Annotated in this window: 54 protein-coding genes and 1 pseudogene; 33 read left to right on the forward strand and 22 right to left on the reverse strand. The window is 69.5% G+C overall.

The window, feature by feature from the left end; all coding sequences use genetic code 11:
* Positions 1–334 (forward strand): hypothetical protein (locus ABD327_RS27880; RefSeq protein WP_344454485.1); only part of this gene is annotated, 334 nt, incomplete at its 5' end.
* A gap of 43 nt (positions 335–377) precedes the next feature.
* Here the strand turns inward: ABD327_RS27880 and ABD327_RS37515 are convergent.
* The 3 genes from ABD327_RS37515 to ABD327_RS27890 are packed head-to-tail and all read right to left on the reverse strand — an operon-like array spanning position 378 to position 2,229.
* Positions 378–812, reverse strand: coding sequence for a deazapurine DNA modification protein DpdA family protein (locus ABD327_RS37515; protein WP_425547239.1), 435 nt, complete (start codon positions 810–812; stop codon positions 378–380).
* Positions 809–1,219 carry a hypothetical protein gene (locus ABD327_RS27885; RefSeq protein WP_344454488.1) on the reverse strand — a complete coding sequence of 137 codons (411 nt, stop codon included), beginning with the start codon at positions 1,217–1,219 and terminating at the stop codon, positions 809–811. The genes ABD327_RS37515 and ABD327_RS27885 overlap by 4 nt, the downstream gene beginning before the upstream one ends.
* Positions 1,198–2,229 carry a DNA cytosine methyltransferase gene (locus ABD327_RS27890; protein ID WP_344454491.1) on the reverse strand — a complete coding sequence of 344 codons (1,032 nt, stop codon included), beginning with the start codon at positions 2,227–2,229 and terminating at the stop codon, positions 1,198–1,200. The genes ABD327_RS27885 and ABD327_RS27890 overlap by 22 nt, the downstream gene beginning before the upstream one ends.
* 92 nt (positions 2,230–2,321) lie before the next feature.
* Here ABD327_RS27890 and ABD327_RS27895 point away from each other — a divergent pair, with 92 nt between their 5' ends.
* From ABD327_RS27895 to ABD327_RS27935, 9 genes and pseudogenes are all read left to right on the forward strand, one after another.
* Positions 2,322–3,770, forward strand: a complete 1,449-nt coding sequence (locus ABD327_RS27895) for a hypothetical protein (RefSeq protein ID WP_344454493.1) — start codon at positions 2,322–2,324, stop codon at positions 3,768–3,770.
* 235 nt (positions 3,771–4,005) lie between these two features.
* Positions 4,006–4,389, forward strand: coding sequence for a replication-relaxation family protein (locus tag ABD327_RS27900; protein WP_425547240.1), 384 nt, complete (start codon positions 4,006–4,008; stop codon positions 4,387–4,389).
* 9 nt (positions 4,390–4,398) lie between these two features.
* Positions 4,399–4,662 (forward strand): hypothetical protein, encoded by a 264-nt coding sequence (locus ABD327_RS27905; RefSeq protein ID WP_344454496.1) that lies wholly within the window; start codon positions 4,399–4,401, stop codon positions 4,660–4,662.
* Positions 4,663–4,748: 86 nt separating this feature from the next.
* Positions 4,749–5,144: a helix-turn-helix domain-containing protein gene (locus ABD327_RS27910; protein ID WP_344454499.1), complete on the forward strand. Its 396-nt coding sequence runs from the start codon at positions 4,749–4,751 to the stop codon at positions 5,142–5,144.
* A 392-nt stretch (positions 5,145–5,536) separates the two neighbouring features.
* Positions 5,537–5,917, forward strand: a complete 381-nt coding sequence (locus ABD327_RS27915; RefSeq protein WP_344454501.1) for a hypothetical protein — start codon at positions 5,537–5,539, stop codon at positions 5,915–5,917.
* A 107-nt stretch (positions 5,918–6,024) separates the two neighbouring features.
* Positions 6,025–6,211, forward strand: a pseudogene (locus ABD327_RS27920) (transposase); the annotation flags it as partial.
* A 282-nt stretch (positions 6,212–6,493) separates the two neighbouring features.
* Positions 6,494–7,573 carry a substrate-binding periplasmic protein gene (locus ABD327_RS27925; protein ID WP_344454503.1) on the forward strand — a complete coding sequence of 360 codons (1,080 nt, stop codon included), beginning with the start codon at positions 6,494–6,496 and terminating at the stop codon, positions 7,571–7,573.
* A complete protein-coding gene (locus tag ABD327_RS27930; protein WP_344454505.1) occupies positions 7,570–8,997 on the forward strand; it encodes a hypothetical protein in 1,428 nt (475 codons plus the stop codon). Before ABD327_RS27925 ends, ABD327_RS27930 begins: the two co-directional genes overlap by 4 nt.
* An 8-nt stretch (positions 8,998–9,005) precedes the next feature.
* Positions 9,006–10,154, forward strand: coding sequence for an MFS transporter (locus ABD327_RS27935; RefSeq protein WP_344454507.1), 1,149 nt, complete (start codon positions 9,006–9,008; stop codon positions 10,152–10,154).
* A gap of 129 nt (positions 10,155–10,283) precedes the next feature.
* Here ABD327_RS27935 and ABD327_RS27940 read toward each other — a convergent pair whose 3' ends face one another.
* A complete protein-coding gene (locus ABD327_RS27940; protein WP_344454509.1) occupies positions 10,284–10,988 on the reverse strand; it encodes a TetR/AcrR family transcriptional regulator in 705 nt (234 codons plus the stop codon).
* Positions 10,989–11,079: 91 nt separating this feature from the next.
* Here ABD327_RS27940 and ABD327_RS27945 point away from each other — a divergent pair, with 91 nt between their 5' ends.
* Both ABD327_RS27945 and ABD327_RS27950 read left to right on the forward strand, forming a co-directional pair.
* Positions 11,080–11,769: a hypothetical protein gene (locus tag ABD327_RS27945; protein WP_344454511.1), complete on the forward strand. Its 690-nt coding sequence runs from the start codon at positions 11,080–11,082 to the stop codon at positions 11,767–11,769.
* On the forward strand, positions 11,766–12,575 hold the full coding sequence (locus ABD327_RS27950; protein ID WP_344454513.1) for an SDR family oxidoreductase: 810 nt from the start codon (positions 11,766–11,768) through the stop codon (positions 12,573–12,575). Before ABD327_RS27945 ends, ABD327_RS27950 begins: the two co-directional genes overlap by 4 nt.
* 157 nt (positions 12,576–12,732) lie before the next feature.
* Here ABD327_RS27950 and ABD327_RS27955 read toward each other — a convergent pair whose 3' ends face one another.
* From ABD327_RS27955 to ABD327_RS27995, 9 genes are all read right to left on the reverse strand, one after another.
* Positions 12,733–13,947 carry a phospholipase D-like domain-containing protein gene (locus ABD327_RS27955; protein WP_344454515.1) on the reverse strand — a complete coding sequence of 405 codons (1,215 nt, stop codon included), beginning with the start codon at positions 13,945–13,947 and terminating at the stop codon, positions 12,733–12,735.
* A 248-nt stretch (positions 13,948–14,195) separates the two neighbouring features.
* On the reverse strand, positions 14,196–15,005 hold the full coding sequence (locus ABD327_RS27960) for a FadR/GntR family transcriptional regulator (RefSeq protein WP_344454517.1): 810 nt from the start codon (positions 15,003–15,005) through the stop codon (positions 14,196–14,198).
* A gap of 79 nt (positions 15,006–15,084) precedes the next feature.
* A complete protein-coding gene (locus tag ABD327_RS27965; protein ID WP_344454519.1) occupies positions 15,085–15,915 on the reverse strand; it encodes an amidohydrolase family protein in 831 nt (276 codons plus the stop codon).
* Positions 15,912–17,594: a class I adenylate-forming enzyme family protein gene (locus tag ABD327_RS27970; RefSeq protein ID WP_344454521.1), complete on the reverse strand. Its 1,683-nt coding sequence runs from the start codon at positions 17,592–17,594 to the stop codon at positions 15,912–15,914. Before ABD327_RS27970 ends, ABD327_RS27965 begins: the two co-directional genes overlap by 4 nt.
* A 95-nt stretch (positions 17,595–17,689) precedes the next feature.
* Entirely contained in the window at positions 17,690–18,445 is a 756-nt protein-coding gene (locus tag ABD327_RS27975) for an enoyl-CoA hydratase/isomerase family protein (protein ID WP_344454523.1), read from the reverse strand.
* A gap of 6 nt (positions 18,446–18,451) precedes the next feature.
* Complete coding sequence (locus ABD327_RS27980; RefSeq protein ID WP_344454526.1) at positions 18,452–19,651, reverse strand: amidohydrolase family protein; 1,200 nt, start codon at positions 19,649–19,651, stop codon at positions 18,452–18,454.
* A gap of 39 nt (positions 19,652–19,690) precedes the next feature.
* Positions 19,691–20,593, reverse strand: a complete 903-nt coding sequence (locus ABD327_RS27985) for an enoyl-CoA hydratase/isomerase family protein (protein WP_344454528.1) — start codon at positions 20,591–20,593, stop codon at positions 19,691–19,693.
* A gap of 22 nt (positions 20,594–20,615) precedes the next feature.
* Positions 20,616–21,779 carry an acyl-CoA dehydrogenase family protein gene (locus ABD327_RS27990; RefSeq protein WP_344454530.1) on the reverse strand — a complete coding sequence of 388 codons (1,164 nt, stop codon included), beginning with the start codon at positions 21,777–21,779 and terminating at the stop codon, positions 20,616–20,618.
* Positions 21,776–22,804, reverse strand: a complete 1,029-nt coding sequence (locus ABD327_RS27995; protein WP_344454532.1) for an acyl-CoA dehydrogenase family protein — start codon at positions 22,802–22,804, stop codon at positions 21,776–21,778. The genes ABD327_RS27990 and ABD327_RS27995 overlap by 4 nt, the downstream gene beginning before the upstream one ends.
* A gap of 363 nt (positions 22,805–23,167) precedes the next feature.
* Here ABD327_RS27995 and ABD327_RS28000 point away from each other — a divergent pair, with 363 nt between their 5' ends.
* Positions 23,168–23,947: an SDR family oxidoreductase gene (locus ABD327_RS28000; RefSeq protein ID WP_344454534.1), complete on the forward strand. Its 780-nt coding sequence runs from the start codon at positions 23,168–23,170 to the stop codon at positions 23,945–23,947.
* Between the two features lie 84 nt (positions 23,948–24,031).
* Positions 24,032–24,547, forward strand: coding sequence for a PaaI family thioesterase (locus tag ABD327_RS28005; RefSeq protein ID WP_344454536.1), 516 nt, complete (start codon positions 24,032–24,034; stop codon positions 24,545–24,547).
* 101 nt (positions 24,548–24,648) lie between these two features.
* Here ABD327_RS28005 and ABD327_RS28010 read toward each other — a convergent pair whose 3' ends face one another.
* Positions 24,649–26,223: an acyl-CoA synthetase gene (locus ABD327_RS28010; protein WP_344454538.1), complete on the reverse strand. Its 1,575-nt coding sequence runs from the start codon at positions 26,221–26,223 to the stop codon at positions 24,649–24,651.
* A 32-nt stretch (positions 26,224–26,255) separates the two neighbouring features.
* Positions 26,256–27,548 carry a cytochrome P450 gene (locus ABD327_RS28015; RefSeq protein ID WP_344454540.1) on the reverse strand — a complete coding sequence of 431 codons (1,293 nt, stop codon included), beginning with the start codon at positions 27,546–27,548 and terminating at the stop codon, positions 26,256–26,258.
* A 431-nt stretch (positions 27,549–27,979) separates the two neighbouring features.
* Between ABD327_RS28015 and ABD327_RS28020 the strand changes: the two genes are divergently transcribed.
* The 9 genes from ABD327_RS28020 to ABD327_RS28060 all read left to right on the forward strand — a co-directional run bounded on the left by ABD327_RS28020 (position 27,980) and on the right by ABD327_RS28060 (position 36,739).
* Positions 27,980–28,666, forward strand: coding sequence for a TetR/AcrR family transcriptional regulator (locus tag ABD327_RS28020; protein ID WP_344454542.1), 687 nt, complete (start codon positions 27,980–27,982; stop codon positions 28,664–28,666).
* A 150-nt stretch (positions 28,667–28,816) separates the two neighbouring features.
* Positions 28,817–30,013, forward strand: a complete 1,197-nt coding sequence (locus ABD327_RS28025; protein WP_344454544.1) for an amidohydrolase family protein — start codon at positions 28,817–28,819, stop codon at positions 30,011–30,013.
* Positions 30,010–31,248, forward strand: a complete 1,239-nt coding sequence (locus tag ABD327_RS28030) for a cytochrome P450 (RefSeq protein ID WP_344454546.1) — start codon at positions 30,010–30,012, stop codon at positions 31,246–31,248. Before ABD327_RS28025 ends, ABD327_RS28030 begins: the two co-directional genes overlap by 4 nt.
* Positions 31,245–31,436: a ferredoxin gene (locus ABD327_RS28035; protein WP_344454548.1), complete on the forward strand. Its 192-nt coding sequence runs from the start codon at positions 31,245–31,247 to the stop codon at positions 31,434–31,436. The genes ABD327_RS28030 and ABD327_RS28035 overlap by 4 nt, the downstream gene beginning before the upstream one ends.
* An 8-nt stretch (positions 31,437–31,444) precedes the next feature.
* Positions 31,445–32,470, forward strand: coding sequence for an acyl-CoA dehydrogenase family protein (locus ABD327_RS28040; protein ID WP_344454550.1), 1,026 nt, complete (start codon positions 31,445–31,447; stop codon positions 32,468–32,470).
* Positions 32,470–33,639, forward strand: coding sequence for an acyl-CoA dehydrogenase family protein (locus ABD327_RS28045; protein ID WP_344454552.1), 1,170 nt, complete (start codon positions 32,470–32,472; stop codon positions 33,637–33,639). The genes ABD327_RS28040 and ABD327_RS28045 overlap by 1 nt, the downstream gene beginning before the upstream one ends.
* A 46-nt stretch (positions 33,640–33,685) precedes the next feature.
* Positions 33,686–34,489: an enoyl-CoA hydratase gene (locus tag ABD327_RS28050; protein ID WP_344454554.1), complete on the forward strand. Its 804-nt coding sequence runs from the start codon at positions 33,686–33,688 to the stop codon at positions 34,487–34,489.
* 10 nt (positions 34,490–34,499) lie between these two features.
* Complete coding sequence (locus tag ABD327_RS28055) at positions 34,500–35,888, forward strand: cytochrome P450 (protein ID WP_344454556.1); 1,389 nt, start codon at positions 34,500–34,502, stop codon at positions 35,886–35,888.
* Positions 35,885–36,739, forward strand: coding sequence for an acyl-CoA thioesterase domain-containing protein (locus tag ABD327_RS28060; RefSeq protein ID WP_344454558.1), 855 nt, complete (start codon positions 35,885–35,887; stop codon positions 36,737–36,739). The genes ABD327_RS28055 and ABD327_RS28060 overlap by 4 nt, the downstream gene beginning before the upstream one ends.
* A 7-nt stretch (positions 36,740–36,746) precedes the next feature.
* On the opposite strand, the gene ABD327_RS28065 is transcribed toward ABD327_RS28060, so the two are convergent.
* On the reverse strand, positions 36,747–38,267 hold the full coding sequence (locus tag ABD327_RS28065; RefSeq protein ID WP_344454560.1) for a flavin-containing monooxygenase: 1,521 nt from the start codon (positions 38,265–38,267) through the stop codon (positions 36,747–36,749).
* Positions 38,268–38,423: 156 nt separating this feature from the next.
* The gene (locus ABD327_RS28070; protein WP_344454563.1) at positions 38,424–39,584 is read right to left on the reverse strand and encodes an amidohydrolase family protein; all 1,161 of its coding nucleotides are present in this window, start codon (positions 39,582–39,584) and stop codon (positions 38,424–38,426) included.
* A 96-nt stretch (positions 39,585–39,680) separates the two neighbouring features.
* On the opposite strand from ABD327_RS28070, the gene ABD327_RS28075 reads away from it, so the two are divergent.
* Positions 39,681–40,841, forward strand: a complete 1,161-nt coding sequence (locus ABD327_RS28075) for an aromatic ring-hydroxylating oxygenase subunit alpha (protein WP_344454565.1) — start codon at positions 39,681–39,683, stop codon at positions 40,839–40,841.
* A gap of 49 nt (positions 40,842–40,890) precedes the next feature.
* On the opposite strand, the gene ABD327_RS28080 is transcribed toward ABD327_RS28075, so the two are convergent.
* Positions 40,891–42,384 carry an aldehyde dehydrogenase family protein gene (locus tag ABD327_RS28080; RefSeq protein ID WP_344454567.1) on the reverse strand — a complete coding sequence of 498 codons (1,494 nt, stop codon included), beginning with the start codon at positions 42,382–42,384 and terminating at the stop codon, positions 40,891–40,893.
* Between the two features lie 147 nt (positions 42,385–42,531).
* Between ABD327_RS28080 and ABD327_RS28085 the strand changes: the two genes are divergently transcribed.
* The 5 genes from ABD327_RS28085 to ABD327_RS28105 are packed head-to-tail and all read left to right on the forward strand — an operon-like array spanning position 42,532 to position 49,505.
* On the forward strand, positions 42,532–43,761 hold the full coding sequence (locus ABD327_RS28085; protein ID WP_344454569.1) for a cytochrome P450: 1,230 nt from the start codon (positions 42,532–42,534) through the stop codon (positions 43,759–43,761).
* Between the two features lie 4 nt (positions 43,762–43,765).
* Positions 43,766–45,007: an amidohydrolase family protein gene (locus ABD327_RS28090; RefSeq protein WP_344454571.1), complete on the forward strand. Its 1,242-nt coding sequence runs from the start codon at positions 43,766–43,768 to the stop codon at positions 45,005–45,007.
* Positions 45,004–48,426, forward strand: coding sequence for an indolepyruvate ferredoxin oxidoreductase family protein (locus tag ABD327_RS28095; protein WP_344454573.1), 3,423 nt, complete (start codon positions 45,004–45,006; stop codon positions 48,424–48,426). The genes ABD327_RS28090 and ABD327_RS28095 overlap by 4 nt, the downstream gene beginning before the upstream one ends.
* On the forward strand, positions 48,423–49,145 hold the full coding sequence (locus ABD327_RS28100; protein ID WP_344454575.1) for an EthD domain-containing protein: 723 nt from the start codon (positions 48,423–48,425) through the stop codon (positions 49,143–49,145). The genes ABD327_RS28095 and ABD327_RS28100 overlap by 4 nt, the downstream gene beginning before the upstream one ends.
* Positions 49,146–49,184: 39 nt before the next feature.
* Positions 49,185–49,505 (forward strand): DUF4286 family protein, encoded by a 321-nt coding sequence (locus ABD327_RS28105; protein WP_344454577.1) that lies wholly within the window; start codon positions 49,185–49,187, stop codon positions 49,503–49,505.
* Between the two features lie 123 nt (positions 49,506–49,628).
* Here the strand turns inward: ABD327_RS28105 and ABD327_RS28110 are convergent, their stop codons facing one another.
* Positions 49,629–50,057: a DUF6010 family protein gene (locus tag ABD327_RS28110; RefSeq protein ID WP_344454579.1), complete on the reverse strand. Its 429-nt coding sequence runs from the start codon at positions 50,055–50,057 to the stop codon at positions 49,629–49,631.
* 196 nt (positions 50,058–50,253) lie between these two features.
* Here ABD327_RS28110 and ABD327_RS28115 point away from each other — a divergent pair, with 196 nt between their 5' ends.
* On the forward strand, positions 50,254–51,267 hold the full coding sequence (locus ABD327_RS28115; RefSeq protein ID WP_344454581.1) for a GlxA family transcriptional regulator: 1,014 nt from the start codon (positions 50,254–50,256) through the stop codon (positions 51,265–51,267).
* A 161-nt stretch (positions 51,268–51,428) separates the two neighbouring features.
* On the opposite strand, the gene ABD327_RS28120 is transcribed toward ABD327_RS28115, so the two are convergent.
* Positions 51,429–51,821, reverse strand: a complete 393-nt coding sequence (locus ABD327_RS28120; RefSeq protein ID WP_344454584.1) for a VOC family protein — start codon at positions 51,819–51,821, stop codon at positions 51,429–51,431.
* 87 nt (positions 51,822–51,908) lie between these two features.
* Entirely contained in the window at positions 51,909–52,322 is a 414-nt protein-coding gene (locus ABD327_RS28125) for a VOC family protein (protein ID WP_344454586.1), read from the reverse strand.
* A gap of 77 nt (positions 52,323–52,399) precedes the next feature.
* Between ABD327_RS28125 and ABD327_RS28130 the strand changes: the two genes are divergently transcribed.
* From ABD327_RS28130 to ABD327_RS28140, 3 genes are read left to right on the forward strand one after another with little or no spacing between them, the layout of a single operon-like run.
* Positions 52,400–53,272 carry a sigma-70 family RNA polymerase sigma factor gene (locus ABD327_RS28130; protein WP_344454588.1) on the forward strand — a complete coding sequence of 291 codons (873 nt, stop codon included), beginning with the start codon at positions 52,400–52,402 and terminating at the stop codon, positions 53,270–53,272.
* Positions 53,272–53,745 carry a VOC family protein gene (locus tag ABD327_RS28135; protein WP_344455531.1) on the forward strand — a complete coding sequence of 158 codons (474 nt, stop codon included), beginning with the start codon at positions 53,272–53,274 and terminating at the stop codon, positions 53,743–53,745. Before ABD327_RS28130 ends, ABD327_RS28135 begins: the two co-directional genes overlap by 1 nt.
* A gap of 24 nt (positions 53,746–53,769) precedes the next feature.
* Positions 53,770–54,630, forward strand: a complete 861-nt coding sequence (locus ABD327_RS28140) for a GNAT family N-acetyltransferase (protein ID WP_344454590.1) — start codon at positions 53,770–53,772, stop codon at positions 54,628–54,630.
* A gap of 12 nt (positions 54,631–54,642) precedes the next feature.
* Here ABD327_RS28140 and ABD327_RS28145 read toward each other — a convergent pair.
* Positions 54,643–55,172, reverse strand: a 530-nt coding sequence (locus tag ABD327_RS28145; RefSeq protein WP_344454592.1) for an aldehyde dehydrogenase family protein, incomplete at its 5' end; no start/stop codon positions are given.

Consider the following 55,172-nt stretch of genomic DNA (forward strand, 5'->3'; position numbering starts at 1 on the left):
CGACGATCAGCTCACTTGGGCAAGCTCGGATAAAACGGCTACGGTCCAGGTCCTTGTGGATAAAACTTCATCAGATAAACCTACCTCCGCGGAAATGATTAATCAATGCAAACACCAGTTCACTTCAGGAGGCGGCACCCTTGAGGAGGTAAGTGAAGAACCTGACACTTACACATGCTCAGGGCGCTATAGTGATGGAAATTTCTATTATGAGCATGGCATTCTTATGCAGAGTATAATGTTCATTATTATCTGGTCTTATCAGAAATCAAATAGAGAAAACTGGGGTGAGATATCACGTCAGGCCATATCCAGTTTTAAGGTAGACCAATAGGAGTTGGGCTCAGAGATGGCGTTACCCTACCTCAGCAGGTGGTTCACAGACTAAGCCAATACCCGACTTTCGGCAGATACGCGCGCAGACGAGGTGGTTTGATCGATCTTGTAATACTGGGTGAGTGGTAGCACAAGAGACAGTTCTCTACTGACCGCTCCAAGTGCTCGCGGACTGACAAGCCGGTGCGAGCCCGCACGAAGGGTTCACACAGCCAGTCCTGTGGTGCAGCCCAGGCCAGTCGGCCGACCTCGTCCCGGTAGCGGCACACCGCGCTGACGTAGGTGTCCGGGCTCTCCGTCCACTGGCCGTGTCGACCCAGTTCCGTGAACGCCCCGGAATCCAACGCCCAGCGGCAGCGTGCCCGCGGCAGCCGCTTGTACCGGTCAAGTCGCCGATGCGAGACGAAGAGCGGCACACGTACGCGAGTCAGCCATGCCGGTTGGTGTGTACCGAGGTAGAAAGCCACCTCGCTCACGCCAAGTCGTTCCGCCCGCGCAGTACTTCGATAACGAGGTTGGTCAGGGCATCGATGTCGCTTTCCTCGGTTGCGGCGAACCGCTCGACCCCGCCGTCACTCATCCGGTCGTCGAGGTACAGCCCAACCGCCCACCCCTCATGCTCGGCTCGCGACCATGACAGGGTGTCCTCGGCGTCCGTGATGAGCAGGTACGCGCCAGCCTCTAACGTCACCTCGATGGCCGCGCACATGCCGCCGGTCTGCGTGAAGGACGCCGGAAGGCCTAACTCGCCCAGGCGCTCGATAACGTCTGCGTACTCCCGCGCGCCGGCTGCCATGGTCTCGGCATACGCACGGCGCCACTCACCGCCGTCACGTTGCTGAACGCCCTCATTACCACCCTCTAACTTGCGTCCTTCTTCCACTCGTGCCTCCTCACATTCGTTAGTTGTGCTTGCTGGGCCAGCCACCGCAACGCGGCCTCGGCCTGCTGCGGCACCACCCCGTTCCCGAGCAGCTTGAGCTGTGCGCTTCGGGAGATCCCAACGTCTGTGACGTAGCCCGCGGGCAGGCCCATGAGCCACTCGCTGAAGCGCGCGGCTAACCGGGTTTGCCCCCTGGTTCCGACCTCCGTCGGCCACGGCACCGCCCGCCCTGTGACGACTTCCCATCGGCGGATGCTGGCTTCGTACACACCCCAGGAGGCGGAAATAGCCTCACCGCCAGGTCGTTCAGGTAAGCGCGCCCGGTCCTCGGGCACCCCCGCCACGCACCCACACCGTCGCGTGCCAGCGGCGTCGGCAACAACGTTTTCGGACCTCGCTGGGGCAGGGGAAAGAACGTCACCATGACGTCGTTCAGGCCCACCTGATGCCCAGCTTGGCGACGCTTCTGGACTGGCTGTCCGCTTGTGCTGTCGCCTGTAGTCGGCGTCGGCAACAGCCCGGAGAACTTCGATACCGGCAGCGTTGTAGGCCAAGATGAAGACCCGCTCGCGACGATGCGGTGCCCCCACGTGGGCCGCGCAGAGGCTGACCCAATCCGCGTCATACCCAAGCGCGGCCACGTTCTCCACGATGACGATCTTGGGTTCCAGTAGGCGAATGCCTCGAGCGATTGCGATCCACAGTCCACTACGTGTTCCCTCCTTTATCCCGGCCCCGCGGCCGGCGAAGCTGATGTCCTGGCAGGGAAACCCTGCACACAAGACATCCACGGGAGGGACACGCGCCCAGTCCAACCCGGACAGGTCGCCGAGGCTGGGAATGCCGGGCAGGCGCTCAGCCAGTAACCGGCTGACGTGCGGGTCGTTGTCGGCGCACCAGACCAGGTGGCCGCCGAACACCATCTGGACGGCCATGTCGAGACCGCCGTAGCCGGTGCAGAGGGAGCCGATACTTAACATGTTGGCTCGCAATTTATTGATCTTGTTCATCCATGAAGTTCTCCTGATTACTTTCTTTCTGACGCTTGCATTCGTTCAGGGAAGTTCCAGCGCGCAGCGTCACTCATCCCGATAATGGGTCTGTGAACGCAACCCCCTCCACGACACAGGTTGATGCCATCTCCTTGGAGATCTCGAACGATCGTCTAGCCATCACAGTCTTCTCTCCGAAACCTCCACAGGCAGACTCCGATCCGAGCGGCACACAACTGGAGATGCGAGTAGCCCTTGCCATCCATGACACCCTCGCCATCCAGTGGTGCGCCGACCTTGGTGTTCACTGGACGGCCGACAACTGCTGGGTCGGGGAGCTCGAAGTTCCCACAGGAGAGAGTCCTCGCCTACTTCAGGTCACACAGATACTTGGTCTCGACGGGAGACCGGCTGTTCTTCCACAGGACGTCCTCTTCTTGGAGGTCCCCGGTGAGGTGGTCTGGAAAACGAAGGAACCTGCCGAAGCGGAGCGGATACGCAAGGTCGAGGCTCGCGATCGAATCTACAATCGACCGCTGACCGTTCCCGACGAAGATTCCCGGACGAACTCATTTGTCGTGCTACTTCTCGTGGAAAACTTCCTGTCTTCTCGTGAGCAAAGAGTGCCAGGGATCCAAATTCTACCTCTCTCAGGAAGTGCAATCGGCATCGACGTGATCGAGACCCTAAATGCATGTGCCAGCCAGATTGGCCTAGCAGGAGGGCTGGATATCGACGCAAACCTAAGGCTGATGAGCCAAAGACGACCCACTGCACTCCTCCACGTCCCGAATGTTCTAGCCGATACACCCGAAGCGGCCATCAGGGAAGTGCGCCGCAATGTACTACCGCTACTGGATTTGATCGCCTTGCGTAGGGGCGCCAAACCGAAAGCACTCGCAGGAATAGTTGCAACAAAAAAGAGAATGCAAGTAGTCGGATCTTGGATCGAAGGGATCGGTTATACCGGCAACCTCGCGAGTGGATTCATTTCGGGAGAAGATCCCACCAGTCTGTTCCAGCACTGGGAAAAGGCATCCTCTGATGCCCGGATTCGCCTTTGGCTCTCGCTGTACTCTGACGCCCTGGCAGACGAACGCTGGGATTATAGGTTCTTTCGATGCTTCAATCTCCTGGAGGGTATCGCCCAAGAGACCCTTCCTGCAAATGCGCCCGTCATAGATGATCTAGGAAACCCTGCATTTCTGAATAGCGGGAGACCATATACAACCCAACAGGCGCGCGGAAAAGTATTCATGCTTATCAAGCACGTTGCCAGCAGGAGAAGCATCGCCTTGTCGAGCTTCGCAGTTAACAAGGCGGGTACCGTTTGGGAAGAGAGCGAACTCTGGGTGGCGATCCGCAATGCAGTTGCGCATCGAGGTAGTTGGGAGCAACCGTCTGGCTCGGCCCAAAGTGCTCGCGATCAACGAATTAAGGGAGCGATTTGCAACCTCGGCCATGATGGATCTTTTCGAAATGGTGCAGTCGCTCTCACCTCCAGATTTAGAGCGGCAACTGAAGCCGTTCTCTATTCTGCGCTTGGAGGTAATCTTTAGTTCCTAGGCAAGCGAGCGAACAGCTCGTAGCCAGGATCGCCCGGCTGCCAGATATCCAAGATGTCTGAGGCTGCCACCGGTGCACGATGGAAGACGTCACCGTGGACTTCGTCCAAGCTACGGTATTTCCCGACCAGGAGGGGTGCTATGCCTGGGAAGCAGAGTTGATCATCTTCTGTCACCGCAACCGGCACAGCAACCTTTATGATCGCTGGCCCAGCCGAGTCGGAGCGTCGTGCGGCGTCGGGTGCTGGCTCGCCTGGTGTCGGGTCGGGTGCTTGTCACGCTCGCCCGTCGGGTCGGGGGCGTCCGTGCCGGCAGTCAGGGCCTTACCTACGCGCTCGACACCGCCGGGCAACTGCTCATGCAGCGCTGGCACGGCGTGTCTGACTCGGCTCCCTCACGGATTCGGCGGCCGTGGACGCCAGGGCAACTCTTCCTCGCACATTCCCTCGATGTGTCTGAGCTGTACGTCCGGCTGGTCGAGGTTGCGCGGCTGCACGGCGCGTTTGCGGTGGAGCGCTTCGACGCGGAATCTGCGGCATGGGTCGAGAACGGGCTCAGCGGTTGGCTCAAGCCGGATGCCTACGTCGTCCTCGTCGGCCGGAGCTTCGGCTAGTGCGTCTTCGTGGAAGTCGACCGCGCGACCGAGTCCCTGCCGGCCGTACGGCGGAAGCTGCTGGCCTACCTCGACTTCACGAACCGAGGCCAGACGGGGCCGGACGGCGTCATGCCACGGGTGGTCATCACCGTGCCGGATGCCCGCCGACAGGCGGCGGTAGTCGGTCTCCTGGGCGAGCTGGGCAACCTGCCGCCGGCTCTCTTCACGGTGGTGCGGTTTGATCGGGCCGTGCCGTTTCTCACGGCATTGTGTGCGGATGGTAGCGCATGACAGCCACAGCCAGCGTGATTAGCGTTGTAAATAGAACAGTGGACAGTTCGCTCCAAATGATCAACACTGAAGCTGAAAGGAGGCATATGGAAGAAGAGAATAGTTCCAAGGAGCATACAGAAAAACCGAGCTTAGGTCAGACGATCCGTCGCGCACGGTTGGGCTTCAACATCTCGCTGCGGCAGTTGGCCAAGGTAATCGGCAAAGACCCGAGCTACCTGCGGCGCATTGAGCTGGACGAGTACAAGCGCCCCAACCCCGATGTGCTGCTGCTCATCTCGCGTGAGCTGGGCTTGGACTACAACCACCTCATGAACCTGACTGAGCACCGGGTACCAAGCCACCTGCCTTCGCTGACCGATTACCTAGCCAAGAATTACAGCCTCGATGCCGTAGCCGCTGCAAAATTGGCGAAGCAGTTCAAGACCACCCTATCCGAATACTACGCCTCGAAGATTGAGGAGCTCCGAACCGATGATTAGCAATCCATCCCGTGCGCTGCAACTGGCGTGGGCCGTCGCACGAGCCGTTTATCCTAACCAAACAAAGACGGACCAATCCCTATGAAAGGAGGAGGTATGAGAAAACCAACATACGCCATGCGTGAACTGAGGCAGTTGGTTCCGAACCGGCCAGTCACCCTTGCTGATGGCCAAGCCATAGCTGAACGGCAAGCGGCGTTGCTACTCGCGCTGGCAGAACCAATACAGCCGGGTGCCGACTTGCGCACCTTGGCTCGTGCGTTAGGCGTAGAGGTAACCGTGACGGCCGACCTCACAGTCTCGGCGATGAGTGAGTTTATCCGCGGCCGTTGGCACATCATCGTGCGTGGCAGTGACGATGTCGCACAGCGGCGTCTGTCACTGGCGCACGAATGCTGGACCTGCTCCGCAGACCGCAGGAACTGTACGAGCGCCTGGACGGTGCTGAGCGCCGCCTGCTCACCCAGACGATCTTCACCAAGCTGTACATCGATGAGGAAAGAATTGCTGGCGACGAGCTCATGGAGCCTTTCAGTGACCTGATCGCGGTCAGCGGCGCCTCGGCGGACATCCCCCAGCCGCAGCAGCATGTTCACCTGGGTGATCAGGCTCCGCGGTGCCCGCCTGGCCCCCAACAGCGAAACAGCGCCCCTGCAGACAGGAGCGCTGTGATCGCTGGAGCCTTGCTGAACCGTTGCCCCCTTTCGGGGAGGCCTGGTTCAAATAAGGCATCCTGGATGCGCCGCCAGGGACTCGAACCCCGGACCCGCTGATTAAGAGCCCGCTCGACGCATGAGTCACGGGTGCTGGCCGGTGGCCGGCTGTCTCGTCCTGGGCGCTGTTCGGGGGCCGGGTAGTGCCGGATTCTGATGGCTGGTAGCCAGCCGTTGGAGCTGACGTGGAGATCCGCAAGGTCGTGTGCTCCGCCAACGCCATCGAGTCCGTCAACGCCCGCCTGTGTCGGGCGGTCAACGCCCGCGGCCACTTCCCCCGCCGAACAGGCAGCGATGAAATGCCTGTACATGACCTTGATGAGCCTGGATCCCACCGGCAAGGGTCGCGCCAAGTGAGTCACCCGCTGATGTCGAGTCTGGGCCTTCGGAGCAGGATGGGCTGACGATCGTCATCTGCGCCGGTTTCGTGTTGAGCTTCGATTCCATCCACTCGGTGGACCGCTTCAGCCACCTGCGCTCCGACCTGGCTTGGCTTCGAATCGATCCGCGCGTCGGCCCTGCCGACGCGGATCGCGCCGTCCTCGAGTGGCGTGGTCTTCCAGTTCTGACTGATGGGAAGCGGTTCAGTCGGGCTGCTCTACCGGTTAGGTCGCTTTACCGGTTAGGTTATCGGTCGTGTTCACGACACGCTGGTTGGCGCTTTTGACCAAGCCTCTCCGCAACTGGGGACCGGCGCTCGCTCTGTCTGCGGTCTTCTTGGTCTCCACCGCGATCGTCGTCTCGGACCTCCGCGCCTCTCCGGTCTCACCGGTCCGGCCGATCCTGGTGTCCAGTGGTTCGTGGGCACCGTATGTGGGGCCTGAGCTGCCGAAAGGCGGGCCGATGACGGAGCTGATCACCGAAATCCTGAAACGCGCCGGCTACGCGCCGCAGGTCAGCTACGCCTCGTGGACGCTGGCCCGAGAGCAGGTCATATCCGGCGCGGCGCAAGGCGTCTACCCCTTGGTGAAGAGCACGTCCCGACTCGACCAGTTCCTGAGCTCCGACCCGCTGATCGAATTCGAGTACGTCCTGTTCTACGATCGGTCTCGGGGCGAGCCTCGGGTCTCGTCCGCTGCCGAGCTCTCCAGACTGCGTGTGGGCGGCATCTCCGGTTACGACTATTGGCCGGAGCTCGAATCGACCGTGCGCGGCCTAGTCGAATTCAACACGGCCGAGGAAGGGTTTCAGGCGCTGGCCGACGGTAAAATCGATCTGCTGGCCGAAGGGCTGCTCTCCGGCCAGGCCACGGTGGCTGATCCGTCTTTTCCTCGCGATGCCAACGACTTCGACCACCTGCGGGACGGCGGCAAGCTCGTGCATTCGGTGGAAGGCTTGCATTTCATGATGCCGAAGACCCCCGAGGCGGCGGCCGTGATGCGCAAATTCAACGAGGTCCTGACCGCCATGCGGAAGGGCCAGGAGTACAAGGCGATCGTCGCCGCGTTGCAGCCGGACGCCGCCCAGGAGGTGGCACTTGAGCCGGTAGGTGGTGCGGGCCTCGCGGAGCTTTTGGACGAGACCGGACGGACCGTGCTTTATGCGCCGCGCGGCACCCGAGCCAAGGTGCTGGCCTGGCCGAAGGAGTTCACCGAGAAGGCCGATCCGGCACCCGAACGGATCCTGGTAGAGGTGAAAATCATCAACGGCCCGGCCAGCGGGCGAGCGCTGTACGTGGATGCCCGCGCTCTGCTGCTGGAGGTTCCCGGTCAGTGACCCAGCTCCGTCTCCTCGCCCCGGTCTGTGTCGACTACTACGCCGTGCCCGGCGCGTCGCTGCGCGATCCGCGCGGTTATGCGCAGTTCTGGGCCGACCAGCAGCCGGCGGTCGACTCACTGCTGGCCGGTCTGGTGCCTGAGTCCCGCCCGGACGAACCGGCGGCGGATCGCCCGTGCGTCACCCTGGAGCACACACGGCCGACCCGCTCACTGAACCTTTATCGGACCATTGGCGACAATGCGGTCGAGCGGCCGATGCATGTGCTCACCGGCACGCTACGTGTCCAGGACCTGCCCGGAGAGCTCGCGGACGCCGGCCCTTGCGGCGAGGTCGTCGAGATCGTCTTTCGGCTGTATGACCACGGACTGATGCTGCTGGAGCTGCTGACCAACGTCCCACCGGCGCTGTCGGCATCCGCAGACGGCCTCGCGGCGCGGATGGACGAACTACAGGACTGCGCCGTGTCATTGGGAGAACGGGTGGGACGGGCGATCGTCCACCGGTATCTGGATCCGGTGCTGCGCCTGCTGCGTGAGGCCGACGGCGGCGCGAAGGTCCTGGCTCCCGCCACGCCCTCGAACGATCCGGTGACGGCGGACTTCGGCGAACCGCTGTGGGTGACGCGGAGCCTGGTGGTGGACCCGGCCGAGCCCTGTGCCGACCTCATGGTCCGGCACTGGATCAAGGACGTGGTGATGGTCGACGAGGACCGGTCGCCGGCCGACCGCCTGCTCGATGGCGAACTGGGCCACCTGGTGCGCTGGCTGAACTACGTCTTCATCGACCAGAGCGGGGCGGGCGGTCGGATGCGGCCCGGAGACCCGTACCGCGACCAGTGGGAGGCGCTGAGGTACGCGCAGGTCTTCTACGGCGTGCTGGACCAAATCGACAGCCGGCTGTCGAGGATCCTCGCGGACTCGGCCGCTGCCGGCAGCCGGTGGGAGTTGCAGCGGCTCAAGGACCAGTTGACGAACCTGAGCCGACGCGGCGAACTGATCATTCTCGAGCGCAAGGATCTGAGCAAGTACCTCAAGCGTGCGGTACGCGTCGAGATGGACGAGATCCTAGAGTTCTGGGACTACGTGAACGTGCTGGAGGAGCCGGTGCGGTTCAAGGTGGAGATCTGCGACCGGCGGCTGGGCGAACTGGCCGCGCGGCGTACCGCCCGATCCGCGCTGTTCACCGATCTGATCCTGCTGGGCATCGCAGTGACCTCGATCATCGGTACCGCTCTGGCGGTCACGGACTTCGGACGCTCGATGGCCACCAACCCGGATACGACGGCCTACGACCTGGGCCGCTCCTCGATCGTAGAATGGATCGCGTCGCAGCCGGCGGATGCGATCCTGGTCGCGTCCGGCGGCCTGTCGCTGCTGCTGGTGGCGCTCTACCTGTTCTTCCGGCGTGACAGGAGCATATGAGGCGGGCGTTGCGCAGCCGGATCGTGCGCACATTCCTTATCACGCAGCTCCTGCTCGAGGTGCAGTTCTGGTTTCCGGTCTACTTGATCTATCTGCTGGACCTGGGATTCTCGCTGACCACCGCGGTCCTCGCCGACGCGGTCTTCCGGCTGGTCGCGGTCGCCTGCGAGTTTCCGGTGGGCGTGCTCGCGGACCTGGCCGGGCGGCGCCGCTCCTACCTGGCACTGGCCGGCGGGACGGTCCTCGCCTTCGTGGCGATCACTCAGATCGACTCCACTGGGCTGCTGTTCGGTGCTTGGGCGCTCTGGGGGGTGCAGTGGGCTCTGACATCCGGGGTGGCCAGCGCGTATCTGTACGATCTCTGTGCGCAGAACGAGCCGGACCTCGACCCGACCCGAGTGTTCGGGCTGTCCCGTGCCGTGGGCAGCGTGGCGGTGCTGATATCCCTGCTGGCGGCCGGATATCTCTACGAGGTGGACCCCCGTTTGCCGTTCGCCGTCACCGCGGCCCTCGCGATCCCAGCGGCCATACTCACGCTCACGCTCCCCGAGATCCGGGCCCCGCGGCAGCACACCGCTCTCAAATCCGTCCTGGAGAACCTGCGCGACGCATGGACTCGGGCGGGCGTACGCCGGGCAGCGTGGCTGGGGGTCATCCTGCTCGTGTTCGGCTGGAGCGCCCGCATTCTTTTCCAACCACTCGCGCTGGACCTCGGCCTGTCGGCACGAGTCACCGGCTGGATGTATGCCGCTTTCGCAGCGGCGTCCATGGCGGGCGGTCTCACCGCCGGATACATCCGTCTACACCACCGGCGGGCCACGCTTGCCACGGTGTTCCTTCTCATTCTGGCCACTCTGGCGGCCACCGCCCAGGCGAGCTGGCTCGGTCCGTTCCTGTTCCTGCCTGTGCTGGGATTCGGTTATGCCCTGGGCACCACCGTACTGGAGGTGGTCACACACGAGGTGACGCCTCAGCCCGTGCGGGCGATGATGTTCGGGTTGGTCACCTGCCTGGGCGGAATCGGCATCGCGGTTTCACGACCGGCTCTCGGAGTGCTCACCGCGGACCACTCCGTCGCATTCGCATTCGGCGTATGGGCCTGTGTGGGCGTGGTGTTGCTGGGCCTCGCCACAGCGATCCTGCGCCGCGTGCACTGACCCACGGCCTCACCATCCGCAGCTCCGCCCTCCGGTAGTTCCGAGCCATCGCCTACCCCCTCAAAGTCGGCGATATCTCCACGTTATGAGGGAAAGCCCACCAGCTCTGTGTATGGGGCTTTGGCGGGATCAGGGCGTCGGTGAATTCGTTGTTCGCTCGATGTGGTCGCGGTTGTCTTGGGGCAGTCGTTGCCGGGCGTTCTGGGCCGCGCCGTTGCCGGTGATGAGCCAGAGGGTGGTCAGGTCGTCGATGACGGATTCCAGGGGGACGTCCAGGGTTCCCTTGGTCCAGGCGAGGATGGTCTCGGCGGTGCCGCCGACGACGAAGGGCGGCGCGGTTCGAGCGAGGCTGTCGGCGGCGAGTTCGACGCCGTGGATGACGCGGGCGTGGTCGACGAGGATCTGGGTGAGGCTCTGGAGGACCCGGGCGCGGTGCTGCTGGACCTCGGGTGGGCCGGCGGCCGCGCCGAAGAGCACCTGTGCCTTGCGGGGATCGCCGGCCATCACGTGCACGATGGCGCTGATGGCGGCCCGGGCCTGCTCCTCGAGGGGGCGGCCGCTCGAGGAGACGAACGCCGCGAGCGCCTCCCGGCCGACCTCGTCGGCGATCCGGTCGATGACGGCCGAGGCGAGCCGGTCGAGGTCGGTGAAGCTCTCGTAGAAATAACGCTTGTTGAGTCCGGCCGCGGCGCAGACGCCGGCGACGGTCGCCGAGCGCCAGTCGTTGGCGGCCATGGCCGACAGGGCGACGTCGATGAGCCGGTCGCGGCGGTGGGTCTTGCGTTCGTCGGCTGACAGGCCACCGTAGGCGCGCCGGGTCGTCTCGTCGGGCATCTGCCCATGTTCGCATCCGTCCGAGATCGGCATTGACAGCCCTCGATCCAAATCTGGTACTTTTTTGTACCAGATGAAGAGAGGGGCTCCCATGAGTACCGAACATTCCCCGTCCGCCCGGGCCCGCCTGCTCGACGAAGCCGCCACCGCGGGCGACCCCCTGCTGGAGGAACTGCGGGCGCTGTCGGGGCAGGCGCCGGTCCGCGCCAGGGTCGCCGGGTGGGACCACCTGCGCGAACTGAGCCGCAGAGACGACCGCGCCGCGATCTCGGCCCTGTTCGCCCAAGGGCTGCCGCCGGGTGAGCTGGACGGCCGGTACGAGGGCCTGATCATGGGCCGGCTCTTCGGCATTCCGGAAGCGGCGCTGGCGAATCCGTTGCTCGCGATCAACCCGACCTGGCTGGGCAAGACGTTCGACGCCGCATCCGGAACCGGCTTCAACCGGTTGATCCCGCTCGCCCGATACGCGATGCGGGTGATCGCCCCCGGCTACAGCGGCCTCCGCCGGGTCGCAGACCGGATGGAGGGTTTCGACTTCGACCATCGCCTGGACACCGGCCTGATCGAGCCGCACATCCCCGTCCGGGCCCTGGACTACGGCGTGCCCGCCTACCGCAATCCCAGCGTCCGGACCTTCCCGATCAAGCGGACCCGCGACGAGATCGTCGAACTCCTGCCGGGCCTCTACCTGGGACGCGCGCTGCTGACCATGCGCAGCGGAGAGATCCGCACCATCGCCCACTTCGCGCTGCGCGAGCCGGTCACCGGACTCCGGGCATGATCGGGCTCAGGGGCGCGGTCGTGTGCGTCACCGGCGGGGCCCGCGGCATCGGCCGGTCCACGGCGGCGGCGCTGGCGGCCCGGGGCGCGCGCGTGTGGATCGGGGACATCGACGCCGACGCCGCCAACGCCACCGCCGCCGAACTCGGCGTCAACGGCCGTCATCTGGACGTCACCGACGCCGACCTCTTCGCCCGGTTCCTGGACGCCGCCCGTGCCGACGGCCCGATCGACATGCTGGTGAACAACGCCGGAGTCCAGCGGATGGGCCCGTTCGCCCAGCAGAGCCTCACCGGCCTCCACCGCGAAGTCGCGATCAACCTGACCGGCGTCATCAACGGGATGCATCTGGTCCTTCCCGGCATGATCGAACGCGACCGCGGCCACATCGTCAACGTGGCCTCCATGGCCGCCAAGGTCACCACGCCGGGGATGGCGGTCTACTCGGCGACCAAGTTCGCCGTGGCCGCCCTGTCGCGAGCGGTCCGCGCGGAACTCCAGGGCACCGGCGTCACACTCACCACGATCATGCCCACCGCCACCCACACCGAGCTGACGTCCGGCGTCTCCCTCGACCTGCTGCCGACGCGGCAGCCCGAGGACATCGCCGCGGCGATCGTCGCCAGCGCCCGCCACGGCCGCCGCGAGGTCACCGTCCCCCGATGGCTCGCCCCGTTCGGCGCCATCGAGGAGGCAGTGCCCGAACCGGTGCTCGAAGCCCTCAAACGCGCTGCCACCCGCCACCGTCCGCCCGGCGACTACGATCCCGACCAGCGCAAGGCCTACCTCGACCGCCTCGACCCCTGACCTGAAGGCGCCCTTCCGCAGCCCACCGGACCCGGCCTCCCCAGGACGTGGCCAAGGCTCCTGTCATCAGGCGCACGCGATCACGACACCGCAGCCCGGACTCCTGCGGGCGCCGACGCGGGGCGGGAGACGTCGTGACCGATGAGGCCGGGACGCGTCACAAAAAGCGGCGGATGGGCTGCACCGCGAGCTCCCGTGCCCGCTGCGCGAGGGAGCGCCTCTTCCAGCGGCCCGGCTTGATCGGTTCACTCACCGCGACGTCCGCCGCGAAGTGCTCGTCCAACGTCGCCGTGAACTCCTGATCCAGGACGGCGAGCATCACCTCCTCGTCGTGGTCGAGGGAGCGGCGGTTGAAGTTGGTCGAGCCGATCAGCGCGGCGATGCGGTCGACGGTGATGACCTTGGCGTGCATCATCGTCGGCTGGTACTGGTAGATCTTCACCCCGCACGCCAGCAGGTCCTCGTAGAAGTGCTGTCCGGCCAACTGGCACACCCGCTTGTCGGTGTGCGGGCCGGGCAGCACGATCTCCACCTCGACCCCGCGCCGTGCGGCGGCGCACAGGAGTTCGATGAAGTAGGCGTCCGGCGAGAAGTAGGCGGTGGCCAGGCGGAATCGTTCCTCGGCCGACTCGATCATCACCCTGATCAAGGTCTGCATGTCCTGCCAGCCGAAACTGGCCGAACCGCGCACCACCTGCACGATCGCGTCGCCCTGCGGGCGGTGTTCGACGAACCGGTCGCGGTCGTCGAACAGTTTGTCGTTGCACTCGGCCCAGTTCTGGGCGAACGCCGCCGCGATCCCGTCCACCGCCGGTCCGCGCACCTCGACGTGTGTGTCGCGCCACTCGCCCGGATTACGGGCGTCGCCGCACCATTCCTCGGCGATCCCCACCCCGCCGGTGAACGCCGCCTCCTCGTCCACGACCAGGACTTTGCGGTGGCAGCGGTGGTTCTGCTTCAACGGCGAGAGCCCGAGCGGTCTGCGGAACCAGGCCACGTCCACGCCCGCCTGCTCCATCGCCTCAAGCTGCTCGGTTTCGATCAGACGGCTGCCGAACCCGTCCAGAAGCAGCCGCACGCGCACCCCGGCCCGCGCCCGCTCCGCCAGCGCCTGGGCGAACTCCCGGGCGATGTCGCCCTTCCAGTACACGAACGTCATCATGTCCACCGTGTGCTCGGCGGCGCGGATCGCCCCCAGCATCCCGGCGAAGATCGCATCGCCGTTCCGCAAGGGGACCAACGCGTTGCCCTCGGTCGCCGCGATGCCTATCAGCCGTTCCAGACGGCGCCGTATCCGCACCGTCCGCTCCTGCAGAAGCGAAGTGTCCTGTCCGCCCTCAGTGGTTTCGGGCCGGTCCTGCGTACTGGTCATGGCGTCTCCTCACCGGCACGACAGGGGAAGAAAAACCGCGAACGTCCTGGTCCGGCATGGAACGATGCAGCATGGGCGACTGTACCCGCCTGGCGACGTGCTCCTTCCAGGACCTCATCAACGGGCCCGCGCCGCGGACGCACGGCTCCGCCGCCCCACGTCCCGGCGGCCTCGCATCCGACGGCTCAGATGCCGGGCAGGTCGGCTTCCCCCTTCGCCCACAGCACCACCGCGGCATCCTTTAAGAGTCAGCCGGGGGCGGGAGTGATCGCCGCGGCGCGGATCGTGGTGCTCTCCGCCCAGGCGAGGGTGTTGCCGCGGGCGATGGACAGGTGGGCGGCCGCGAGGGTCTGGGCGCGGTCGGCGTCTCCGGCCTCGATCGCCGCGAGCAGCTTCTCGTGGGCGCGGACGGCCTCTCGGCGGACCGTGTGCGACATGGGCTCGTCGTAGGACTCGGGGTCGGCGAACCTGTGGGCGGCGGGACGGGTGCTCCGGCCGCCGGTGACGGCGCTCCAGACGGAGGACTCGTGGGCCGACCAGATGGCCTCGAGGGCGCCCACGACCACGATCATGGTGTCGCTGCCGCAGAGGTCCACCATGGCCTCGTGGAAGCGGCGGGCGTTGGGGACGTAGGCGTCCAGGTCGTCGATCTCCTCGAGCTGGCGCTCCAGGATCGCCCGCAGGGGCGGGACCACGGTTTCGGCGCGGTCCGGGCGGGACGCGCACATGCCGGCGCAGATCGGTTCGATGCGGGCGAGGGTTTCGCTGACGTCGGCCGCCGTGGTGAGGCGGGACTGCAGGACCATGCCGATCATCTGGGCGGCGCGGTCGACGTTCGGGGAGCGGACGACGGCGCCGCCGACGTTGCCTCGGCGGACGACGACCAGGCCGTCGTTCTCCAGGAGGCGCAGGGCCTCGCGAACGACACCGAAGCTCACCCCGAGCTCGGCCATGAGCTGCTCCTGCGGTGGCAGCACGTCGCCCTCGCGCAGTTCGCCGCCGAGGATCCGCTCCCTGAGCCGGGCCGCGACGAGCTCCGCCAGCAGAGGTTGCCGCACGCACCGCTCCATTCGAAGACCCGGCCTGACCGCGTGATCCGAGCATAGTGGGCCGGTGCCTCGCCGGGATGCGGAGTGGTCAGGCGGAAGGGAGGCCGAAGAACCGTGCGGCGTTGCCGTGGAGGAAGGCTTCGAGCACGTCGTCCGGCAGGTCGAGGGCGCGTGCCTCTCCGACGCAGCGCTCGATCGTCAGCACGGGGGCGTCGGACGCGAAGATCACGCGGTCACGGCCGCGGCCGCGCATGAAGCGCAGGAGCTCGGCGGGGAGGCGGCGCGGCGCCCACGCGGAGGTCATCAGGTGGAGGTTGCGGTATTTCGTCATCAACCGGATGGCCACGTCCCACCACGGGTCCGCGCCGTGGTGCATGCACAGTTTCAGCTCGGGGAAGCGCTGGCAGACGCGGTCCAGGTGCATCGGGTGCTGGGCCTCGCCGCCGATCGGGGGGCCGGGCAGGCCGGTGGCCAGGCAGAGCGGCAGCTCCCACTCGCTGCACTTGGTGTAGAGCGGGTAGTAGACCGCGTCGCTCGGCGGGTACCGCCCGTCGCCCCAGAAACTCGGGCCGACCTGCGCATATGCCACCGGATGGGAGCGGCGGAACGCGTCGAGCGCGCGCAGTGTCGGCATGGGGCGGAGGAGGTCGAGTCCGCCGATGCCGAGGGCGAACCGTTCGGGGAAGGCCTCCACGTAGGCGAGCGCGCGGGGGGACGGCTCGGCGAGCCGGGTCAGCAGGACCGCCCGGGTGACGCCGTTCGCGTCCATCTCCTCGATGAGCGCGTCCGCCGGCGTGCTGGCGAGCATCTCGTCACCCGCCTTGAAGTAGTCCTCCTTCACGCGGATCATCCAGTCCGGCTGGGGGCGGTCGCCGAAGTCGACGTTGACCAGGCAGTCGATCACTCCGGGGGCGGTCACGGGGCCGCCTCCGCCTCGTCGGCTACCAGCCGCGTGCGCAGGATCTTGCCCGCCGCGTTGCGGGGCAGCGGCCGCGTGAGCAGCCGCCACGCGGTCGGCACCTTGTACGGGGCGAGCGCGGACCGGCACCAGGCCGCGAGCTCCCGCCCGTCCGCGCGGGCCCCCTCGCGCAGGACCACGAAGGCCTTCACCGCCTGCCCGGTGACGGGGTCGTCGATCCCGGCGACGGCGCACTCCTCGACGTCCGGGTGGGCCTCCAGGCGGTACTCCACCTCGGACGGGTGCACGTTCTCCGCCGAGACGAAGATCAGTTCGCGTGCCCGGGAGTCGACGTGGAGCAGGCCGTCCTCGATCCTTCCGACGTCGCCCATCGCGAGCCACCGGCCGGGGCCGAACACCTCCGCCGTGGCCTGCGGGTCGTTCCAGTAGCCGAGCATCGTGTACGGGCTCCGGATGTGGATGAAGCCCTCGGTACCGGGCGGGAGGTCCTTGCCCTCGGCGTCGCGGACGGCGATCTGCACCCCGTCCTGCACCGGCCCCGTCGACTCGGGGAACGCGGCGAAGTCGGCCCCGCCGATGCTGGCGACGATGCTGCCTCCCTCGCTGCTGGTGTAACCCATCCGGAAGCCCGCCGCGGCGGACGGGAACGCCTCGCACAGCAGCCGCTTGACGGTCGGGCTCATCGGCGCGCCGCCGACCACCACGCTCGCCAGGCTCGAGAGGTCGTACTCCCCACGCGCGGGGTGGGCGGCGACGCGGGGCGCGGCGCTCCCCACCGAGAGCCAGACGGTCACGCGCTCGGACTCGATCGTGCGCAGGGTGCGTTCCTCGTCGAACCGTCCGGGACGCATGACGAGCAACCCGCCCGAGACGGTGAACATCAGGACGGCCCCGTACAGGGCGGACAGGTGGAACAGGGGAGGAGAGACCAGGACCCGCGCCGGCGGGGGCGGCGCACCGGGCATCGCACCGGCGCGCAGCAGCGCGTTGAACCGGTTGCAGGCGACGAACCCGGTGACGCCGCGATGACCGTGCACGACGGCCTTGGGTCGTCCGGTCGTCCCGCTGGTGAAGATCAGCAGCGCGGGATCGTCCTCGGCGGGCGGCGGCACCTCCGGCAGGTCGGCGTGCGACCCGGTGATCCGCGCGTAGAGACCGGGCGTGAACTCCAGCCGAGCGAGGCCCGGAGCCGCACGCGCCACGGTTTCGAGCCTCTGGCCGTCACCCAGCACGACACGCGGCTCCACGAGCGCCAGAGCGGCGTCGACCTCCGGCTCGCTCCAGTAGCCGTTCATCGCCGCGACCACGCCCCCTGCCGCCAGCACGGCCCAGAAGCCGATCACCCACTCCATCGAGTTCGCGGCGATCAGCGCCACCCTGTCTCCGGGCACCACCCCGTACTCGTCACGAAGGATCCGCGCGAGCCCCGCCACGGCCGACAGGTGCTCGCGGTAGGTCAGCCTCCGGTCGTCGTCGGCCAGGTACTCGCGGTCGGGATACGCCGCCGTGGCGTCGGTCAACAACCGCAGGATCGACGTCGTCCGCTTCTCGAACACGGCCATCCGCTCGCCTAGGACGTCTTCCTCGACGACGGAGTACGCCCCGCCCGGGACGATCAGGGAGCGCCCGAATTCGCTGCCAAACGCGTTCGGAAAGGTCTGACGTATGAGGTCGTTCATCGTTCAGGGCTCCTCACTCGTCCGCTCGACCTGTCTGCGGGAGCTTTCCGATCCGCTGCTAGGCGGGCTGGGAAGGTTCTGCCGTTCGAGGCCGCTCATCGTTCGTCCGCGCGGATCTTCTGCTCGCGTAGTGCCGCCACCGCACGCCGCTGCGCCACCGCTTCGTTGTCCAGGGCCTCCGTGAACGTGGTGTTCCAGGACGCGTCGATGAGCCCGAGCGTGCCCTCGGCCGCGGCGGGCGCGCACGCGGCCAGCCGTTCGGACCAGTCGTCGACGACAGCGTCGAGTTCGTCCACCGGCACGACGAGGTTGGCGAGGCCGAGGTCGCGGGCCTCGGGGCCGTCGACGAGCCGACCGAGGAGGGTGAGTTCCTTGGCCTTGTGTGATCCGACGACGCGGGGGAGCAGCCAGCTCAGGCCGCCGTCCGGGGCCAGGCCGACCCGGGAGAAGACCGCGCCGAAGCGGGCGCGGTCCGAGGCGATGATGATGTCGCAGCCGAGTGCGAGGCTCATGCCCACGCCGGCGGCCACGCCGTCGATTTTCGCCACGGTCGGTTTCGGCATGGTGTGCAGCCGGACGATGATCGCGGCGACCTCGCGCATCTTCGCGGAGACCTGCTCGGACGAGGCGTTGATGTTGCCGGACAGGTCGGCTCCGGAGGAGAAGTCCCCACCCGTGCCGGAGAGCACCAGGACGCGGGACTCGGGGTCCTTCTCGAACCGTTCGAGCGCGTCGGCCAGGAGCGTCCAGGACTCGGAGTCGAGCGCGTTCTTGACGCGGGGTCGGTTGAACACCAGGCGCGCGGTCCTCCCCGGCCGGTAGAGGACGGGGGGCTCGTCAGAGTTCGGCACGCGCGCTCACTCTCCGACCGGCATGCCGAGGCATTCGGCCAGGTTGTCCCGCATGATCCGGCGGACCGCGTCGTCGTCGAAACCGTCGAGCTCCTTGGCGTAGTCGGTGGGCTCGGCGAGCCCTTCGCCGTGGGGCCAGTCGGAGCCGAAGAGCACGCGCTCGACGCCGATCCACTCGGCGAGTTCCGCGACGTCGTCCTCGAAGTACGGGGCCACCCAGACGTGCTCGCGCAGCGTGTCTCCCGGGTCGTTCTTGAAGTGCCTGGGCTGCTGGTTGGCCAGCTTCCGCAGCCGCTTGACGAGCAGCGGGACCCAGGGGGCGCCGTTCTCGATGCTCATGACCTTCAAGGCGGGGTGCCGGTCGAAGACGCCTCGGATGACCATCGAGCCGATCGCGTCGTGGATGGCGCGGTCGCTGACCACGAGCTTGGTCAGCGGGTCGAGGTGGAACGGGTCGTAGTCGGCGGGGCCGCCCCACGCGCCCGACAGGAGCGTGTAGCCGCTGTCGGAGAGGTGGAAGGCGACGGGGACGCCGGCTTCGGCGAGCCGGGCCCAGAACCGGTCGTGCGCCGGGTCGCCGAGGTCGCGGGGCCTGCCGTCGGCGCCAGGGACAGGCGCGGGACGCACGCACACCACTCTGGCGCCGCGGCCGAGGGCCCATTCGAGTTCCGCCAGCGCCGCGTCCGGGTCGGCCAGCGAGAGCATCGGCGCGGCGTAGAGCCGCTCCCGGTGGTGGAATCCCCAGTCCTCGTCGAGCCAGCGGTTGAACGCCGACAGCGTCGCCATCGTGGCGGGCACGTCGTGCCGGAGCGCCTGCTCCACGCCGCAGCCCAGGGTGGGGAAGAGCAGGGCGAGGGCGAGTCCCTGCTCGTCGAGCCGGGCGACGCGCGCGTCCCGGTCCCGGTACTCCGGATGGATCGGTTCGACGACGCGCAGGCTGTCGGGGTCGACGCCCTCGGGGATGCGGCCGCGGAAGTAGGGGTCGAGGGCACCGGGCACGAGCACGGGGTCGAAGGTGGGGTTGGGGATGAACCGGTTGACCTTCTCGCCGATGAGGATCATGGGCCGGTCGTTCGCCTGCACGACCTGCACTCCGCGGCGGCGGAACCTCCGGTCGAGGTGCCTGGTGAAGGAGTCCATCGTCTCGTAGTAGTGGTTGTCCGCGTCGAACGGCCGGAACGGACGGCCGCCGAGGGTCATGGGCATGGACGGGTCCTCCTCGCTGTCAGTGCCGGGTCGGCGGTCTCAGAGCTCCTCGCCGGGGGGCGCCGACGGGGGCACGGGGGGCCGGGGAACGGCGAAGTGCTGGTCTCTCAGTTCGAAGGCGCGCTTGGTCCCGTGCTCGGCGCGGGTCTTGACGAAGTTGAACTCGTCCGCGCCGAACTGCAGGTTCGTGCCGTAGGCGTGGAACAGGTAGCTGGCGACCTCTTCCCCCTGGTAGCCCTGCATCTGCTCGACGAGCCGGAACGCCTCCTTGGCGATCACGATGCCGTCCGCCGGCATCCGGGACGCCTTCTCCGCCCAGTGAGCGGCGCGGGCCGGTACCGACTCCGCGTCGGTGGTCTCGGTGAAGATCCCGCGTCCGGCCAGTTCCCCGGCCTCGATCGTGTCGCCGGTCAGCAGCAGGCGCCGCGCCAGGTTGGGGCCGAGGCGGTAGAAGAACAGGTGCAGGTTGCCCAGGGCGGGGCCGAGAAAGCGGGTCGCGGGCATGCCGATCTTCGTGTCCGCCGCTATGACCGAGATATCGGACATTAGGGCGAGTTCGAAGGCACCGCCCAGCGCGAACCCCTGGATCTCGGCGACGGTCACCTTTGGGTAGCCGAGATAGCCGTGGTAGAAGTCGAAGGTCTCCCGGTCGACGCCCAACCGGCGGCGCTGGCTCGGCCGCCGCCTGGCCCGCGGGTCCTCGGCCTCGCCGTACCAGGCGTAGGCGTTGTTCATGTCGGCCCCGGTGCTGAACACCCCTCCGGCCCCGCGCAGGTGCACCACCTTGATGTCGTCGTCGACCGCCAGGTCGTCGAGGTGGCGTCCCAGCAGCCGCCGCATGGCGGGGTCGTAGGAGTTGCGCCGTTCGGGATTGTTGAGGGTGATGCGGGCGATGCCCGTCTCCCCGTCCCGGTCGAGCAGTACCCGGTCGTCGTCCGTCACGTCGCCTCCTCGGCTCGTCCGTTCACGATGAGCGCGGCAGGCCCAGGCCGCGCTCGGCGATGATGCGCCGCTGGACCTCGCTCGAGCCGCCCCAGATCGGCATGATGACCGCGTGGCGGAACTCCTCGGCGAACGCCCCTCCGGCCGCCGCCCGCGGATCGCCGACCTCGCGCAGGCCCCGGGGGCCGAGGAGGTCCAGCATCACGGACGAGAACCGCACGCGGGACTCGGCGTGGAAGAGCTTGTGCATCGACGCCTCGACCGTCGGCATCCCGCCCGTCGCCTCGACCCAGCAGCTGCGTCGCCCCAGGAGCTTGGCCACCTCGACGTCGACGGCGAGCCGGGCCAGCCGCTCGCGCACGACCGGGTCGTCGACCGGCGCCGGGCCCGCCGCGCCGGGTTCCCGGGCCGTCCTGACCACCTCGTTCAGCAGCCGCGAGTCGTCGCCGACGCCGCTGCGCTCGAAGGTCAGGGCGGTCATGAGGACGTCCCAGCCGCCGTCGACGGCGCCCACGCGGGCGCTGTCGGGCACCCGGACGCCGGTGTAGTGGACGGTGTTGGTGCGCTCGCCGCCGAGGGTCTCGATCGGGTGGATCTCGATGCCGGGGGAGTCCATGGGGACGAGGAACATGGTGAGGCTGCGGTGCTTGGCGACCCCGGTGTTCGTGCGGGTGAGGAGGAAGACGTAGTGGGCCTCCTCGGCCAGGGTGGTGAACACCTTCTGGCCGTCGACGACCCAGCCGTCCCCGTCCCCGTCCCGCACCGCGCGGGTGCGCGCGGACGCGACGTCGGAGCCGCCCTGGGGCTCGGTGTAGCCGAGGCAGATCAGGATCTCGCCGTTGATCGCGCGCGGGATGACCTCGGCGCGCATCCGCTCCGTTCCGGCGGCGAGGATCGTGCGCGCCACGAGCATCGTCATGCCCATGCCCTCGGTCGGCGCGTGGCGCTTCTTCAGCTCCTCCCGCATGGCCATGAGCTCCAGCGGGCTGCGGCCCTGGCCGCCGTACTCCTTCGGCCAGCCCGCGGCCAGCCAGCCCCGCCGCGCCAGCGCGCGGTGCAGTTCCCAGTCGTGCATCGAGCCGCTGCGCCGGACGCGTTCGCGCACCTCGGGCGTCAGATGCTCGTCGAGGTACGCGGCGACCTCCGCGCGGAAGGCCTCGCTCTCGTCGCCGAGTCCGAAGTTCACGCCGCCTCACCCCGCCCGGAAGCGGTTTCGCCGAACAGCTGGTCGGCGAGACGCTGGTACTCCCGCCGCACGGAGCCCCAGACCAGCGGATAGGCCTGGGCGCGCCGGTAGTACAGCTGGATGTCGTATTCGAGGGTGAATCCGTAGCCGCCGTGGAAGTGCAGGCTGTCGCCCGCGACGGCGAGGGCCCGCTCGGCCGCGAAGCAGAACGCCATGGTCGTCAGCGCGAAGGCGCGGGGATCGTGCCCGTCGACGGCCCACGCGGCCTCCCGCACCAGCAGCCGCGCCCCGTCGACGGCCGTCGCGTGGTCGGCCAGCTTGTGCGCGACGGTCTGGAAGGAGCCCACGGGGCGGTCGAACACCCTGCGCTCCCGCACGTACTCGACGCCGAGCTCGAGCGACCGGGCCGCCAGGCCGACCAGCTGGGCGGCCGTCAGCAGCTGCCAGTCGCGCCGCGCGGCCTCGAACGCGGAGCGCGCCCGCTCGCCTTCGGCCACCGTCTCGGCCGAACCCGCCGCCAGGTCGAGGTCGGCGAGGGGCAGGCCGCCGACGTTGGACGAGGCGGCCATGGGCGGGTCGGCGGCGACAGCGGTGATCACTTCCCCGTCGAAGGCCAGGACGGTGTCCGCCACCGCGCCGGCGGGCACCAGCTCCGCCTCGGCCCCGTCGAGGGGATGAAGGACCAGCGTCGTGATCGCGCCCGCCTCGCACCGCGCCGCGAGCGCCTCCGCCACCGGTCCGCCGCACCGTTCGAGCAGCCGCGCGGTCACCAGGGTCTCGACGACCGGGGCGCAGGCGAGACGGCGGCCCGCCTGCTCGGCGATCAGCACGAGCTGCCCGGCCGAGGCGGCTTCGGGACCGAGTGCGAGCCCCGGGACGCCGAGCCGTTGGAGCGCCTCCCACAACGCGGGATCGAATCCGAGCCCCTCGGCGGCCCTGACCCGGTCGGCCGACGACTCCTCGGCCAGCAGGGCGGCGAGGGCGGCCACCAGCTCCTCGTCCTCGGGGCTGAGCGCCAGATCCATCGGACCTCGATATCTCGGAGAGCGGCGAAGCTCGCCGGGGTGGGCGACTCTGTAGAGAGTTACAGCTGATCTATTGCCGTGTCAACGGTGAGTACCCGACTTCAGGGCTTAGGTATTTCATTATGCGGTAAGGACCGTGCAGTGATTCGTGCCCATGCATTCTCGCTCCCGCTTTCCGTGCTGCGTGCGATGAAACACCTGGTCACAGGGATGCCTGGATTCAAACGGGAACATCGATCTTCGGCCGGAGCCTGCCAATGACCTGTGGTTTCGAAGCGGCTGACGTAGCATCCTTACCTCATCGTGGTAAGTCCGCATTCCGTAGACGCTATTCGGGTTGTCAGCAGGAGCGAGGAGCTTCTCATGGCCGGTTTCCCACCGCACCCCGACCGCCGGCCGGCCGTCGTCACCGGTGCCTCGGCGGGCATCGGCGCCGCGGTCGCCAGGATGCTCGCCGCCGCCGGGCATCCGGTCGCGCTGGGCGCCCGGAACCTCGACCGGTGCGAGCGGACCGCGCTCGCCATCAGGGAGGCCGGGGGAGAGGCCGTCGCCCTCCGGCTGGACGTCGGCGACACCGGCTCCGTGGCGCGGTTCCGGGACGAGGCGGCGCAGCGGCTCGGCGGCGTGGAGATCCTGGTCTCCAACGCGGGGACGGTCGGCACCATGCGGGCGTGCGGGGCGAGCACGGAGGAGTTCGGCGACGAGATCAACGTCAACGTCCTGGGCGCGCACCGGGTCATCGACGCGTTCGTGCCCGGCATGGTCGAGCGGGCCCGCGGCGACGCCGTGTTCGTCTCGTCCGACGTCGTGCGGACGCCCCGGCCCGGCGTCGCCGGTTACGTCGCGGGCAAGTGGGGTCTCGAAGGGCTGGTGCGCTCACTGCAGATGGAGCTCGAGGGGGCCGGTGTGCGCGCCTCGCTCGTGCGTCCGGGGCAGACGGCCACCGGTATCGCCGACGCCTGGGACCACGAGCGCATGGTCGGCCTCCTCGAGGACTGGCAGCGCTGGGGGCTGGTCCGCCACGGCGGCGTGCTGCTGCCGGACGACGTCGCGCGGGCCGTGGTCGCCGTCGTCTCGGCCCCGCGGGGAGCCCACCTCAGCCTCGTCGAGGTGCAGCCCGAGGCCCCGATCGCGGAGCGGTGACGACGGTGTGAGAACATGATTCTAGTATTGTGAGATTGATATTTTCGGCACGAGGCCTGCCGGGAACGAACGAGTGGGGGTCCCATGGAGACGAGAGTCAGCGGGCGGGAATCCGTCAATGACAGCGATGCCGCCGCCGCGGCGGCCGCCGCGGCTGCGGTCGACCACGACAACCACGTGTTCCGCCTGCTCGAGATGCGCGACGTCGACATCCCGGAAGGAGCCGACCTCGCGATGACCATCCCGGTCACCCCCCAGGTGACGAACCTCCGGGGCGGGCTGCAGGGCGGCCTGATCGCGACGCTCATCGACGTCGTCGCCGGACGCGCGGCCGGTCTCGCGCTGCCCGACGGGGACAGCGCCGCCACCGCGGACATGAACGTCCGCTTCCTCTCCGCCGTCACGGTCGGCCCCGCGCACGCCACGGCACGGATCCTGCGGCGGGGCAAGTCGCTCATCGTGGTGCAGGTGGACGTCCGCGACGAGGGCCGGGACGTCCTGGCCGCGGTCGCCACGCTGTCGTTCTCGGTCCTGCCCCTGCGGCCCGGCCAGCCCCGCGTCCGCGCGGTGGACCGGACGCCCAGAGCAGAGACCTCATGAGGCGCCGGGTGAATGGAGCGAGCGGGTACGGCCGCCGTTGAACGTGGCACGCAGGCGGCCGACCACGTGCTTCGGCTCCCCGCCGGGCCCGGAAGCCGCCGTCATTCGGGCGCCTGCTCGGGCCGGTTCCAGCCCTCTCGCAGGAGACGGTCTCGTAGCTCGCGCTTGAACAGCTTGCCGGTGTCCGAACGGGGCAGCTCGTCGGCGAACAGGACGCGGCGGGGGCACTTGTAGCGGGCCAGCCGGGCGGCGCACCAGTCCGCCAGCTCGCCGGCGAACGCGGGCCCGGCGTCGGCGGGGTCGACGGGCTGGACGACCGCGACGGCGATCTCGCCGAGGTCGTCGTCGGGCAGCCCGAGGACCGCGGCGTCGTACACCCGCGGATGCTCGATGAGGACGTTCTCCGACTCCTGCGGGTAGATGTTCACCCCGCCGGAGATGACCATGAACGACGCGCGGTCGGTCAGGTACAGGTAGCCCTCGTCGTCGAGCCGGCCGATGTCGCCCACGCTGCGCCAGCCCTGCGGGCTGGTCGTCTCGGCGTCCTTGCCCGGATCGTTGAGGTAGGTGAATTCGGTGGAGCCCTCCGCCCAGATCAGGCCCGTCTCGCCCACGGGGAGCTCGCGCCCGTCGGGATCGCAGATGTGCAGCGGGCCGAGCAGCGGTCGGCCGACCGATCCGGGGCGTTCGAGCCACTCGTCCGGGGTGATGAAGGTGAAACCGGCGCCCTCGGAGGACGACCAGTACTCGTGGACGACCGGCCCCCACCAGTCGATCATGGCGCGCTTCACCTCGACCGGGCAGGGAGCGGCGGCGTGCACCACGCCCCGCAGGCTCGAGACGTCGCGGTCCAGCCGCTCCCGCTGGGGGAGCTTGAGCATGCGGGTGAACATCGTGGGCACGAACTGCCCGTGCGTCACGCGGTGCTCCTCGATCAGCCGCAGCGCTTCACGGGGGTCGAACCCGCCCATCAGCACCACGGTCCCGCCGAGCCGCAGCACCGCCATCGTCCAGATGACGGGCGCCGAGTGGTAGAGCGGCGCGGGGCAGAGGTAGACCGAGTCCCCGTCCACGCCGATCAGCCTGACGAGGAAGGTGAACATGTCCTCGTCGGCCGGCGCGGCGGGCCGGAGCGGACGCCTGATGCCCTTGGGGCGGCCGGTCGTGCCGGAGGAGTACTGGAGGAGGTCTCCTTCGAGCCCGGTGTCGCTCTCGAAGTACGGAGCGTCCGCGAGTACGGACTCGTAGTCCTCCCAGCCGGGGCGCGGGCCGCCGCGCAGCAGCCGGTGCTCGATCCCGGGGACGCGTTCGGGCGTCAGCGCGGCGTGGACCGGCAGCCCGGCCGAGGCCAGCAGGGCGCGGGCTCCCGAGTCCTCGAGGATGTAGCGGATCTCCTCGGCGCCGAGGTTCCTGTTCACGGTGGCGTAGTACAGCCCGGCCAGCCGGCACCCCCACGTCATCTCCAGGTAGGCGGGGCTGTTCTCCGCGAGGATCGCGACGACGTCGCCGACCTGGAGGCCCCGCCGCCGCAGCGCCCCTGCCAGCCGGGACGCGCGGTCGGCGAGCTCGCCGTAGGTCAGTGACTCGCCGGAATCGCAGACGACGGCGGGACGGTCGGGATCGGTTCCGGCGCAGGGGAGCGCCCGGAGGGCGGCGACGCCGGGGCCTGCGGTCATGTCCTCCCTGCCGGAGAGTCCGGCGCGGGGCGTCACAGGACGACCGGCAGGTGGTCGACACCGGCGATGAAGCTGGAGGTGATGCGCTTGACCTCGCCGTCGACGCGCAGCCCGGGGTACCTGGCGAGCAGCTCCTCGAGCATGGTGGAGATCTCCAGCTTCGCGAGGCGCGTCCCGAGGCAGAAGTGCGGGCCGGTGCCGAACGCCAGGTGCGGGTTCGGGTCGCGGGAGAGGTCGAGGGCGTGCGGGTCGGCGAACACCGAGGGGTCCCGGTTCGCGGCGGTGTACCACATGACGACCTTGTCCCCGGCGCGGACGTGCCGCCCGCCGAGCTCGACGTCCCTGGTCGCCGTGCGCCGGAACTGCATCACGGGGGAGATGTGGCGGACCAGCTCGTCGACGCCCGTCGCGGGCAGCCTCCCGGCGCGGGCGAGCCCCTCCCACAGGCCCTGCTCCTGGAGCGCGATGACCGACCCCGACAGCGAGTTCCTGGTGGTCTCGTTCCCGGCGATGATGAGGAGGATCCAGAACATGCAGAAGTCGTCGTCGGTGAGCCGCTCGCCGTCGATCTCGGTGTTCGCGACGGCGGACATGATGTCGTCGGAGGGGCGGGCGCGGCGGTCCGCGGCGACCCCTTTCCCGTACTCGAGGGCCTCGGCGAACGCCTCCACCGCCGCGGTCGGGTCGCCGGCGAGCTCGGCGTCCTCGAAGCCGATCATCGCGTCGGACCACTTCACGATGAGGTCGCGGTCCTCCTCCGGCATCCCGAGCAGGTCCGCGAGCACGCGGGTCGGGAGCTCCTTGGAGACGGTCGTGACGAGGTCCACCGATCCGGCGCCGGCGAGGCCGTCGGCGATCTCGCGGGAGTGCCGCGCGACGGCGTCACGGAGCGCATTGATCGCGCGCGGGGAGAACGCGGGCGAGATGATCTTCCGCAGCCGGGAGTGCTCCGGCGGGTCCATGAAGAGCATCATCAGGCGCAGGCCGGTGAGCGTGAGCTCGTCGGCGTTGAACAGCTGGACCCCGCCGAGGTGGGAGGAGAAGACGTCCGGCCGCCGGGACACCTCGTGCACCAGTTCGTGGGCGGTCACCGCCCAGAAGCCCGGCGACGGCGGAGCGGGGAGCCCGCTGGAGGCCTCGCTCGCCCGGTTGGCGACCGGGCGCTCGTCGTTCCAGGCGATCGGCGCCGCGGCGCGCAGGACGTCGAACGCGGCGTGCGGCGGGCCGGCGAGGTAGGTCGTGGGGTCGGAGAGGTCGATGCCGCAGAGGCCCGCGACGCGGGGGGCTCCCTCCGGAGCCGTCTGCGGCTGTTTCACTTCGTCCATTCGACGGGTCCGTTCTGTCATCGCCGGACGCTGCCCGGAGGCTGTTCGCCCCCGTGCTCCACGGCCGTGACGGGACGGCGGGAGCGTGCATGGCGAGCGTCGTCGCAGACGACGTGGTGAGGGCTCGCGCGAGCCCTCCGCGGGGTGGGGTGGGTGGCGTGACGGCGCGGGCGTGCGGGACTCGCGCGGGTCCGGTTCGGTGCGCGTTCGGTGGAGATTGCCAGGGCGTCGGTACCGGTTGCCGACAGTACACATTTGCGTCGGTGCCCTGTCAAGGATCCGGTAGTCGCCGGATAGCGTCGTTATCGCTTGGCGGTACACATGTGTTTCATCCTGCGGGAAACGGTGAGACCAGCCTGTCAGGGGTGAAATCGAGTAGCATCTCCACTGAACAGCGCTTTCCGGCGGAGGTTCGGAGCCCTGGAGGCCACATGGTGCGGTCCGACGGCGAGATCGCCGGGACCCCGGACGGCGCCGACACGTCGTGGCGGGACCGGGCGCTCGAACGGTCCCTCAAGGCCGCCCGCGCGAAGGCGATGACGCGGAGCCGGCGGTACATCGTGACGGCCTCCCAGATGCTGCAGGAGAGCGGGCGCACCGACTTCACGGTGCATGAGCTCGTCCAGCGCTCCCGCACGTCGCTTCGGTCGTTCTACCAGTACTTCGCGAACAAGGAAGAGCTCCTGCTCGCCCTGCTGGAGGAGACGATCGCCGACTCCGTGGCCCAGTGGCGCGAGGAGATCGAGGGCGAGGACGTGCTCGGCGGCCTGCGGGTGCTGGTGCACCGGATCTACGGCTCCACCGGCAACGATCCGTGGAACAGGCTGAACCGGGTGCTCGCCTCCTACCACGCGGGCCTCGCGCAGCAGGAGCCCAAGGCCTATCTGGGGGCGTTCGCCCCGCTGGTGGCGGTGATCCGGGAGCTGATCGAGCGGGGCGCCGAGGAGGGCGTGCTGCGTTCGGACATCCCTCCCGGGCAGCTGACGTCGGTCTTCGTCGAGATGGTCGTCGGCGCGACGGTGATGAGCGCGCTGGGCGGGCCGCGTTTCAGCGGCGCCTCGGATCCGGACCGCATGTGGGAGTTCTGCCGCTCGGGCCTGGTCACGCCCGCGCCCTAGCCGATCGAATTCTGGCATGAACCGGAAGAAGTCGACGGGTACCGCTCTGTGTTCCCGGGTGGTAACTTCATTTTCACATTTACCGGTAACTCGCCTCTCAAAAAACCGCTGTGGTGTTCTCGCACCGATGGCGCGCGTTGAGGAGAAGACATGCCGTCACGTGAACTCGGATTCCCGACCTTCGACGCCGACAACCACCTGTACGAGCCGCGCGAGGCCCTCACCAAGTTCCTGCCGGCCCGGGCCAGGGGCGTGATCGACTACGTGGAGGTCCGGGGCCGGACCAAGATCGCGGTGCGGGGTGTGATCAGCGATTTCATCCCGAACCCGACGTTCGACGTGGTGGCGCGGCCCGGTGCGCAGGAGGAGTACTTCCGCCACGGCAACCCCGAGGGCAAGTCGCACCGCGAGTTGATGGGCGAGCCGATGAAGGCGATCCCGGCGTTCCGCGAGCCGGGGCCGCGCCTGAAGGTGATGGACGAGCAGGGCCTGGACCACTGCCTGGTGTTCCCGACGCTGGCCAGCCTGATCGAGGAGCGGCTGAAGGACGACCCGGACCTCACCCACGACGTGATCCACGCGTTGAACGAGTGGATCCACGAGACCTGGTCGTTCGACTACCAGGGCCGGATCTTCGCCGTCCCGGTGATCACCCTGCCGGTCGTGGACCGCGCCCTGGAAGAACTGCGATGGTGCCTTGAGCGGGGCGCCCGCACCGCGCTGGTACGGCCCGCCCCGGTGCCGGGATACCGGGGAAGCAGGTCGTTCGGCCTGCCGGAGTTCGACCCGTTCTGGCAGGCGGCCGTGGAGGCCGGGATCCCGGTGTCGATGCACGCGTCCGACAGCGGGTACTCCGACTTCCTGAACGTGTGGGAGTCCGGCCGCGAGTACACGCCGTTCCGGCCGACGGCGTTCCGGACGGCGGCGATGGGCAAGCGCCCGATCCTCGACGCGATGCTGGCGCTGACCTGCCACGGAGCGCTCTCACGGAATCCGGATCTGCGGATCCTGTCCATCGAGAACGGCTCGGACTGGATTCCGGAGCTGTTCAAGAGCCTGAAGAATGTCTACAGCAAGATGCCCGGGCAGTTCAGCGAGGATCCCATCGAGGCGTTCAGGCGGGGCGTGTACGTCAACCCGTTCTGGGAGGACCGCGTCGCTGACCTGGTGCCGCTGATCGGAGCCGACCGGATCATCTTCGGCTCGGACTGGCCGCATGCCGAGGGTCTGGCCGACCCGCTCAGCTTCACCGACGCCCTGGAGGGCCTGTCCGAGGAGGACGCCGCCGAGATCATGGGCGGCACCATGATGCGGCTGCTGAAGGTCCGGGCCGGGGCCGCCGGGTGACCGGGCGCGGCGGCCCGGCGAGCGCCTCCGGCAGGGTGGAGTTCGACCCGTTCTCCGAGGAGTTCTTCGCCGATCCCTATCCGGTCTACCGGCGGATGCGCGACGAGGAACCGGTCTACTACAGCGAGAAGTACGACTTCTACGCGCTGACCCGCCACGAGGACGTCGCCGCGGGCCTGAAGGACTTCGCGACCTACTCCTCGGCGCACGGCGTCGACCTGGCCATGGTGCGTTCCGGCAGACCCGCGCCGCCCCTGGTGATCATGATGGATCCGCCCGAGCACAGGCGGATGCGGCAGCTCGTCAACCGGGTGTTCACCCCGCGCGCCATCGCCGCGCTCGAACCCGTCGTGCGCGCGCAGGTCGAGAGGTTCCTCGGCGGGTGCGACCCCGCCGGGTTCGACGCGGTCCAGGACTTCTCCGCCCTGTTCCCGGTCGAGATCATCAGCGCCATGCTCGGGGTCCCGCCCGAGTCCCGCCAGCAGGTCCGGCTGTGGCTGGACGTGTTCCTGGAGCGCGAACCCGGCCGGATCGAGGTCACGCGCCGGGGCATGGAGGCCCTGATCTCGACCGGAGCCTTCTACCACGAGCTGGTGCGCGAGCGGCGGGCCGAGCCGCGGGACGACATGATCAGCGCCCTGATCCGCGCCGACATGCTGCGGGAGGACGGGGAGCGGACCGAGCTCGACGACATGGAGATCGCCGGATTCGCCACGATGCTCGGCGGCGCCGGAGCCGAGACGGTCACCAAGCTGATCGGCAACGCCGTCGTCACCTTCGCCGACCACCCGGACCAGTGGGACGCGCTCCGCACCGACCGCGGCAAGGTCCCCGCCGCCGTCGAGGAGATCCTCCGGCACCAGGCGCCCTCGCAGTACAACGTCCGCTACTGCACGCGCGACGTCGACCTGCACGGCGTGCGGATCCCCGCGGGCAGCGCGGTGTTCCTCATCATCGGGGCCGCCAACCGCGACGAGCGGGCCTTCACCGACGCGGACGTGTTCGACATCGACCGGAACGCCGTGGAGTCCCAGAACATCGGGTTCGGCTACGGCGTCCACAGCTGCCTCGGCGCGGCGCTGGCCCGGCTGGAGAGCCGGATCGCGCTCGACGCGCTGCTCGATTTCATGCCCCGGTTCGAGGTCGACCGCTCCCGGTGCAGGCGCGTCGCGATGACGAACGTGGCCGGCTGGGCGAGCGTCCCGGTCCGGGTGACGGAAAAGGGGAGATCATGAAGGTCCGGGTCGACTTCGAGCTGTGCGAGAGCAATGCCATCTGCATGCAGCTTCTTCCCGAGGTGTTCGAGGTGCGCGACGACGACTTCCTCTACCTGCTGACCGACGAGATCGCGCCCGGACAGGAAGCCGCCGCCGCGGAGGCCGTGCGGCGCTGCCCGCTCCAGGCGATCAGCCTCGAGGACTAGGGGAGCGCGTGGACCTGCAGCCGAGCCCCGAACAGCAGCAGCTCATCGACGCCTTCGCCGGCCTGTACGGAGACCTCGCACCGCCCGAGGCCGTCCGGGCGGCCGAGCCGCTGGGGCACGACTCCGGCCTGTGGCGGAAGCTCGTCACCACGGGCGGTGTGGAGATGGCCCTGCCCGAGGACCGCGGCGGATTCGGCGCGTCCCTGCTCGACCTGGCCCTCGTCGCCGAACAGCACGGACGCCATGTCGCCCCGGCGCCGCTGCTGGAGGCGCAGGTCGCCGCGCGGCTCCTGGCCCGCCTGGACAAGCCACCGGTCGATCTCGCCGATCTGGCGCACGGCCACCGGCTGGCGACGCTCGCCGTCCGCCCGGCGGAGCACGGCCGCGCCGGGCTGGTACCGGCGGGGGCGGTCGCGGACGACGCGATCGTCCTGGCCGGCGACCGGCTCGTGCTGGTCGGCCTGAGCGGGACCGTACCGGTGCACAACCTCGGCTGTCTGCCGCTGGCCGACGTGACCCTCGACGGGGAGGGCCACCCCGTCCTCGCCGAAGGTCCGGCGGCGGTCGGGCTGTTCGCTGCCGCCGTCGACGAGTGGCGGGTGCTGACGGCCGCCGCTCTGTCCGGCCTGGCGGCACGCGCCCTGGAGATCGGTGTCGAGTACGTCAAGCAGCGCAAGGCGTTCGGCCGTTTTCTCGGCGAGTTCCAGGCGGTGGCGCATCGGCTGGCGGACCGCGCGTCGGAGGTCGACGGCTGTGAACTGCTGGTGCGCGAGGCGGCCTGGGCGGCCGAGGCCGACCCCGGGCGCGCCGCCGAACTCGCCTCGATGGCGCTGGCGTTCGCGGCCGAGACCGCCCGCGACGCCAGTCACGAGGCCCTGCACTTCCACGGAGGGTACGGCTTCATGCTCGAGTACCCCATCCAGCTCTACTACCGGCGGGCGCGGGCCTGGGGAGCGGTGCTGGAGAGCCCGGCCGCCGGGTACCGGCGCGTCGCGGCGCACCACCTGTCGGCGGCGGGGGAGAGGAACCGTTGATGGACTTCCGTCTCGGAGCCGAGAGCGAGCAGCTGCGCCAGGAGGTGCGGGAGTTCCTCGACGAGGTGTTCACCCCGGAGATGCGGGAGCGCTGCCGCAGCACGGGCGTCCAGCACGACCCCGAGTTCTCCGCCGCGGTACGCGAACGCGGCTGGCTCGCGCTCGGCTGGCCGGTCGAGCTCGGCGGCCAGGGCCGCGACCCGCTGGAGGTCCTCGCCTACACCGAGGAGACGCGACGGCGCGACGCCCCCGTCTACGGGATCAGCACGACGATGATGGCCGCGTACGTCATCAGCGTGCTCGGCACCGAGGAGCAGAAGCGGGAGATCCTGCCGAAGGCGTTCGCCGCCGAGATCGTCATCGCCCTGGGCTTCACCGAGCCGGAGAACGGGTCGGACGCGGCCGCGGCCGCCACGAAGGCCGTGCGCGACGGCGACGGATGGCGGATCACCGGTTCGAAGATGTTCACGACCAACGCGAGCGTCGCCGACTACGTGTTCATGCTCGCCCGGACCAACCCGGACGCCCCCAAGCACCGGGGGCTCACGACGTTCCTGGTGCCGCTCGACCAGCCCGGCGTCGAGATCCGGGCGGTGAAGACCCTGTCGGGCGAGCGGACGAACATCACCTACTACAACGACGTCCTCGTCGGCGACGACCTGCGCATCGGGGAGGTCGACGGCGGCTGGCGGGTGATGACCCGGGGTCTGGCCGCCGAGCACACCGCCTCCTTCAGCGGCGAGCAGGACCGCCTGGTCGAGGCGCTCACCCGGTGGGCGTGCTCCGCCTCCGACGAGGAGGGACGGCCCCGCTCGCAGGACCCCGCCGTCCGGGAGCGGATCGGCCGGTCCCGCACCGAGCTGGAGGTCTCCAAGCTGCTCCTCCGCCGCGCCGCCCTGCTGCGGGAGCGCAAGGACCCTTCGCTCGTCGGCAGGGGGTCGATGTCCAAGCTGTTCAGCACCGAACGCCTGGAACGCCAGGCGAAGGAGACCCTGGAACTGGTGGGACCGGACGGGCTACGGTCGGCGGACGACCCCTCGGCCGTCGAGGGCGGGGCCTTCGAGCACATGGTCCGCCACGCGAAGGGCACCACCATCTACGCCGGCACCAGCGAGATCCAGCGCAACATCATCGCCCAGCACGTGCTGGGCCTGCCGCGTTCCGGTTGACGGGCCGAACCCCTTCAAGGCCCGCCCCCCAGATGAGGAGAGTCAGTTGGAGAAGACCGACCAGATCCTGTACGAGGCCGAGAAGGGCGTGGCGGTGATCACCCTGAACCGGCCCGAGGCGGCCAACGCCCAGACCCCGGCCCTGCTGGACGACCTGGACGCCGCGTTCACCCGCGCCGCGGACGACGAGGACGTCCGCGTCATCGTGCTGCGGGCCAACGGCAGGCACTTCTCGGCCGGGCACGACCTCAAGGGCGGGAACTGGCCGGCCCCCGAGAAGATCACACTGGAGTGGATCTACGCCGCGGAGAACCGCAGGTACCTGGAGTACACCCTGCGCTGGCGCAACCTCCCCAAACCGACGATCGCCGCGGTCCAGGGCAAGTGCATCGCGGCGGGCCTCATGCTGTGCTGGCCGTGCGACCTGATCGTCGCGGCGGAGAACGCCGAGTTCTCCGACCCGGTCGTGCACATGGGGATCGGCGGGGTGGAGTACCACGGCCACACTTGGGAGCTGGGTGCGCGCAAAGCCAAGGAGATCCTGTTCACCGGCCGCGCCCTCACCGCCGGCGAGGCCGAGAGAATCGGCATGGTCAACCGCGTCGTCCCCCTGGACGACCTGGACGCCGCCACGATGGAGCTGGCCGGACAGATCGCCGAGATGCCCCCCTTCGGGCTCCGCCAGGCCAAGCGCGCGGTCAACCAGACCCAGGACGTGCAGGGCTTCTATGCCGCGATCCAGTCGGTGTTCGACATCCATCAGACCGGCCACGGCAACGCCCTCAGCGTCAGCGGCTACCCGATCCTCATGCGGCTCGACGGCATGAAGGAACGGCTCAAGGGCCGGTGAGGGGACGCACATGAGCGACGACCACGGCACGGACGCCGAGCGCAAGAAGCACACGATCAAGATGGACCGGCACGCTCCGAGCTACCGCCTGGAGTTCGAGGACCTCGCGGACGAGCTCCACGCCAAGTGCCCGGTCGCCTGGAACGACACGTACGGGGGCCACTGGTTCGCCAGCGGCGACAAGGAGCTGTTCGACCTCGCCCGGCGCGCCGACGTGCTGTCCAACGAGCACGACGTCGACGGCACCAAGAACGGCTACGTGGGGATCAACATCCCGCTCCCTCCCGTCGGGGAAGGGGGGATGCGGGTCCGGGGCGGGTTCCTGGAGATGGATCCGCCGGAGCAGCGCTACTACCGCCAAGCGCTGAATCCCTACCTGTCGCCGGCGGCGGTCGCGCGGTGGAAGCCGGTGATCGAGGAGCTGACACGGGCCTGCCTGGACGAGGTGATCGAGTCCGGCCGGATCGACTTCGTCGACGACCTGGCCAACATCGTGCCCGCCGTCTTCACCCTGGCCCTGCTCGGCATGCCGCTGAAGGACTGGGACGTCTACTGCGAGCCCGTCCACGCAGCCGTCTACACCCCGATGGACTCGCCGGACTACCTCCGGGTGCGGGACCTCCAGATGGCCATGGGCATGAACCTCTTCCAGGCCATCCAGGAGGCCCGGACGAGCCCCCGTCCCGGACTGGTCAACGAGCTGGCCCACTTCGAGATCGACGGCGCCCGGCCCGCGGACATGGACGTCTTCGGAGCCCTCATGCTGCTCATCGGCGGCGGCTTCGACACCACGACCGCGCTGACGGCGCACTCCCTGGAGTGGCTGTCGGAGAACCCCGGCGAGCGAGAACGGCTCAGCAGGGAGCGGGAGACGCTGCTCGACGGCGCGACCGAGGAGTTCCTGCGCTTCTTCACCCCGGCGCAGGGCGACGGGCGCACCGTCTCCCGCGACTGCGTGATCAACGGCACGGAGTTCAAGGAGGGCGAGCGCCTCTGGCTGTCGTGGGCGATGGCCAACCGGGACGAGAGGGCCTTCGAGAACCCGCACGAGATCGACCTCGACCGTCCCGCCAACCGGCACAGCAGTTTCGGGCTGGGCATCCACCGGTGCATCGGCTCGAACGTGGCGCGGTCGGTCTTCAAGATCATGCTGACCGCGGTGCTGGACCGCATGCCCGACTACGTCTGCACGCCGGGCGGAGCCGTGCACTACGACACGATCGGCATCATCAACGGCATGAAGAAGCTGCCGGCGACCTTCACCCCCGGCGAGCGCCTGGGCCCCGGCCTGGCCGAGACCCTCGACAGGCTGCAGCGCGTCTGCGACGAGCAGCGCCTCGCCGAACCCGTCACCGTCCGCAAGGCGCGGGCGAGGCTCGACGGGGAGTCCGGCACGTGAGCGGCGCCGTGACAGAGAAGAGCGGATCGACCGGAGCGGACGCGCCCTGCGATGACGCGTTGTTCGAGCGGGACGGCTCCCGGATCGTCCCGACGGGCCTGGCCCGGGGCCCGTGGCGTCCGGACACCCTGCACGGCGCCGCCGTGGCCGCCGTGCTGGCGTGCGGGATCGACGTGCCGGGATGGACGCCGGTACGCGTCACCTTCGACCTGCTGGCGCCGATACGTTCCGTGCCGATGACGTTGTCCGTGACCGAGGCGGAGGGCGGAAAACGCGTGGTGCGCCAGACGGTCACCCTCCTGGAGGGCGACACTCCGGTGGCGCGCGCGCAGTGCCTGGCGGTGCGCAAGGCCGAACTGGAGCTGCCCGAGGGCGCGACGGCCCACCCGGACCCGTTCGCGGGAGTGCCGGTGCCGGATCTGACCCGCCCCAAGCCGAACGTCAGCGAGGCGGTCGGCTGGGAGAGCTTCGACGGCGGCGCGGTGTCACTGCGCTCGTTGAAGTCACCCGATCTGGACGGGAACTCCCTCGGCATGTGGGTCAGCCTGCTGGTCCCGGTCATCGCGGGCGAGCCGACCCCGAGCCTCGCACGGGCGGCGGTGGCGGCGGACTACGCCTCCGCCGCCACGAACACGCGGCTGTCCTTCGAGCGGTGGAGCTTCATGAACGCCGAGCTGAGCCTGCACGTCTCCCGTGAGCCGGCCGGCTCCTGGGTGGGCCTGGTCAGCGCCGGCGTCGTCCAGCCAGGCGGATGCGGCCTGAGCGTGGGCACCCTCTACGACTCCGGCGGCCGCCTCGGCCAGTCGGCCCAGGCCCTGGTCGTCGAAGCCCGCTCGCGCGGTCCGGCGTGATCGGGGGTCAGCGGCCCGCGGCCGCCCGCCGCAGGTACCGCTCCTTCAGCCCGCGGGCGACACCGCGGTAGGAGCCCGGGTCGACGGGCATCAGCCACTGCCGGGCCTTGACCGCTTTGCCGACGTTGAGGCCGAGTTCGTCGAGGACCTCGTCGATGTTGTGCATGGAGAAGGGGATGACGTTGGTGCCGCGGGCATGCCGCCCCCGCGTGCGCTCCTCCATCCACGCCACCCTTTCCGCGACGAGCCGCCTGCGCTCCTCGACGGGGGGCACGGTGTGCAGCCCGGCGAGGAGGCTGGCGATCCACACGGCCGACATCTCAGCCGACAGGGGGCTGAAGAAGGAGGAGTTGTATCCGGCGAAGGTCAGGTTCGGCACGTCGTGCGGCAGGATCTGGCGGTAGAGCTCGAAGTTCCCCCGCTCGTCGGTGAGGCGTTCCCGCACGTCGTCGTCGAGGAAGGGGACCCGCTGGTGGAAGCCCGTGGCGCAGACGACGAGGTCCGCCCGCACGAGGGAGCCGTCGGTCAGCTCGGCGTGCGGCGCGCCGTCCTTGCTCAGGAAGCGGGAGACCGTGAGGTCGCGGGCCACCTTGATCCGGTCTTCGGCGACGGCCTCGAAGAACCCCTCGGTGACGAGGCTGACGGTGCTGCGGGCGATGTCCTCGAAGGCGCCGCCGGGCACCAGCCCGAGGGCGGCGAGCCGCAGCTGCCCGGTCGTGACCGACGCGACGCCGCCGATGAGGGAGCGGCGCACGCCGTCGCCCCTGCCGTGCAGGAACTTCTCCAGGCCGACCGGGGTGAGGTAGCGGAAGAGGCCCTCGCCCATGCGGGTGAGCAGCAGGTACTTGTAGTTGAGCACGCCCTTGATCCTGCGCGGCATCTTCCACAGCAGCTCGCGCGCCACGACCGTCGTGCTCGCGGCGACCCCGCTGATCTCGACCGCCACGTCGCAGGACGACTTGCCGTAGCCGATGACGACCACGTGCTCGCCGACCGCGTCGCGGAGGTCGTGGAAGTCGCTCGCCGCGAGGATCCTCCCTCCGGCGGCCTCCAGCGCCTCCACCCCCTCGAAAGAGGGTATGAACGGGTCGCAGAAGATTCCGTTGGCGACCACCAGGTGGTCGAAGGACTCGGTCACCCCGCCGGCGGTCACCGCCCAGCCCGCGCCGTCCTCCGAAGGCACGGCACGGCTGACCTCCGTCGAGAGCCGCAGCGACGATGCGAGGCCGAACCGCTCGACGTAGGACTCCAGATAGCGCTGCACCTGCTCGCCGCTCGGCCACTCGGGGTAGGCGCGCGGCATCGGCAGCTCGGAGAACGTGTAGGTCCCCTTGTCGTTCTGGGTCCGCAGGCCGGGGTAGCGGCGGGTGGAGCTCCAGACGCCGCCCACGTCGGGCGCCTTCTCGAAGACGACGACCTCGTGGTCGAATTCGCGGAGCACCCTGGCCGCGCCGAGCCCGGCGAAGCCCGCGCCGACGACGGCGATCCTCAGGGGTGCTGCTGTCGGAGTCGCGTGAGAGATGGTCACTCCCCGGGGTTCGGTACCAAGGACACGGCCTGCGCGGAAGCCACCGACGATAGCGGCCTTCGTGCCCGGTGTCGCGGTATCCGAGTCACTCCACGCGACGGCCGAAGGCCCGGCCGCTCGGGACGGGCCTTCGAGGAGAACTTCGAGGAGAAGGCGTCAGAGCCGGTAGAGCTTGCGGGCGTTCTCGCCGAGGATCTTGCGGCGCGTCTCGTCGGAGAGGGACTTCATGGTCTCTTTGGCGCGCTCGACGGGGTTGGGGTACAGGCAGGTGGGGTGGGGGAAGTCGGTCTCGAAGAGGATGTTGTCCTCGCCGACGGAGTCCACCAGAGAGGCCAGCTTGCCGCGGTTGGTCTCGAACCAGTAGGTGGCGTAGATGTTGCTGCGGAAGAATTCCGAGGGCAGTCTGCCGAGCTTGGCCAGGTCGCTGGGGGCGTTCTCGGCCATCTCGTAGTCCAGGGCCTCGAGGATGAAGGGGACCCAGCCGCAGCCGCTCTCCACCGAGACCACCTTGAGGTCGGGGTGGCGGCTGAAGATGCCGGAGACGAGGAGGTTGGCCACGACGCGGGCGTTGCCGATGAACAGCAGGGTGCCGCCGATGGCCAGCCGGGTGCTCGGCGGGTGGGACGCCCAGGGGTATTTGCCGTAGAAGGTCATGCCGGTGACGCTGGCGCCGATGTGGAAGTGCACCGGCAGTCGCGCCTCGGTGCAGGCCTCCCAGAACGGGTCCCATTCCCGGCTGGCCAGGTCGGGGCCGCCCAGGTCCTGGGGGTCGGAGGTCATGTTGACGCCGCGCGCGCCCAGCGCCGCCACCCGCTTGGCCTCGCGGACGCACTCCTGGACGCTCCAGGCCGGCATCAGGGGCAGGGGGAGCAGCCGGTTGTCGGAGTCCCGCTGGATCTGGGCCTGCCGGTCGTTGTAGAGCTCGAAGGTCAGCCGACGGAGCTTCTCGTCGCTGACCTGCGCCAACCCCTGCCCGCCGAGGCCGATGGTGCTGGGGAAGATGACCTGGGCGTCGATGCCGCAGTCGTCCATCACCTGAAGGCGGGCGTCCGGGTCGTAGGCGCCTTCGTGGATCTGGTCGATGGTCCAGGTGTGCAGCGCGATCTCCGACTCCTCCTTGGAGCCGTCCCGCGCGACGACGCCCCCGGCGCTGAACTTCCCGGAGGGGACCCCGTCGAAGACCCACATCAGCTGGCCGTCGACCTCCCGCACCTGGGGGACCCGATCGCGGTACTCGGGCGGGGCGAGGCTGGTGAACAGGTCGGGACGCTCGCACCAGTGAGAATCAGCGTCTACCACAAAGTCCGTCTTCTCCATGACAATGAAAATAAGGTTCTCCTCACAAAGAAGCAAGCGTTCACTCTCAATCTCCCGATCCTTGTAGAGTGAGCGATTACTTGTTAGCTTCGAGTCGTGGACAGAGAAGCCCTGGAGCGCGGTCTCGCACGCCGGTTGCTGGACCACGTCGAGCGCCGCACGACCGACCTCGCCGACGAAGTGATGGAACTCCCGACCGACGTCTACTCGGAAGGGCGCCACGCGGAGGAGGTCGAGGCCCTGTTCCTCGACCGTCCGCTGGTCTTCGCCCTGTCGGGAGCCCTCCCCGGACCGCGGACCTACCGGACCGTCGACCTGTGCGGGACGCCGATCCTGCTGACCCGGGACGCGGACGGGAAGGTCCACGCGCTGGTGAACGCCTGCCGCCACCGCGGCGTGCGCGTCGCCGACGGCGCGGGGGAGGCCCTCAGGTTCACCTGCCCGTTCCACGCCTGGACCTACGGGCTCAAGGGCGACCTGCTCCGCATGCCCGCGGCCCGCGCCTTCGAGGGCATGTGCAAGGAGGACAAGGGGCTGGTGGAACTGCCGGTGGCCGAGGGGTACGGACTGATCGTCGGCCGCCTCCGGCCGGGCCCCGTCCCCGACATCGACGCCTTCCTCGGCCCCGGGCTCGCCGACGAACTCGCGATGTTCGACTTCGCGAGCTGGCGGCCTCACGGCGAGCCGCACGTCCACAAGGTCCAGGCGAACTGGAAGGTCACGCTCGACACCTTCCGGGAGAACTACCACTTCGACTTCCTGCACCGCGAAACGCTGGCCACCTACGCCTATGGCGGCGTGCTGACCTTCGACCCGTTCGGCCTCCACCTGCGCAACTGCTCGGCGCTGCGCTCCATCGACGGGCTGAAGGACGTCCCGGAGGAGGAGTGGGAGGACGTGGCGCAGCACTTCAGCTACCAGTACGCGCTCTTCCCCAACACCAGCCTGACCCTGGACAGCCGGCACATCGAGCTGTGGCAGATCCTCCCGGTCGACGCGAGGACCTCGGAGGTCGTGCACACCTCCTACTTCCGGCCCGGCCTGAGCGAGGAGGAGCTGGCCAAGGCGACCGAGATGGCGCCTTGGATCTGCGAGACCGTCGTCGACGGCGAGGACTTCTGGGTCGCCGGGCGGACGGAGCCCGGCGTCCGGACGGGCCTGCTCGACACCGTCGTCTTCGGACGCAACGAACCGGCTCCGCAACACCTGCACAGGGGCTTCGAAGAGGTGCTGAAGGCGGCCAGAGAGAAGCGCTGAACACGTGGCCCGCGCCGACCGCACCGTCGGAGCGGGCCGCTTCGCGCCGTCAGTCCGTGTCGATCCACACGGACTTGACGTCGAGGTACTCGTCCAGCGCGTTCTGCCCCATCTCGCGGCCCCAACCGCTCATCTTGTTGCCGCCGAAGGGGACGGCAGGGTCGAAGAGCAGCATCGTGTTGACCCAGACGGTCCCGGTCCTCAGCTCGCGCGCCATCCGGTGCGCCTTGCCGACGTCGCGCGTCCAGACCCCGCCGGAGAGCCCGTAGGGGGTGTCGTTCGACCGGGCGGCGGCCTCCTCCAGGGTGTCGAACGGCAGCACGCACGCGACCGGCCCGAAGATCTCCTCCCGGGCCACCCGCATGGTGTCCTGGACGTCCACGAGGACGGTGGGCGCGACGAAGTAGCCGTTCGCCAAGCCCCCGTCCTCGAGGCGGCGGCCGCCCGCGGCGGCGCGGGCCCCCTCCTGGCGGCCCAGCTCCAGGTACCCGGTGACGCGCTCCAGCTGCTCGGCCGACACCAGTGGCCCGATCTTGGTCTTCGGGTCCAGGCTGTCGCCGACCTTGAGGTCCTCGGCGAACTTCGAGATGCCCTCGACGAACTCGTCGTAGACGGGCCTCTCCACGTAGACGCGGGTGCCCGCGCAGCAGATCTGGCCGGAGTTGGAGAACACGCCCCAGGCGGCTCCGGGGATGGCGCGCGACAGGTCGGCGTCGGCGAACACGACGTCGGGGGACTTGCCGCCGAGCTCCAGGGACAGGCGCTTGAGGTTGTCGGCGGAGGCCCGGACGATCTGCTGCCCGACCGCGGTGGAGCCGGTGAAGGCCACCTTGTCGACTCCGGGATGCTCGACGAGGGCGGCTCCGGCCTGCTCGCCGAAGCCCGTCAGGATGTTCACGACGCCGTCGGGCACGCCCGCCTCGGCCAGCAGCTCACCGAGCCGCACGGCGGCGAGGCTCGCCTCCTCGGCGGGCTTGAGCACCATCGTGCAGCCGGTGGCCAGGACCGGCGCGATCTTCCAGACGGCGTTGCTCACCGGGCGGTTCCAGGGGACGATCGCGGCGACGACGCCCACCGGCTCCTTGAGCGTGTAGCTGAAGACGGAGCCCGGAACGGAATTGGGGAGGGTCTCCCCGTGGATCTTGGTGGCCCATCCGGCGAAGTAGCGCAGGACCTCCGCCTCCCAGGCCGGGGTCTTACCCGAGCGGGGCCTGCCGATGGGGGAGCCCATATCGAGCGCCTCCAGGAGCCGCAGCTCGTCGTAGTGCTCGTCGACGGCGTCCGCGAAGGCCAGCAGGAGCGTCTGGCGTTCGCGCGGCTTCATGCGCCGCCACGGGCCCTCGAAGGCCTCGCGGGCCGCCGCGACCGCGCGGTCGGCGTCCCGCGCGCCGGCCTCGGCCAACTCGGCGATCACCTCGCCGTCCGAGGGGTTGACGCTCGGGAACGTCCGGCCGGACGCCGCCTCCGTCCACTCGCCGCCGATCAGCAGTCTCTTCGGGCGCCCGTCGAGGAAGGCGGGCGCGGCGGGATGGGGGACCGGCATGAGGGGGACTCCTCGGGGCTCGAAGGCAACAGAGATGAAAGAGCGCTCACTTACTAAATACAGGGCTGGCGTCCCATGCGCCAGAGCTCAGCGCGCTGGAGCGGAGAGGCCCTAGAAAGTGATTACTCACCCTGTTATGTTGCGGCCATGGAGAAGCCCACCCCCACGACCGCCTCCATGCCCGACGAGTGGTGCCTGCGGCATTTCGACCACCTCTCCCCGGAGCTGGCCGCGACCATGCCGGAGACCATGGCCCGCATGCGTGAGCTGTGCCCCGTCGCGCACAGCGAGGAGCACGGCGGCTTCTGGATCACGACGAGGTACGAGGAGGCGCTCGCCGTCGCCCAGGACTGGGAGGTGTTCAGCTCCGCGCACGGCCTCGGCATCTCCAGCGCCCCGACCGTCGTCCGCAACCTCCCGGTGCAGGCCGACCCGCCGGAGCAGCGCGTCTTCAAGCGCCTCATCAACCCCTTCTTCACCCCCGCCGCCGTCGCGCCGTGGGAGCGGGCGACCCGGGACCTCGCGGGCCGCCTCATCGACGGCTTCATCGAGGCGGGCTCCTGCGAGTTCATGGACGACTTCGCCCGGCCTTTCCCCAGCCTGACCTTCTTTCAGCTCGCCATCAACGCCCCGGCCGAGGACCTCGAGAAGGTCGCCTACCTGGCGTCCAAGTCCTCCACTCCCGACGACCCGCAGGCGCGCGAGTGCTGGCTGGGCCTCCGCGACTGGATCAGCGACTTCACCCGGCGGAGGCGCGGCGAGCCGTCGCGCGGCGACGTCGTCGACGCGGTGGTGAACGCCGAGATCGACGGCAGGCCGATCACCGAGGAGGAGGTCATCGGCACCGTCCAGCTGCTCATCCTCGGCGGGCTGGAGACGACGGCCGGCGCGCTCGGGCTGATGTTCGACCGGTTCTGCGCCCAGCCGGAGATCCCCGCGCTGCTGCGCGCCCGGCCCGAGCTGATCCCGGCCGCCTCACTGGAGCTGCTCAGGCTCGAGCCCTCCTTCGTCGCCGTCGGACGCACCGCGATGCGCGACACCGAGCTCGGCGGACGCCGGATCAAGGAAGGCGACAAGGTGCTGATCCACTGGGCGTCGGCCAACCGCGACTCCGGCGAGTTCGAGAACGCCGACATCTTCGACCTCGGCCGCGAACGCAACCGGCACCTCAGCTTCGGCGCGGGCCCGCACCGCTGCGCCGGGTCGAACCTCGCCCGCCTCAACCTGCGGGTGGCCCTGGAGGAACTGCTCAAGCGCCTGGACGACATCAAGCTTCAGGAAGGCGCGACCGTCTCCTACCACCGCGGCCTGACCCGCTCACCCGACACGCTGCCCATCGCCTTCACCCCCGGGCCGCGCCTGGCCTCGGGCTCCTGACGCCATGGCCGGACGCGTCCTCCTGACGAACGCCCGGGTCCTCACCTGCTCCGGGGGGCCGGACGAGACACCGATCGACGCCGACGTCCTGATCGAGGGCGACCGGGTCGTCCGAGTGGCTCCGGGCATCGGAACGGACTCGGCCAGAGTCGTCGACCTGCGCGGAGCCACTGTCCTGCCCGGCCTCGGCGACGCGCACGTCCACCTGAGCTGGCCCCTGGACTTCGTGTTCGACCACGCCGCCGTGGCCGCGGCCCCGCCCGGACCGCACATGCTCGACGTCGCCGCCGTGACCCGCACGTTCCTGGAATCCGGCTACACCACCGTCATCGGAGCGGGAACCACCCAGCCGCTCGACGACCTGCTCGTCAAGGACGCCATAGACCGCGGGCTGGTCCCCGGGCCTCGCGTCGTCCCCAGCGGGCCGATGATCGCGGAGGTCGACGGCCTCGGCGGCGACGGCGAGATGATGGAGGTCGCCGCGAACGCCAAGGAACTCCGCGAGCTCGTCGCCCGCCAGTGCGACCTGGGGGTGAAGGCGCTCAAGCTGTTCATCTCCGGAGACGGCGTCGTGCCGGAGTTCCCCTCCGACGACGTCTACATGAACGACGAGATGCTCCTCGCCGCGGTGGAGGAGGCCGACAGGCACGGCGCGTTCCTCACCGTCCACGCCCGCGGCTCGGCGAGCGTCGCGATGGCGGCGCGCACCGGCGTTCGGATCGTCCACCACGCCTGCTTCCTCGACGACGAGGCGCTCAAGGCGCTCGAAGCCAGGCGGGACGACATCTGGGTGTGCCCCGGCCTGCACTATCTGTACGCGATGGTCAACGGCCACGCCGGCCCGTACGGCATGACGCCCGAGAGGATCGAGGCGGCGGGCTACCCCGAGGAGCTCCGCTCCCAGATCGAGGGACTGCACCGGCTGCGGGAGTCCCGGATCAGGATCCTCTCCGGCGGCGACTTCGGGCACCAATGGACGCGCCACGGCACCTACGCCGCCGAACTGCAGCGGTACGTCGAGCTCGCGGGCATGACCCCCGCCGAGGCGATCCACACGGCCACCCGGAACATGGGACCGGCCGTGGGGCTCGACCTGGGCCAGGTCCGCGAGGGCTTCCTGGCCGACCTCCTCATCGTCGACGGCGATCCGAGCACGGACGTGGGGGTCCTGCTCGATCCCGGCCTCCGCCGGGCCGTCATGAAGGACGGAAGGTTCGCCTACCTCAACCCCGGGCTCTATCCGTGACGGGCACGGTGATCTCAGGGGTCGACGCGCTCGTACGTCTGCTGGTCCTGCGCCGTCAGCTGGACGAGAGGGACGGGCTGAATACCGCCACGATGGTCTCCGGCTATCCGGGGTCCCCGCTGGGCGGCTTCGACCTGGCCGTCGACCGGCTGGGCGACGCCCTCGCCGAGAACCGGATCGTCCACCGACCCGGCCTCAACGAGGAACTCGCCGCCGCCGTCGTGTGGGGCAGCCAGATGGGCGCGGTCGTGGACTACGACGGCGTCGACGGCGTGGCGGGCGCCTGGTACGGCAAGGGCCCGGGCCTCGACCGCTGCGGGGACGCGCTCAAACACGCCAACGCGATGGGCGCGGGCCCGAACGGCGGAGCGGTCGTGTTCTGCGGCGACGACCCCGCGTCCAAGTCCTCCACGCTGGCCTGCGACAGCCAGTACACCTTCGAGGACATGTGCATCCCCGTGCTCGTCCCCGGAGACCAGCAGGACGTGCTCGACCTCGGGATACACGCCTTCCGGCTCTCCCGGTACGCCGGGACCTGGGCCGGGATGAAGATCGTCACCGCTGTCGCCGACGGCATCGGCACCGTCGACCTCGACCCCGCACGGCATGCCCCGAGCGACCCCGAGGGCGTCGTCATCGACGGCGAACCTTGGCGTCACCGGCCATTGGGCAGGATCGGCCCGCACGCCGTGCCCGGCCAGGAGGCGCTGATAGCCGAGTACCGGCTCCGCGCCGCCCGCGCCTACGCGCGCCACAACGGGCTCGACCGCGTCACGGGCGCCGGGCCTGGGGCGCGGCTGGGCGTGGTCTGCGCGGGCAAGACCTATTTCGACGTGCTCCAGGCGCTCGCCGACCTCGGGACGTCCCCGGAGGAACTCGGCGTGCGGATCCTGCGGCTCGGCATGACCTACCCGCTGGTCGAGGAGACCGTCCTGGAGTTCGCGGCCTCCGTCGGGGAACTCGCCGTCATCGAGGAGAAGCGGCCGTTCGTCGAGACGCAGCTGCGGAGCATCCTGCACGAGGCCGGGAGCCCGGTGCGCGTGAGCGGAAAACGGGACAGAGCGGGAAGCCCCCTCGCGTCCTCCGCCGGAGAGCTGGACCCGGCCTCGGTGACGAGGATCCTCGTCCGCCTCCTGCCCGGGCTCGCCCGCCCGGAGGAGCCTCGGCGGATCCGGCTGCCGCTGCTGCCCGTCGCCTCCCGCGCCCCGGGCTACTGCAGCGGGTGCCCGCACAACCGCTCCACCGTCCTGCCCGACGGCGCGCTGGCGGGCGGGGGCGTCGGCTGCCACGGGATCATGTACTTCGAGGCGCGCCACCAGGGCACGCGGAGCCTGCCGCCGACGCCGATGGGCGCCGAGGGCGTGCCCTGGATCGGGCTGTCGCCGTTCGTCGCCGAACCGCACCTCATCCAGAACCTCGGCGACGGCACGCTCAGCCACTCCGGGACCCTGGCGATCCGGGCGAGCGCGGCCGCCGGCGTGAACGTCACCTTCAAGATCCTCTACAACGCGGCCGTGGCCATGACCGGCGGCCAGGACGTCACCGGGCTGATGGACGTCCCGGCGATGACCCGCGCGCTGGAGGCCGAGGGCGTCGGGAGGATCGTCGTGTGCGCCGAGGAGCCCAGGCGGTACGGCCGCCGGGCGCGGTGGGCGCGGGGCGTGGAGGTGCTGGGCCGTGACCGGCTGGCCGAGGCGCAGGAGCGGCTCCGGGAGGTGCCCGGCGTCACCGTGATCATCTATGACCAGCGGTGCGCGGCCGAGTCCCGGCGGCTGCGCAAGCGCGGCCTGCTCCCCGAACCGCCCAGACGGGTCGTCATCAACGAGGCGGTGTGCGAGGGGTGCGGGGACTGCGGGACCAAGAGCAACTGCCTGTCGGTGCTGCCGGTCGAGACGGAGTTCGGCGACAAACGGCAGATCCACGACCCGTCCTGCAACCGCGACTACACCTGCCTCGAAGGCGACTGCCCGTCGTTCGTGACCCTGAAGCCCAAGCGGCGCGGACGGCGCAGAGCGAGGAAACGGACCGAAGCGCGGCCGACGCTGCCGACCGGTGCGCTCCCCGACCCTCGTACTCCCGGAATCGACGGCCGGTACGGCGTCTACTTCACCGGCATCGGCGGCACCGGCGTCATCACCGCCAACCGGCTCATCGCCTCCTCAGCCGAGTCGGCGGGGTTGGCGGTCGGCGGCATGGACCAGACGGGGCTCTCCCAGAAGGCGGGCGCGGTCGTCTCGCACCTCCACCTGGCCACCGACCGGGACGCCCTGGGCTCGGCGACCGTCAGCTCGGGTGGAGCCGACCTTTACCTGTCCGGCGACATCCTGCAGGCCGCCGCCGGAAATCACCTTGCGAAGGTCAGTCCCGGCCGCACGGTCGCGGTCGTCGACTCCCGGCTCACCCCCACCGCGGCCATGCTGCAGAGCGGACTCGCCCCACCCGACGTCGCGGACCTCGAAAAAGAGATCATCGAGCGCGTCGGCAAGGAGAACACCGCCTTCATCGACTCCAAGCGCATCGCCGAAAGCGTCTTCGCCGACCACCTGCTCGCGAACGTGGTGCTGCTCGGCGCGGCGTTCCAGCTGGGCGGCCTGCCGATTCCGTTCGGCGAACTCGAGAAAACGATGCGGAGGGGCCGGGCCGCCGAGGCCAACCTGGAGGCGTTCGCGTGGGGTCGCTGGGCGGCGCACGATCCAGCGACCGTCGAAGCGGCCCTGGACGAGGTAGGGAGTGGGGGCACCCTCCTGGACCCTTCGCCCGCCGCATTGGCAGCGGCGAGCCCGCTGCTCGACGGCAGAGACGTACCGGACGAACTGCGCGACGTCCTCGTCCGGCGGGCCGCGCAGGCCGTCGACTACCAGGACGCGGCACGGGCCAGCCGGTTCCTCGACCTGGTGGAACGGGCAGCGGCGCACGATGATGCCGACCGGGGTTGGGCGCTCACCCGCGCCGTGGCCGAGGCCTGGTTCAAGCTCCTCACCTACAAGGACGAGTACGAGGTGGCCCGCCTGCACCTGAAGGCCGACTACGACCGGATCGCGAGCGATCTCGGCATCGAGGGGCCGTACTCGGTGACGTTCCACCTTCACCCGCCGACCCTGCGCAGGCTCGGCATGAAGCGGAAACTGCCGATGGGCAGACCGTACGAGCTGGCGTTCCGCCTGCTCCGCCGCATGAAGCGCCTCCGGGGGACGCCGTTCGACGTCTTCGGCCTCGACCCGGACCGGCGGCTGGAGCGGGCCCTCATCGCGGAGTACGAGCGGCTGATCGGCGAGAGCCTTCAGTCCGGCCTGCCGTACGACACTCTCGTGGACCTCGCGTCGTCCGTCATGTCGGTCAAGGGCTACGCCGAGATCAAGGAGCAGTCCGTGGCCGCCTGGCGGGAGCGGGCCGCCGAGCTCACCGGGTCGTCCGAATGATCAAGGGGATCCGGTTCGTCACGAGACGTGCGGGTGTCTCGCCCGAGGAGTTCGCCGAAGTCTGGCCGCACTCGGTCTCGGCGGTCACGCGAGCTCCTTCGGACGTCCGCCCGTTCCGGATCGCACTGTGCACGATCCTGCCCGAGCTCACGGGTCCCGATCCCGCGCACGACGGGGCCGCGATCGGCTGGTTCACCGACGCGGACCACCTGCGCAGGTTCCGGCGCTGGGTCGACACGCCTGAAGGAAGGGCGGTGCCGGGCGGGCTCGGCCGGATCATCGACCACGACGCGAGCCCGGTGGTCGTCGCGGGAGAAGCGGTGCCGCGCGGCGCCGACTGGCTGGACCGCCGGTGGCGGGAAGGCGGCGTGAAGCTCAAGCACATGGCCGTCGCGGTGCGGGCCGCCGGCCTGACCCCGGCCGAGTTCTCCGAACGCTGGCGCGGCCACGCGGGCCGGGTCCGCAGGCCGGGTGCGGAGCAGGAGACGCCCATCCCCGAGGAGGCCCGCGGCCTGGCCTACGTGCAGAGCCACCCGTGCCCGCGGAAGGCGGGCGCATGGGCCTACGACGCGATCAACGAGGTCTACTTCGACGATCTCGAGGGCCTGCGGACGCGCATCGCGTGGTTCGCCGAGAACATTCCCGACGGCGCGGACCCCGGCCTCTTCGGCCGGTCCTCTTTCCTCGCGGTACGGGAAGCGGTCATTCCGGTCCCGTGAGGGCGGCCCGGACGTGAGAAGACAACAAGGAGGTCGTTCATGCCCAAGGGCATCATGGTCGTCCAGTCCAGCCCGTCCGATCCATCAAAGGAGGACGAGTACAACGACTGGTATGACAACACGCACCTGCCCGAGGTCCTCGCCGTGCCGGGCTTCGTCTCCGCGCGCCGCTACAAGGTGCTCGGCGGCGCGGGCCCCTCGCAGCACGCCTACCTGGCGGTCTACGAACTCGAGGCCGACGACCTCACCGCCCCCGTCAAGGAACTCCGCGCCCGCTCCGCCTCCGGCGGGACCACCAAGAGCGACCTTCCCCCACTGGGCCCGCCCCCGGTGGTGACGATCTACGAACTCCTCGACTGAGGCTTGGGACCGGAAAGACCTTCGTGGTCCTGGTTCGGGCGGCGTTCCGCTGGGGCCCGGAACGCCCTCGTCTGCTCCACCGGAACCTCTTCCGTCTGGGGTCTGGGCGTGAGCAGCCATTGTTCACCTGAATTGTTCCTCTCGGACGGGCGGGCGCAGGGCGGCTCTCGCGGCGGCGAGGAGTTCGCGGGGCGTCGGGCCTCCGAGCAGGCACCACAGCGCGATGACCGGGTCGCAGATCGCGCAGCCCAGCGAGGAGTCGTGGGCGAAGGGGAGCAGGGGACTGCCCTGGAGGTGGTGGACGACGTCCCAGGCGGTGTGCAGCAGCCAGCCGACGCCGATGAACGTCCACGAGTCCAGGCCGCGGTAGGCGACGTAGGTGACGAGCGCGGTGAACGCGAGCTCCCAGGGGCCGAAGCCGCCGCCGCTGAGGTATGCGGCGCCCGCCCCGGCGACCATGATCGCGTTGAAGCGCCGCCGGTGCGGTTCGCGGATGAGGGACATCAGCAGCGCGTAGAGGAGGCCGATGCCGATCGGCAGGAGGTACTGCATGCGTGCGCCTTTCCGGAGACGGTATGTCGGCCGCGGCCGAGAACCGTCCTGACGCTAACCGGCCGACACCACGCAACCCAGTGGCATTAATGACTACTTCCGCCGGGATAATGCCAGAGCCGATTCTTCCCATCCTGCCTGCGGAAAGAGGTCTGACCACCTCGGCTCACGCCTGGCGAGGAGGTACGTTTCCGACATGCACACGGTCGCCGTCCTCGCGCTCGCCCAGGTCATCCCGTTCGACCTGTCCACCCCGATCGAGGTCTTCTCCCGGGTCCGCCTGCCCGACGGGCGGCCGGGGTACCGGGTCCGAGTCTGCGCCGAACGTCCGGAGGTCGACGCCGGCGTGTTCACCCTGCGCGCGCCCTGGGGCTTGGAGGGACTGGAGGACGCGGACACCGTCATCGTGCCCGGCACCGCCGACCCCGAGGCCCCGCTCGCCCCCGCCGTCCGTGCGGCCCTGCGCCGGGCCGCCGCCCGGGGCACCCGCATCGCCTCCATCTGCACGGGCACCTTCCCCCTGGCCGCCACCGGGCTCCTCGACGGCCTGCGCGCCACCACCCACTGGATCGCCGCGGACCGGCTCGCCGAGGCCCACCCGGACATCGACGTCGACCCGAACGTCCTGTACGTCGACAACGGGCAGGTCCTCACCTCCGCCGGAGCCGCGGCCGGACTGGACCTGTGCCTGCACCTGGTCCGCCGCGACTACGGCTCCGCCGTGGCCGCCGACGCCGCCCGCCTGGCGGTGACGCCGCTGGAACGCGAAGGCGGGCAGGCCCAGTTCATCGTCCACGACCGCGTCCCCGTTCCCGCGGGCTCGACACTGGAACCGGTCCTGGCCTGGATCGGGGACAACCTGGCCCGCCCGCTCACCCTGGACGACATCGCCGCCCGTGCCGGAGTCAGCACCCGCACCCTCATCCGCCGCTTCCGGGAGCAGACCGGAACCACCCCGCTCCAATGGCTCCACCACGCCCGCATCCGCCAGGCCCAGCACCTGCTGGAGACCACGCGCCACCCCGTCGAACGCATCGGAGTCCAGGTCGGCTTCGGTTCACCCGCCGCCTTCCGCGACCGCTTCAAGCGCACCACCGGCGTCAGCCCCCACGCCTACCGCCGCGCCTTCTCCCACCCGTCCGACCCTCTGCGAACGCCCTCGGAGCCGAACACCGCACCTGCCGACCGGGAACGCCGGGCATTCCTCTGATCCGGAACACCTCGGCCCTTTATCGGTTTTGTGCTCCTAAGTCGGCCGGTCGTCCCCGGTTCGCAGCGTCGAAAGCATCTGGTCGATGCGTCCGTGCCGGATCGCCACGGATGCGTGGGCCCCGGCCGTGTCGGCCGGGGCCCACGCGTGGATGCATGCGATCACGAGGCGTAGGTGGTGACCTTCCACAGGTACCCGTCGGGGTCGGCGAAGTAGCCGAAGTAGCCGCCCCAGGGGGCGGGGGCCGCTTCCCTGACCACGCTGCCGCCGGCCGCGACGGCCTTGCGCATCGTCTCGTCCACGGCGTCCCGCGAGTCGGGGTTCAGGTGGAAGGAGGACCCTCGGAACCCGGATCCCTCGGGCGGGACGCCGGCGTCCTTCGCCGCGGCCTCCCACTCGTAGAGGGCGAGCTGCGGGGACCCCTCTCCCAGGCGGAACGAGACGAAGTGACGGGTGTCCTTGTCGATCTCGCAGCCCAGGCCTTCGGCGTAGAACCGCTTGGCGCGGTCCAGGTCGTCGACGCCGAGCATGACGGCGCTCATCTGCGGTGACACAGTGTTCTCCTCACGGGTGTCCGTTTTGAATCGGCGTTCTGGAACGCCCGGGCCGGTGCCCGGGCGTCTGGTGCGTGATCGTGTGCGCTACTCGGCGTAGGGCTGGTCCTCGCCCTGGTCGCTGTATCCGAGGCTCCAGATGTAGCCTTCGGGGTCGGCGAAGGCGCCGCCGTAGCCTCCCCACGGCAGGGGGCCGGCGGGCTTGAGGACCGTGGCGCCGGCCTTCTCGGCCTCCGCCATGACCTCGTCGACCCGGGCCTGGCTGCGGACGACGTAGGTGAGGACCAGGCCGCTGAAGCCGCTGCCGTCCGGGCTGGTGCCGACCTGGTCGGCCAGGCCCTCGCGGCTGTAGAAGCCGACGGGCGAGGCACCGTCGGAGGCGAAGAACACCGAGATGCCCCAGTCGTTCTTGATCGTCCAGCCCAGTCCGTCGGTGTAGAACCTCTTGGCCCGGTCCATGTCCCGGACGCCGAGAAGAATGGAACTGACGTGAGCCTTCATACTCGTCTCCTTGTGTCACATCGGCGCGATCGCACCGGTCACTTCGTATGACAAGAGTTCTCGCGGGAGTGTGACGGATGGCAGAGCAGGATTGGCTGAGCGCGCAGTTCGCCGAGCACCAGCGGCACCTGCAGGCGGTGGCGTACCGGATGCTGGGCTCGCGGAGCGAGGCCGAGGACGCGGTGCAGGAGGCGTGGGCCCGGGTCGGCCGCGCCGACACCGGCCAGGTGGAGAACCCGGGCGGGTGGCTGACGACCGTCGTCGCGCGGGTGTGCCTGAACATGATGGAGGCGCGCCGGAGCAGGCGTGAGGAGGCCACAGGGGCGCTGCCGCCCGAGCCGGGGACGCCTCAGGCGCGCGTCCATCCGGTCGGCGGGGCCGACCCCGAGGACGAGGCGCTGCTGGCCGACTCGGTGGGCGTCGCGCTGATGGTGGTGCTGGACACGCTGACGCCCGCCGAACGGCTCGCGTTCGTTCTGCACGACGTCTTCGCGGTGCCGTTCGGGGAGATCGGCTCCATCATCGACCGCTCCCCGGCGGCGACCCGGCAGCTCGCCAGCCGGGCGCGGCGCCGCGTGCAGGGCGCCGCCGAGGCGTCCGACGCCGCGCGTTCGGCGAAACGGGAGATCGTCGCGGCGTTCCTCGCGGCGGCGCGCGGCGGTGACTTCCACGCCCTGCTCGACCTCCTCGACCCCGACGCGGTGGCCGTCGGCGAGTTCCGCGGCGCCGAAGCCGTGGCGTCCTTCTTCACGGGCCGGGCCCGGGCCGCCCGCCTCGCCCTCGTCAACGGCGATCCCGCCGCCGTCTGGACCCGCCACGGCGCGGCCAAAGCCGTCATCGCCTTCACCGTCGAAGACAACCGGATCACCCGCATCACCGTCGACACCGACCCCGACCGGCTCCGCGCCCTCGACATCGTCTTCCTGCCCTCCCACCCGAAAGAGCCGTGATGAACGACAACATTCGGCCGATTCGCGCCACGGGCATGAGCCTGCGGCTCTCGTCCTGCGCCCTGGCCGTCGACGATCTCGATCAGACGCTCGCCTTCTACCGGGACGTACTCGGCTTCGAGGTGAACGACGACGCCGCCTCCCGGGAAGAACCGTGCCGGGCCGTCGCACCGCCACAACAGCCGGACATGCGGATCCTCCTCGTCCCACGCCCCACGGACCCGCCGACCGGGCGTTGGACGGCCGCGGACGACCTCGTGCGCCGCCTCGTCTTCGCGACCGACGACTGCGACGCCGTCTTCGAGCGCCTGGAAGCTGCAGGCGCCGAGGTGATGCAGGAACCGATCGACCGTCCGGGAATCCGCGACTGCGCCTTCCTCGACCCCTCCGGGAACCTCCTCCGGTTCACCCAGGCCACATGCGAAGACACATGGGGTGCATCCGGAACACGACAGAAAGACACCACGGGGTGATCGGGCAGGCGTTCGTCGACCGCGATGATGTTCGTCGGTCGGGCGGAGCGCGCAGGGGATGCCGCCCCGAAAAGCCTTCGCCATCCGGGCCCGGGCTGCGTTATTTTCGGCCGGATGAGCGAGGATCTTCTGGCGGCCTATGACGAGCATCTACGGGGGGCGAGCCTTCCCTCCCCAGGCGCCCGGGTCGAACGGGATGGTCCGGTGCTGAGGGTCGTGGGGGAGCATCAGGGGCTCGTTCTCGGGCCGCAGGACCTGTCCGGCTGTGACGTCGATGCCCTTATCGCCGCGCAGGCCGCTTTCTTCGGAGCCCGCGGTGAGGCCGTGGAGTGGAAGACCCACGGTCATGATCTGCCTGCCGACCTGCCCGAGAAGTTGCGGGCCGCGGGATTCGTCGCCGAGCCCGTCGAGACGGTCATGATCGGGCAGCTCGCCGATGTCCCGACCGCTCCGCCCGTTCTGGACGGGTTGGTGATCCGCCGGGTCGGTGGCGAGGCGATTCCGGCGATCGTTGAACTGGAGTCGCAGGTCTGGGGGTACGACTGCGCTTTCGTCGGCGATCGTCTGGCGGGGAACCTGGCCGCGAATCCCGACCGTCTGGCGGTCTTCACGGCGGAGAGTGCCGGCCGGGTCGTCGCGGCCGGGTGGATGGGGTTGCGCGAGGACGGGGTCTTCGCGTCCCTGTGGGGCGGATCGACGTTGGAGGAGTGGCGGGGCCGTGGCGTCTACCGGGCGCTCGTGGCCGCCCGGGCCGGGCTGGCCGCCGAGCTCGGCTACCGGTATCTGCAGGTGGACGCCTCCGAGGACAGCCGACCCATTCTGGAACGCCTCGGCTTCGAGGCTGTCACCACCACGACTCCTTACGTCTGGTCGCCGTCGGTCTGATCCCGGAAGCGTTCACCCGGTCGAGCGGAGCTGCGGGGGGAGGCCGATGCTGCGGGGTTCCAGGAAGCTCTGGAGGCCTTCGGGGCCGAGTTCGCGGCCCAGGCCGGATTCCTTGAAGCCGCCGAAGGGGACGTGGGGGAACGGCGGGTAGTGGCCGTTGATCGCGATGCTTCCGGTGCGCAGGCGGCGGGCGATCCGCAGGCCTCGGGCCGGGTCGGCCGACCAGACGGCGCCCGCGAGGCCGTAGGGGGAGTCGTTGGCGATGCGGACGGCGTCGTCCTCGTCGTCATAGGGGATGAGGCAGAGCACCGGGCCGAAGATCTCCTCGCGGGCCACGCGCATGGAGTTGTCCACGTCGGCCAGGACCGTGGGCTCGACGTACCAGCCTCGGGGGAGGTGTGCGGGACGGCCGCCGCCCGCCGCGACACGGGCGCCCGCCTCGCGGGCCAGGGCGATGTAGCCCTCTACGCGGGTGCGCTGGCGTTCGGCGACGAGGGGGCCGACCACGGTCGCCGGGTCGTGGGGGTCGCCGACGGGTATGG

The sequence above is a fragment of the Actinocorallia aurantiaca genome (assembly GCF_039533685.1).
In the GTDB taxonomy this organism is placed as follows: Bacteria; Actinomycetota; Actinomycetes; order Streptosporangiales; family Streptosporangiaceae; genus Actinocorallia; species Actinocorallia aurantiaca.

Coding starts and splice junctions, on each gene's coding strand:
- ABD327_RS27890 (WP_344454491.1), bottom strand. CDS start 2,229: ATGAACAAGATCAATAAATTGCGAGCCAACATGTTAAGTATCGGCTCC.
- ABD327_RS27910 (WP_344454499.1), top strand. CDS start 4,749: ATGGAAGAAGAGAATAGTTCCAAGGAGCATACAGAAAAACCGAGCTTA.
- ABD327_RS27915 (WP_344454501.1), top strand. CDS start 5,537: ATGCTGGACCTGCTCCGCAGACCGCAGGAACTGTACGAGCGCCTGGAC.
- ABD327_RS27940 (WP_344454509.1), bottom strand. CDS start 10,988: ATGCCCGACGAGACGACCCGGCGCGCCTACGGTGGCCTGTCAGCCGAC.
- ABD327_RS27945 (WP_344454511.1), top strand. CDS start 11,080: ATGAGTACCGAACATTCCCCGTCCGCCCGGGCCCGCCTGCTCGACGAA.
- ABD327_RS27950 (WP_344454513.1), top strand. CDS start 11,766: ATGATCGGGCTCAGGGGCGCGGTCGTGTGCGTCACCGGCGGGGCCCGC.
- ABD327_RS27955 (WP_344454515.1), bottom strand. CDS start 13,947: ATGACCAGTACGCAGGACCGGCCCGAAACCACTGAGGGCGGACAGGAC.
- ABD327_RS27970 (WP_344454521.1), bottom strand. CDS start 17,594: ATGAACGACCTCATACGTCAGACCTTTCCGAACGCGTTTGGCAGCGAA.
- ABD327_RS27980 (WP_344454526.1), bottom strand. CDS start 19,651: ATGCCCATGACCCTCGGCGGCCGTCCGTTCCGGCCGTTCGACGCGGAC.
- ABD327_RS27995 (WP_344454532.1), bottom strand. CDS start 22,804: ATGGATCTGGCGCTCAGCCCCGAGGACGAGGAGCTGGTGGCCGCCCTC.
- ABD327_RS28000 (WP_344454534.1), top strand. CDS start 23,168: ATGGCCGGTTTCCCACCGCACCCCGACCGCCGGCCGGCCGTCGTCACC.
- ABD327_RS28005 (WP_344454536.1), top strand. CDS start 24,032: ATGGAGACGAGAGTCAGCGGGCGGGAATCCGTCAATGACAGCGATGCC.
- ABD327_RS28010 (WP_344454538.1), bottom strand. CDS start 26,223: ATGACCGCAGGCCCCGGCGTCGCCGCCCTCCGGGCGCTCCCCTGCGCC.
- ABD327_RS28015 (WP_344454540.1), bottom strand. CDS start 27,548: ATGGACGAAGTGAAACAGCCGCAGACGGCTCCGGAGGGAGCCCCCCGC.
- ABD327_RS28020 (WP_344454542.1), top strand. CDS start 27,980: ATGGTGCGGTCCGACGGCGAGATCGCCGGGACCCCGGACGGCGCCGAC.
- ABD327_RS28025 (WP_344454544.1), top strand. CDS start 28,817: ATGCCGTCACGTGAACTCGGATTCCCGACCTTCGACGCCGACAACCAC.
- ABD327_RS28035 (WP_344454548.1), top strand. CDS start 31,245: ATGAAGGTCCGGGTCGACTTCGAGCTGTGCGAGAGCAATGCCATCTGC.
- ABD327_RS28045 (WP_344454552.1), top strand. CDS start 32,470: ATGGACTTCCGTCTCGGAGCCGAGAGCGAGCAGCTGCGCCAGGAGGTG.
- ABD327_RS28055 (WP_344454556.1), top strand. CDS start 34,500: ATGAGCGACGACCACGGCACGGACGCCGAGCGCAAGAAGCACACGATC.
- ABD327_RS28070 (WP_344454563.1), bottom strand. CDS start 39,584: ATGGAGAAGACGGACTTTGTGGTAGACGCTGATTCTCACTGGTGCGAG.
- ABD327_RS28080 (WP_344454567.1), bottom strand. CDS start 42,384: ATGCCGGTCCCCCATCCCGCCGCGCCCGCCTTCCTCGACGGGCGCCCG.
- ABD327_RS28085 (WP_344454569.1), top strand. CDS start 42,532: ATGGAGAAGCCCACCCCCACGACCGCCTCCATGCCCGACGAGTGGTGC.
- ABD327_RS28090 (WP_344454571.1), top strand. CDS start 43,766: ATGGCCGGACGCGTCCTCCTGACGAACGCCCGGGTCCTCACCTGCTCC.
- ABD327_RS28100 (WP_344454575.1), top strand. CDS start 48,423: ATGATCAAGGGGATCCGGTTCGTCACGAGACGTGCGGGTGTCTCGCCC.
- ABD327_RS28105 (WP_344454577.1), top strand. CDS start 49,185: ATGCCCAAGGGCATCATGGTCGTCCAGTCCAGCCCGTCCGATCCATCA.
- ABD327_RS28110 (WP_344454579.1), bottom strand. CDS start 50,057: ATGCAGTACCTCCTGCCGATCGGCATCGGCCTCCTCTACGCGCTGCTG.
- ABD327_RS28115 (WP_344454581.1), top strand. CDS start 50,254: ATGCACACGGTCGCCGTCCTCGCGCTCGCCCAGGTCATCCCGTTCGAC.
- ABD327_RS28125 (WP_344454586.1), bottom strand. CDS start 52,322: ATGAAGGCTCACGTCAGTTCCATTCTTCTCGGCGTCCGGGACATGGAC.
- ABD327_RS28130 (WP_344454588.1), top strand. CDS start 52,400: ATGGCAGAGCAGGATTGGCTGAGCGCGCAGTTCGCCGAGCACCAGCGG.
- ABD327_RS28135 (WP_344455531.1), top strand. CDS start 53,272: ATGAACGACAACATTCGGCCGATTCGCGCCACGGGCATGAGCCTGCGG.
- ABD327_RS28140 (WP_344454590.1), top strand. CDS start 53,770: ATGATGTTCGTCGGTCGGGCGGAGCGCGCAGGGGATGCCGCCCCGAAA.